The following is a 57,671-nucleotide window of genomic DNA, read 5'->3' as shown; positions in this document are numbered from 1 at the left end:
ACTAACCTTGCCATTCTGCTCCCTTCATCAGCAATATCATTTAGAGATTCCATAGACATTTTAATCTCCACTGAGTCAGCTTCTTTTTCTGGTTCTTTAAGGTATTGGCTCCAGACCTTTTTTAAGAATTGTGCATTTCCATTAATCGTTGTAAGTGGTGTTCACAATTCATGAGAAGCATCGGCAACAAAACGACGTTGAGCGGTATACAGTTTATTTAATTCTTCATAGATCGTTTGTATACGCTCAAGCATTGCATTAATGGTATTACTCAGCAGACCGATTTCATCTGACCTGCCTTCATTAATTCGAGTTTTTAAATCATCACTGTTCTGTATTTGTTCAGTTGCTCTGATTAAAGAATAAACTGGTTTTAGAGCGTTTTTGGAAAAAATCCATCCTAACAAAGACGAAGTTAATATAACAAATAGAGATAATATAATGAGAACATTGCGTAATATTGAAAAAAACATATTTATAACACTTATATTGTAGGCCGATTGTAAAACTCCGACCATCCTGCCATCCAGTATTAATGGATCGTTATATATTAAAAATGGTACATTATCGACTTTCGCAAAATCGTAATAGCCATCTTTATTTACATTCATAGTTTCTAACTTAACAGGTAGCTCTACATTTCTTAAATTCTCTGTTTTGGTTTTTGTACCACTGAGGATGTTATAAATTTGTAAGTACATTCCAGTACGAACGGTGTCAAATCTGTCGAGCTCAATAGAGAAATCCCATCCACTTCGATTTACCTCAATCTTATACTGTATATTTTGCTTAACTTGGTTTGTTTGTGCCTTGAGTGAATTCTCGAAATCATTGAAAATATATGCACGCAAAAAGAAATATAAACAGAAACCAAACAACAATAAGCATGCGGATAAAACACCCATACATAACATTGTTATTCGTAAACGGATGGTCAAGGAGTATCCCTCCATTAATTAACTTGATTAACTCAATTATCCATATAAAACTTAAAACTAAATTAATCCGGAATGAAATTCCCATAAATTTGTAATTTGACAGCCCTTTCGATGATAACACCCTCCTATAAATATCAACTCTCTTTTCCACTAACCTCGTTACTTCAATAGAAAAGAGGAGCTGCGGTTAAGCAAGCTCCTCCACTATCGTCCTAAGGGAGTTTAATTGGTTGTTTAACAGTTGATAAAGGGAAATCCTCCGTCGTGTGTAAAATGTATGTGTCTGCTTCCGAAGTCGGCTCCAACTTAACCCAATAGTTAACTTTCTCACCCCCTATCCTATGAGCCAAAAGCATTATTGAAAGAATGATTTCGGATACCTCAACTCACCTTTAATTCTTTTCCTCTTTTCCTCTCGTAATTCCAAGACCATAAAGACGTTATCAGAAACGTTAAATTGCTTCAACTCAAATCCATATGCTCTCGCTGGTTTAAATCCGAATTTTGGATAATAAGTTGGATGTCCTATTAAGAATACAAAGACATAACCTAATGCTTCACATCTTTTTAAACCTTCTTGAATAAGGTTACCACCAATACCAGTATTCTGTTTAGAGGGCATAACTGCAATAGGAGCAAGGACTATGACCTCATGACGATTTTCACCTTCAATAATTTCTGCTTTACTAAATAAAGCATGACCGACTACTTGGCCGTTTTCTTCCGCTACAAGCGACAATTCGGAAGAAAATCCTTCAGATGACCTTATCCTTTCAACTAGTCTAGATTCATCCTCCCTATTTCCAAAGGCTAAATAATTCAATTTATATACTTCATCATAATCACTTAATCTTTCCGTCCTAATTTTCATTTTGTTATGCCCATCCTTTACCTCAATTTAGTTAAAGTAATAATACTACGATTTCATTCCTAAAATGACGGCAAAGGAATTATTCGTGAAGAACGATATCCGGATCCAGATCATGAGTTAACGTGGAATTCCAAATATTGTAGTCGTAAGGCTCACCGGTCTCCGGATGAATATTCGTACATCCGTCCGTAAGGTCCTGGGTCGTCCCTCTGCTACTATATGCCCCGCATATTAAATTTTTCCTTTATTTACAATATCAACTTCGATTATACTGAGATAGTATATAAAGATTCACCCAAAACTCCGTAACGAAGGGACTATCTCATTGTCATGACAAAGAAGTTCAATATCAAAGTATCCGCAGGGATATTCGCGCTACTCCTTACGCTTGGTGCTGGCAACGTTGTCACGCCCGCACTGGCAGAATCCTTTGCGGATGAAGCAAATACTTCATCTACAAGTTATCTGTCAGATGATTACGAATTTTTACTTGAAATATCTGCTCTTCCCGAACTAGACGGTCACTGGTCCAAAGAGCTTTTTGTTTGGGCAATGAGCTGTCAGATCGTACACGGTTACAGTAACGGATCTTATCAACCCGATAGGCCCGTCAGTGAAGCCGAGTTTTTAAAAATGTTGTTTAAGTTAATGGGAGCAGTTCTTCCGGGAAGCACTGGTTCCGATTGGGAAGAAGGACCTTATCAATTGGCTAAGCACAGCAACCTCCCTGCGAAAGGCATCGAACGGCCATCCGAGAAATTCAAGCCAGTTAATAGGCAGACGGCCGCGGATATTGTTGCGGGCATTACCGGCGTCAATTACTCCGGAGAAAATGCCATTCGTTACCTCGTCGGGAATCAGCTTATTCCTGTCGAACTTGATCCATCTCTAGAGACGTTTGACAGCGAGGCCAACCTGACACGCGCAGAGGCGCTGGCATGGTTAAGGGTGTTGTCACTCAAAGGCTACATGAACATCGGGGTTCGACCGCAAGAACCATCCGACCCGTCATTGTTGCATGAATTTCCAACGATGACGCCAATACAGAACACCGAATATTTCTCATATATACCAGTCGAAATTGAAGATTTATACCTTTATGAAAAGAAAAATAGCAGCCAAGCCTCCATAAAGTTGGGAATGAACAAAACGGAGGTTGATAGCCATTTTGATTTAACCGATGAGGAGCAGGATATATTTGATGCTTTCGAATATGGCAATTTCAAAGTCAATTTCGACAAGAACGGACTTGTGAATAGCTGGAAAGTCGAAGACCACGAGGTCGGAACCCCACATCCTCTCTTAACCAGTCGCGGCATTCAACCAGGGAAGAGCACGTTATTCGACATAATGGAGCAATATGGAACAGGAGGATATCAGGGGAACAACATTCTGAAATACGCATATGAAATGGATCAGGAAGGCGTCTTGCAGCCCGTAACTGATCGGCGCTTAACCCGCTATAACACTGATGGTTACCTTTTGAGTTTTATCATCGATCGCGAGACGAAAGTCGTTTGGTACACATCCGTTATGACCTACAAGTATGCCTATTATGATTTCTATGATTCGTTATAATATCAAACGGACCAAACCGTTCAATAGCGCAATTTCATAAACAAAAAAAAGGCATACAGAGTCCTCTTTTTAAACGAGGATTTGGTATGCCGGTTTTTTTGTCTAGACCAAGCCTACGTTTGTCTAAAAAAAATAAAGTATTAGACTATATGTGTTGATCCCACGCTGTTCTTCGAAATTATAATCGTCAGAGTCCGATAAATAAGTATTAGACTTACCCCAGAAATATTAACAGAGATGCCATGGATGAGAAATTAAAGTCCTAGACTACGTCTGTTTTATTGAAATATCGTTTTCCGTTAGCATTCAATTAAAAAAGGAGCTGCCTAACGGCAATCTCCTCACACTATGGTTTCGCAGTTAACAATTATTGTTGACAGAGTTGAAATTTATTCCCATCTGGGTCGAGAACTTCTAAATCTCTTCCACAACTATCTCTATCCCTAAGTACAATATCTCCAAATTCTACATTGTTGGCTTTCAACTTCTGAAATACAACTTGTATATCTTCAACAAAGATACAAAAAGCAGGCTGATGATACCCGTCTTTATTATGGAAGCTTAATGTACCTTCATCATTCCTTTGTATTAAGAAAAAATTATATCCCGAGCCTGTTCTGAGTGAGACCATATCCTTTTCTGGGACAAGTGGTTGTGAATATCCTGCCACTTCCATGTTGAAGTTTTTTATATACCATTGAGCAGATTCGAAAGGATTCGATACAGGGATATAAATACATGCCACTCCCTTTAATACCGGTTCATTCATCTGAACAGTCATCGCTATTTTCCTCTCCTTTTTGGATTATGCTATTGCAAATAATATACCATTTATTGGTGAATTAACTAGAAAGAGTCATTAAACATATCTGATCGTTAGCGTAGTGATAGTTACGACAATATTATTTAAGAATGTCGGTTCATCAGCTAATTAGGTCGATAACAAAATCTGAGAATATTGCCTCCGCCAATACTCAAATGTGCTTTACCGCGAGAGGGCTCGCAATAAAATCTACTTGAAGATCAGGGAATGCTTCACGCACCATTTCCACGACTGTTAGCATCCCTGCCTCCTCGCTGTCCTTATGTCCTGTAATAATCAGCGCCTTTGAAAGTCCCATATCCGTTGCATCTCTCACATATTCGTTCGTCTCCCATTCATTCGTCTCGCCAACGATTAAGAGATCGATATTTCTGCTCTCAAAGTATTTGATATGCGAACGGCCGCCTGACGCACCAGGCATCAGTCCGAATCGCCTAACTGGCATTTCCGGGTCTCCGCCCACCAGCATGCTATCGATATCGAGTTTATTTTTCAAATGATTGACTATGGTACGGACGGTATGCTGTTCTTCATTGGGGAACGCAAGTAGGCTCATCTTCTCAGGACTGGCATAAGCTTCCCACTCCAACTTCTTTAGCATGCCTACTAGAATACCGTCTGGCTTGTATTTGTGGACATAATCATGCAATCGGAAGATTGAAATCCCTGATTCCTCAATGAGCTTTCGTTTCCTCTCATATACCTGATCCCCTTCCAACCATTCAACTTCATCCATATGGTTGTAGTATGTCGGCTCGTGTGTGATGATCAGATCGATACCTGATTCAACCGCTTGCTTTATTACAGCATAAGTGGCCATAAACACAACGGCCACTTTTCGTACCTCAGCATTAAAGCGTCCGCTCTTCAGCGTATCGACGGTCGATTCCAGATGGCCAACCGGTTCGATGAGGCGATTAAGTACCATTTGCACAGTAATGATCATGTATGAGACCTCCTTATTAATGGATTATATTGTTTATGTACCTGCGAATTCATAAGCTTGAGTGGGATTTGTGAATCTTTTCGAGGGAGCTCAATGAGGATACCGATGTTTCCTTCGGTGACTGGTTAAGCATAAAAGTTAGTTATCCACGCACATTCCTGCTCTACTTTCAATCTCACAATATGTTCCTGTATAACTGAAGGTAATACATCGTCCCTACCGGGTGAAAAAGAATGAGCCCTTTTTAGCGAGCAATTAATATTTAATTTTTATCAACAATCACCGCCCGCACAATGTGTCGAAATTCAACATCCAAATATAAATCACCACTTCCATATAAATTTCGATATCGGAGTAGTGGGAACCTTCCAATTATGATGTACTTTTCAAAAAATTGTTTCCTTCAACGGACATTAAAGAGGAGCTGTCCTTGCGGCAGCTCCGCACTATCGTATCCTTTAGTTCAATGAAGCAGCTTTATTAAATCCGAGTTTTCTTAATATAAAAGGAACACAAATTAGAGCTATACCTACAAGAACAAATATAGAACCGTGGGTCATAAGTGAGGGAGTAGTAGCAGGTATAAGCATTCCTAGCTCATATATTGCTTCCCCGCGACCCTGGGTTAACAAAACTACAATTCCTTCATAAACAACATACAGCCCAAAAAGTGGAACGACCCATACTAATTTTTTCATTGAAATAACGCCTCCTTATGTTGATAATTATATGGACGCCATTTTCTGGAAAAAGTTTCTTAATCCCCTAATTCGTTTATTTTTCGAATGTTATCCGCTAGTCTGCCCGTTAGCGTAGCGAAGGGCTGCTATGTGGCAATCCTTCAGGTATGGAACTATCGTTCCCCGTTAGTTCGATCTAGAAGCCAGTCAATAGGATTTTTCAAAATGATGACATGTTATTCTCATTTTTCTGTTTAAGTAAAACCGATGTGCGTCATATCGATGAACCCCAGAGTCCAAATGCATTGCGACACATTTATTCCTTTTTATTTCTTCATCCAGCCAATCAAACAATTGTTTCGCATATCCTATTGAACGACTTGCTTCATCGGTTATTAAATCATCTACATACAAATACTTTCCCCAAGCTAATGAATCGCATATTCGGTAACCAGCGGACGCTTTTGCTTCTCCATCTTCAATTAGGATTATTAACCTATAACCATATTCCAGTTGAAGTTGTCTAATTCTGACCAAATAGGTTTCTTCTGCGAGGTGGTGGCGTAACTGATTCATCAGTTTATAACTTGCAAGTATTACTTCATCTGTCTCAGCAAGTATTATAGGCATGTAGATTCCTCATCTCTGCTATATTTTCATCTTCACTTTAACCCATAATTTAGTTTGTTCAAAGATCCAATTATAAGGAACTTTACTATACCAATTATAACTAACCTGTCCGTTAGCTTAACAAAGTAAGGGAGCAGCTGCCGTAGCAAACTGCTCCTTGTTTGTTCAACTCTAGTTACCTGTTAGCTGAATGAAAAATTACTTGGGCCAGCCACCCCAAATATCGAGTTTATTTCCAGCTGGGTCATAGGAATAAAAATTAAGACCACAGCCCTCATTATCTTCAATCTCCGATACCTTAGCTCCGTTGTTCTTCATCTGACTGTAGAGCCCGTGAAAATCATTGACTTCCAAGGTAAGTACACATTGCTCCGTTCCACCTATTTCAATGTAGTTTAGATTTGTCCGCTCAGGAGTCTTAATCAAAAAAATGGCTTGTCCCGAAGGGATACGAAGCTGAGCCTGATTTTCATGAACGGGTCTCATTAACTCCAAACCTAAATTATGCACATACCATTGGGCCGATTCTTCTGTATCGGTTGTAGGAATGTAAATGCAGTTAATTTCTTTTACAATACTCATTACATCGTCTCCTCCTTGAATTTGGGATCTCACCTGATTGTATCAGTCATTGTTATTTTCTGGTATACGAAATGAATAGAGTTTCAACTAATCTGCCCGTTAGCGTAGCGAAAGGCTGCTATGTGGCAGCCCTTCAGATAAGGAACTATCGTGTCCCGTTAGTTGAACAACAATTTCTAATTTAGATTACGTTTAAGCTTTCTCGTCACCCCATCGCCCTAGGACCTTGCTTAATCTTTTAATGTTTCAATTATCCCTTTGGCTATCACTCTATTTGTCGTTAATTCAAATTTCATTCCAGGTTTGATTAAGTGATTCGGTGCCTCTTCTTTCTCATGGAAAAGTAAATACAAGTCTGCACTTGTATCTCTTTGAGTATTTGGAGATTTGTGAAATTCAATCACTGCACTCCATAAGCCATTTGTTAACTCCCTATCTTCTTCAAATATGATGGGTGTTGTGAAGTTTCTAACTGGAATATTACTTTGACCGCCTTCATCGGCAGACAGGAAATATATTTTTACCGTTCCTACTGTCTTCATGATTTTATCAACTCTTTCAGAGTATTTCAGATAGCTCTTTATTTATAAACTACGCAAATTCATTTAGTTAAATCTGTTTTATTTTAATACAACATGGGTTTGAATATATCAAAAACGGAATATTTTTGTTCCGCAAATCTGCCCGTTAGTTCAATAAAGAAAGGATCAACTGCCGCAGTTGTTTGTTCAACTATAGTTATCCGTTAGCGTAATGATATTTATAAAAATCTTTAATGCCTATAAAAAATACATTTCTTCTCCAAAGTTCTTTAGCTGACTTCCCATAGACTTTAAATCAAATCGTATTTGAAGAGGAATATTTCCCTTCCATGCTCCAACATGAATTTGGGGATGTCTAGAATAGCCGTTGTTACCTACTTTTGCGACTATATCACCTGCCTTAACGGCATCGCCTTCCTTTACGCTCAAATCCATTACATGAGCAAAACAAATTCTTACATCGTCATGTCCTAAAATCTAATGCTGCTTGCTCTATAGTGCTGTATATTTCCTGGTGTATTAGTAACTGGGTTAATATGAATAGATTCTACAATTCCATCATAAGGAGCAAGAACGTCAGCACCCCATCCGTACCAATTCTCATTGTTACGTCCATCATTCCTATACTTTCTCATCCATCCATCAACAAACTTTTCAATTACACAATCACAACCTAATGCATCTCCAATATGAGGTAATTGACCGTCTGGATGTTCAGACACAGTAAATGCATGATTGTAAACTGGATGAATAGTAACCACTTCGATTGAGGTCATATTCATATGTCCACCTCCTCCTTATTGCTTGCTTCTAGCATAAAGTTTTCTACAAACGCTTGATAATATCCTTTATTTGGTACTAAGCAAATCTGCCAGTTAGCTCAACAAAGATAGAGAGCAACTGCCGCAGCATACTACCCCTTGTTAGTTCAACTATCGTTACCCGTTTAGCGTAGCACGTATTGAATTATTTCCTCTAAATCATTTATAATTGCGTCGGCATCAACTTCAGGAGAAAATTGTGTATTTCTTTTCCATACTGCTTTAATGCCTACATCGCGACTCGCTCTTATATCGTTTTCCGGGTGGTCACCTACAAACAGAGCTTCTTCTGCTTTCACTCCCAGTTTTGACAGAGCTCGAATGAAAATTTCTGGGTTTGGCTTTCGCAGTCCTTCCCATTCTGATATCAGAACCTCGTCGAATAAATGACTAATACCCAGTGCTTTGAAATTATCATATTGGAACTGTCCATACCCGTTAGAGACTAGTGCTATCCTTACTCCGTTGTTCTTTAAATGAGTAAGCATAGTCATCAAATTAGGGAAACCTATGCAATGCCTTTGAAAACTAATCAAATAATCACTTAGAAGTTCTGTCCACTCCATATCTTGAATTGAAAACTCATCAATAAGCTGCTGGTAAACCTTATCTTTCCAAACATATCCATGATTATCAAGCTTGATAAACCGCTGCACAAAAATGTCTTTCTCAACTAATTGAAGTTGTGAATACCGGTCGTACTGGTCGCGAACAAAAAAGATAAGCGAGGCATCACGGTCCAATAACGTACCATCTAAATCAAAAAGTACCGCTTTAATATCCACATTCTCAACCCTTTCAGCACTAGTTGCTTTAACACTTTTAAGCTTTTATGCATTAAAGAATAACACAGTAAATGTTTTCCTGTAAACTCTAATTTATTTTGAATATTATTTGCTATACTCCAACAGCGGAGTGATTACCACGCTCTACTGACCGTTAGCTCAACGAGGCTGCCGTTTCATGCCGGCAGCCTCGTTATGATGATTGTTAAGCTATAGTCAAACGTTAGTTTAACAAAAGACTAACGTCCGCCGACTTACAGATTCTATATAATTATAGAACTATCAATCCCTAATAGTTTGGTAACATCACACCAAAATCCAGATCTCAATTCTAGTTCCTGTCACCATTTGCTTCAGCGTTTTCACCGCATTCTGCACTACCTGGTTCCTAAGCTTTTCATATTCTTCTTTTTCATGAGTTATCTTTAACATGTCCAATATGTCTTTATATTTTCTAATTTCGTTCCTACATACTTCAGTTTCACGAGACTCATATTGCCGGCGTTCATGGTGACGACGAACATATAATAATTTCCGTTGATTGTGCTAAGATGGTCTTGTCATTTTTGTATAACTTGGATCATTCGGATAACTTCTCAAGCAAAAAGGGATTCTCAAATAGACCCGACCCTAACCGGAACTTGAACGGTTTCTTCATGACAAGCGTCAGGTCGACGATTCGAATAACCTTCTCTGAATATTGCGCAATATCATAGTCGGTTAACCAGAGGCTTTCCACTCGACTGGAATTTATAGTATGCTAAACCATAAGGGAGGAGAGGAATTTATGTTCAAACAACTGATCATCGGCGACGCAACGCATGAACTGGCCACTACGCGCCGCATTCTGGAACGCTTGCCCGAGGAGCATATGTCGTGGAAGCCGCACGAGAAATCAATGACGCTCGGCGGGCTGGCCACGCACCTGATCAACCTGCTGAATTGGCAAATCGCGATATTTCAGTACCCGGAGTTCGATCTTTCGACCGTGCCGCTGCGGCGGGAGCCAATGGAAAAACGCGCTGATATTCTGGAGGAGTTCGACGCGAACGTCGGCAAGTTTGAAAAGTTGCTCGCCGAATGCGACGAGAAAACGCTCGGCGAGGAATGGACGCTGCGCCACGGCGACCATATCATCCTCCGCGAGCCGCGGGCGATCGCGCTCCGCACCTTCGGATTAAGCCACATGGTCCACCACCGGGCGCAGCTCGGGGTATATTTGCGACTTCTCGATATTCCGGTGCCGGGTATATACGGTCCCTCGGCCGACGAGGAAGCCCAATGAACTAAGTTTCTCTATCCGATACGCACCAAACAGTCGCAGGGCACCAGCATCACCGCCGGTACTCTGCGACTGTTTTTATTGTCGTCGAATATCTTCGTAGTCCGCAAACACAGCAGCGAATGGCAAGTAAATGTTCCGATAATAAAAAAAGCCCAAAATTTCACGGGCTTCATTCGGACAATGTTCTTAAGCACCTACAGTTTTCAAGGAGACAAATGGAGGGGCAACCCGAACACCCCTTCGGCTGTTTGCTTTGGTATTAAATGCTTAAGATTATTCCTTTTCGCCGGTTCCGTCCTTCACTTGGATCATCCGCGTGAAATGAAAGGTTTGGCCGTTGTAATGTAACGTGACGCTTACGGTCGCGACTCCTTTATGGACTGCGAGCACGGTTTTATGATCGCCGACTACGGCTTTTCCTTCCATCACGTTCACTAACTGGACGGCATCTCCACTTACGGTCCACTCGTACGTGGCGTCCTTCCATGGGATCCGATATCCGTTTTCAAAAGTGCTGTTCAATTGCAGTGTCGATTGTTTCCCTTGCTCCAGCTTCAACTTCTCGTCGTTCCATTGATGCGTTATCGAACCGGATACATCGATGGAAACGGATCCTGCCGCTATATTGCCGACCTTCGCGATCAGAAGAGCCTTACCTGGCGATTTTGCAGTTACGGTTACGCCGTCCTCGGCTACGGACAATACGTTCTCATCCGTGCTTTCGAATCTCGCCTCCGGCACAATGACTAGCTGTCCTTGACCATCCTTCTGCGACGCGTTGGTCACTACCGGCTTCCATGTCGCCCCCCTCTGTATGGTCGGCAGCTTGGAAGGAAGCTGAATGATGTAATCCGGCACCGGCTCCAGCTCCGCGTACTTGAGAAGTTTGACGTTATCAAAATACAGCGTCGTGCCCGTCGGGAAGTCATTCATTTGCATGGACAGACGGATGATGTCCTTCACGTTCGCGCCGGCGTCCTTGAGCTCCTGGATCGGAATGTTCAGCGTGTTCCATTTTTGCGGCTCCAGCTTGTAGGCTTTCTGCACGGACGTTGCCCAACTGTAGGCGTCGTACATGAATTCGAGGCGAATCGACTGCTGTACGCCAGTCGGATTGTAAATCTCCATGCTTAGCGCGTCATAGGCGCTCCAGTCTGTATTGAGATAATTCACGTAAGCGCGGTCCGAGCCCTGAAGCTTGTTGGAGCCGGAATCAATATACGCCCGAACGGGGCCCCAACCGGCCGGATAGTCTACCTTCAGGACTTGGCTTACGGTGCTTCCGCCCGGAACGTTCGTGGTAAAGCTGCGCGTGACGACGCCATTGCCTCCGACGTTGAAGTCTCCATTAAAGTCCGCCAGTACAGATTCATCCTGCACCGGGCCACCCGGCAGTTGCTGAAGCACGATATCCTGACGAATCGTTTGCCCTGGTACTATATTCACACTCATCGTCCGGGAAATGTACCCTACCTTACTAATCGTAAACGGCTGCCGGATCGCCGTTTGACCGGTTGCCGTGAACTTGCCGTCCGGCTGGGTTACGGCTTGATACCCGTCTCCGCCAGTGATGGTTGCCCCGGCAAGGGGATTACCGTTTGCATCCCGCACGTACGACTCCAGGTTTCCAGTCGGCGCCGTATAGATTCCTTTCGCAAATCGGTAAAGATCCGTGTACAGCGCCCGGACTTCCGGGCTCGAGTGGTGGTACAAATCGTAAACGCCGTAGACATCCTGGTAATAGGCGAGCAAGGAATCGTTCATGTATTCGTATTTCACGCCGCCGATCAAATAATTGAGCAGCCTCTGGCGATACTCGTGATCCGTGATCGCGCGCTGGTCGAATTCGAGTTCGACCCCCTGCCCGGCTTGCTTGGACTTTAGCGCCGTCTCTTCGATCCGCTGAATTGTGGTATCATACTGAAAATAGTGGTTCGGCTGCACGAGCGTAAAATCGAAGCCGAAACGGTTTCCATTCATTTTCTCCCCGGCGCCGGACCACGGAATCCAGCCCAGTCGCATGCCTTGTGCGTTCAGGTATTCCGAGGCGTACCGCACGTTCTCCGCCTCTCCGGTAACCGTCGTGTCCAAATCCTCCTGGAGCCAGTAAAAGCCGGCCAATGTCAGGTGGCGGTAATTTCGCTCCTGGAAGCGAGTGGTCATCGTGTCGACGTACCATTTGACGAGCTCGTTACGCACGGACAGGCTTTCAAGGTTTTCCGATACTCCGTCTCTGTTGAAATCTCCGAAATCTTTGCTTTGGGGATCCGGAAAGGGCATCGTCAGGAATACGTTCACCTTCTTTTCCTTGTCGCCCAAGTTTTGGCCGACTTCCGCGACCGCTTGGTCAAGCGCGTCCAGCTGGAGTTTTTTCTCGAACGGCCGGTCCATAGCCCATTGCCAGTCTTCGAGGCGGCCTGGCACCGAATTAGGCACCCAACTGTACCAGCGATGCAGACTGCCGCCATTAGGTGACGTTGTGGTTAGCATGATGAATGAATCGTAGAAAGTGTCCAGTACCTTTCCTTTTTCATCCAGATATCCGACGTAGGGCAGCAATTTTTCTTTCGTGTAATCGCCGACATGCTCTCCTTGATAGTTGTCCGGATTGTAATAGCCCGTATAGAGCAGAACGATATTGGAAGAGTGGTTCGACTTTGGATCATCTTTGGGAATGTAGGAAGCGAAAACAGCAGGTATGGCTAAACAGGAGGTCATGACAACGATTAACGGCAAGGTCAACAAGCGTTTGAACGGATTTTTCACATCTTTCATCTCCTTGTCGATTGATAATGCGATTATCGGACCAGCGTTACAGCGTCCAAATAAAGCGTGTTCGGAAGCGTGAACTGCGCCGCCGGCTTTTACTTGAGCTGCATTCGTCGAATATCCTTGATGTTAAAATCCGACGTGGTCAGCATATCGGCGATCGGTATCTCTTAAGTCGTCCAGCTATTCGGAGCCAGGCTGAATCTCTTATAATCAGTCGAATGTCGATAACTTCTCTTTCATCAGCCCCATATAAAGTCCGGATACGATTTTCGCCATTTCGACCATGTGATGCGATCCGAACAGGGGCTCGTTTTCATAGGCTTGGCAAGAAACGACCAACCCTTTGTCCTGAATCAACTTTCTCATTCCATCCTGCTCCTTAGTGATCCGTCTTGTACCCCGATCCTCATTTCATTCCCGTTATCGTGATACCTTCGATGAACTTGTTCTGCACGAAGAAGTACAGCACAACGATCGGGATCGTGAACAAGGTGGCAGCCGCCATTAAAGGACCCCAAGCCACGCTGTTTTCACGGATGAACTGCTTGAGTCCGATGGACAGCGTCCATTTTTCCTGATCGTTCAAATAGATCAACGGTCCCTGGAAATCTCCCCAGGCAAAAAGGAACGTAAACAGACCTATGGTGAGTACTGCCGGTTTGGCCAATGGCAATATGATTTGCGAGTAGATTCGGAATTCCGACGCGCCGTCTATTTTGGCGGATTCGGTAAGTTCGTACGGGATGCCGTTGAAGAATTGGCGCACCATGAACACGTTGTAAGCCATGCCCGTTCCGAACCAGGTCGTCAGGACGATCGGCCAGTATGAATTCAGCATGTTCGCTTTGTTGAACATGACATAAAGCGGAATCATGGTTACCTGCGCGGGAAGCATTAGAGTACTGAGCATGAGCATGAACAAAACGTTGCGGCCTTTGAAATCAATTCTGGCGAATCCGTACGCCACGAGCGGCGAAAACACGACGACGCCGATAACGCTTAACAAGGCAATCCATACCGTGTTCAGCGTGTATTTTAAGAAAGGAATCATGCTTACGGCACTAGTGTAATTCTCCCACTGCAGGCGATGAGGAAGCCATTGGATGGGAATCATGAAAATTTCATCGTCGGTTTTGAAGGAGGTCAGGAACAGCCAAGCGAAAGGCGTAAGAAACAGCAGGCCGACCATGATCAAAACGAAATGGGAGAATACTTTTCCTCCGGCGGTTTGCGTGTGCATTATTTCTCACCTCCGTAGAAGACCCATCTGGATGAGGTTTTGAAGACGACGATCGTAAGAATGAATACGACGACGAACAAAAGCCAAGCCATGGAAGACGCATACCCCATCTTCAGGTACGAGAAGGCGTTCTGGTACAGATAGATGGCGTAGAACAATATGGAATTTTCCGGCCCACCGAGTGACTGGTTATTGGAATCGGCAAACACGTAACCTTGGGAGAAATATTGGAACGAACCGATCAAGCCCATGATGATGAGAAAAAGGGTCATGGGAGAAATCGCGGGCAGCGTAATATGCCAAAACTTCTTCCATACGCTGGCGCCGTCGATCGAAGCGGCCTCGTAATACATTTTGGGAACATCCTGAAGCGCGGCCAAATACATGATCGTCGTCGTCCCCGTCCCCCAGAAGCCCATTAGGATTAAAGCGGGTTTAATCCAATGTGGATCCAGCAGCCAGTTCGGTTCCGGAAGGCTGATCGCGCCAAGGAGCTGGTTGATGAGTCCGTACTGCGCGTTCAAAAGCCACATCCAGAGCAGTGATCCGGCGACGGCGGGAACCAATGTCGGCAGAAAGTAAACTGTCCGGTAGAGGGAAAGCCCCTTTACGTTTTTATTGAGCAGCAAGGCAATCGCCAATGCATACGCGATCTGCGGAAACAGGCCGAAGATCGTGATGAAGATCGTGTTGTACAAGGACAAATACACCTTGGGGTCCTTGAACATTTCGAAATAGTTTCCAAGCCCGATCCAGGTCGGAGACTTGAACAGGTTATACTCCGTCAAGCTGTAATAAAACGACATCAAGATTTGATAGAACTGGAAAACAAGAAACCCTAAGATCCATGGACTGATGAACAACAAGCCCACCAAAAGACGTTTCCGCTCTCTTCTCCTGATTCCGCTGTCCTTCTTTATGCGGTTCGCCATGGTACTCCTCCCGATGGAAATCATGCAGGAATAGAGTAATGGGAACCGATCCTCTATTCCTGCAATCCACGTCTCTTATTTACTTTTTGTCCGCGACCGGCTGCATCTTCTTGATGACGTTATCCATCGCGGCTTGGGCCGTGATTTGGCCCTTCAAAGCTTTTTCCGTTTCTTCGTTCAGCGCCTGTAGATATTCGTTGATGTAGATGCTGTTCGGGAAACCCTTCAGATTCGGGCTCTTCGCGCTCTCATAGTACTCCCACAACGCTTGAGTATCCGGATTTTGCGTCAGCTTCGGATTGTCGAGTGCTTTGATCGCGATCGGAATGGAGCCTTGGAGGGTGTTGTACTCGATTTGCACGTCTTCACTCGTCAAATACTGGATGAGCTTCCAAGCCGCGTCCGGATGTTTGGCTTTGGCCGGAATGAACATGGCGACAGGGCTGACCATACCGGAGTTTTTCAGCTCGGGATGGTCCTTCGGATACGGGAACGGCGCAACGCCCAGCTCCTTGTCTTCTCCGCGGTTTTTTACGTACCAATTCTCCCAACCAATCATCATGGCCAGCTTTCCGGTCAGAATGGGATCCTGCTCCGTTTCCATGCCGCCTAGACCCGATTTGAACTTGGCGATCGCCGATTCTCCGAATTCCTTATAATATTGCGCTTGGTATTCGATTGAGCTTACGTTAGCCGGTTGGTTCGCGGTCAACTTTCCGTTGCCATCATCCCATGTGCCGCCGAAAATGATCGGCCAGAATACGTTGTCGAGCCACGGATAATCGGGAATGAAGCCCATTTGGGAGATGTTTCCTTTGTCATCTTTCTTTGTCAGATTCTTCGCGAGGTCGAACAAATCTTCCAGCGTTTCTGGCGGAGTCGTGACGCCCGCTTCCTCGAACAGTTTCTTGTTGTACAGCAATTTGTTTGCCATGCTCATCGAGATCGGGAAACCGTAGATTTGCCCGTTCACTTTCATCCGGTCCAATGCGGCGGGAATGATCTGGTTCGTGTCATACCCGTCCTTCTTAATGAAGTCTTCCAGGCTCAGAACGGCTCCGGCCGCCGACCACGGCCCTACGTTGTTCCAATAGGTTACGACCAAATCCGGAGCGCTGCCTCCCGAAATGGCGGTCAACTGCTTCTGGGGATCCTGGTTGCTCAACGTTTTGACGAAAATTTCATTTTGGCTCTCATTGAATTTGGATACTACCTGGTCCAGATGGGCCGCACCTTCACCCGTAAACGGATTCCAGAACTGGATTTCCACCTTTTCCTTCGGCGCCTCGGACGCCGCCGCCGGCGTACTCTCGCTTGCGCTGGGGCTCGTTCCGGTCGATGGGCTCGGATCGACTTCTTTCGCTTTGGTGCATGCTGCTAATGCCATCACAATCATGGTGAGCACTATCAATAAAACCCAAGAACTTCTTTTTTTGCCGTTCTTCAATTGAGTCACCCTTCCTTCGAGTTTGAAATACTTTGTTTTTGGAGGAAATATACTCCCCTTTTGAATGTAATGGATATATCTTTCAGACGCCTAGTTCTGATTCGCCCAACCCGTTCTCACAAGGCGAAACAGCACAGTTCTCATTTGGCCGATCGGTTCTCAACCGCCGTATTCAACGCAAAAAAACCGCCATTTCTGGCAGTTTTTTCACCCTTTACCTCTTATTCATAAAGTCCTGAATCTGCCTCTGGAGCTCCATCTGGATCGTATCCAGCATGCGGCCCGCTTCGTTCTCTAACTGTGCCCAGGCTGTATCCGGATCCATCACTCCGTTAAACAGTGGGGGATAATACTTCTCCTCCAACCGGGTGTATAGTTTGATTTCATTGCGCACCGGTTCCGCGTCGAATTGGAATCCCGTCAGAATATCCGGCTTGAAGTTTTCCGCCTTGCGGATGAACGTTTCGTTCGGATCATCCGAGCTTTTCTCGATGCGCTCACCCGTCGGATTCCACAGCCATACGAAAGCCGGCTGGATATACCGGTTATTCTTTAAAGAGTATTTATCGGAGCTCAATGGGCTCCAGTTCCTTCCTTCGATACCGTAAACGAGCAGATCATAATTTTCCTTGCGGTTTGCCCAATCAAGGAACCGGATCGCTTCCTCTTTATGCTTGCTAGCAGCCGGCACGGCTATAAAATTCCACTGCGCGAAGTTCGTAATATTCTCGCCCGGAGTCGCCTCGAAGAAGGTCACGCTTTCCAATTCCCCTTCCGGCACGTTCTTTTTCAGCTTTTGCTGGACGTCATCCGAAACCACGAACGATCCGGTGGGGAATATGGCCGCCTTGCCACTTACTCCGGGGTCCTGAAAATCCTTGACGCCCAGCACGTTCGGATCCATCACGCCGTCGAGATATAACTTGCGCGTTTCCTGGATCCATTGACGGATGACCGAGTTCTTCTCCTTGAACAGGTTGTGGACCTCTCCGTTGTTGTTCTCGTAGTACAACATCAAACTGTTGCCCAAGGCGTGCGTCGGGCGGATTTGGGTTTGGAAATCGTCATAGTGCCGGAAGGTCGCCCAACTGTACATTTGCTGGCTGGTCGAACCCGCTGCGATCAGCGGAACTACTTCTTTTTCACGCTCCTTCACCTGGTACGCGAAATGGATCAAGTCCCCGTAATTGCGAATCGGCGGAATGTTCAACTTCTCCCGGATGTCTTTCCGCACGAAGTAGGAATGCCCCATGACATGGGAGACTCCCAGGGGAATGGCCATGATTTTGCCGCCGAAACGGTTGGCCTCCCACATTTCCTTCGGTCTGGTGGCCTGGATCGTTGTTCCGTACTTGTTCAGCAGCAAGTCCAGCGGCTCGTAATACCCGTCGGCGATCATTTCGCTCAAATGCATCCACGGCGCGTCGAAGACGAGATCCACGTCTTTGCCCGAAGCGAGCGCCACCTGCGATTTGCTGCCGAAATCCTGCCATGGAACGAACTCGAAATTGAGCTTGATCGGGAACGATTCGGCCTTCAGCCTTTTCTCGGCCTCCGCGATCACGAGGTCGAAGTCGGGCGAGCGTTCTCCCGGGAGGAGAATCTTAAGCGTTACGAAACGATCTCCGCTGCCCGGGACCGGACTCGAGGAACATCCCGCCGTGCCGGTTAAAACGAGAAAGACGGCCAACAACCACCATACGCTCCGTCCGGTCAACTTCCTTCCCCCCATCTTGAAGTATTTTGCTGCCGGTACTGATTCGGCGTCATGCCTGTCGCTTTCTTAAACGCGGTAAAAAAGTGGCTCCGAGTTAGAAAACCGGATCTCGCAGCGATATCTTCCACAGACATCGCCGTCTGAACCAACAGCTCCCTTACTTTTTCGATCCGGAAATTCAACAGATATTGAGAGAGCGATTGATTCTGCATGTCCTGGAAAAGCTGCCTCGCATACTTGACCGACAGGGAGATGTGCTTGGCGATATCTTCGGGCGACAGGTTCGGGTCCTGGAAATGGTAATGAATATAGTTGACCATTTCTTCCACAAGCTTGTCTCTCCGGTTCAGGTTATGACGGTTGGAGAGCTGGTCGATGACCGCGAACAGCTCCTGCTTCAGCCAGTTGTGCAGATCGTCCAGGGTCGTGAACCGGTCGATCTGTATTCCAATGCCTTCTACGTCCTGCAGGGAGGAGAGGCTGTTGAACTCCTTGACGAGCGAGAATAACAGGACCGTCAGCTGGATTTTGGATTCCGAATATTTCAGGGCCTTCATTTGCGTGAACAAGTCCTGCAGCAGCCCGGCCACCTGGTCCTTTTTGCCGGACTTGATGAGCGAGGGAAGCCTGTCCAGGCCCTTCAGTTCGGAGTAGGGCAGCTGCATTTCCAGGTAAACCTCGTAATCCTCTTCCGTGTAAGTTTTATCTTCGCCGCTGATGAATTTGAGCAGGCAGAGTTCCAGCGCGAAATCGTAGACGGAACGCAGGTCGTCATGGATCCGCTGCCTGCCCGTCATGGCGATCGTCACCTGGAGCCTCTGATGGGTTTTGATCTGCTGCTTCATGGATTTCAGCGTGGACTTGATCGACGGTATATCCTGATTCGTCCCGAGCAGGAATACGACGTGATCGCCCGCCATATCGACGGTTTCCAAGGCTCCGCCTTGTTCGGCGAACAATTCCGCGGCAATGTTCCCCATCGCGTATTTTAGCAGCTGTCTCGAAGCGAAGTCGTATTTCTCGGTAATGCTCGGGTAATCGTCCATCTTGCAAACTACGAGGAAAATTTCCGAATACCGCAGCAGTTCCGGTTCGCGAACAAGCGCGACCCTCAGCGTATTATCCATTCTCCCCTGGAGAAGCCATTGCCGGAGGAACTCGTCCTTCACCAGGTTGTGGTGGCTTCTCATCGATTGGCTGAGCCGGTCCATGCGTGTGGACAGAAGTTCGATTCCGCTTTTCAGGATATCGTAATCGTCTCCGCTGCCGAAGATCTCCTGGCTGTTATCCTCCCCCGCCTTCAGCTTGCGCTGCAGCTGCTCCGCCAGTTTTCGGAACGGCTGTACGGCCCTCTGGGAATTCCAGATCGCCGCCAGCAGCAGCGGAATGAGCAGAATCAAGGAATAGCCGATGATTTTGTACTGGAACGCCACGGTCAAACGCCGGAATACTTTCATTTCCGTCAAGGAGTACAGGGTCCAGTTCTGAGCCGTGATTTGCGCGGTGTTAACGTGCAGCCGGCCTCCGTCCATTTTGAGCAAGCCGGATTCCGATTTGTCCATCAACCTGCGCAATTCGGTCAACATCTCTGAAGATGTCGGTTGGCCCAGCATCACTTGGCCGGATTCGTCCAGAATGAAAATATTTGAGCCAAGGTTTTCGTTGTTCTCCAGCAGTTGCTCTTCCACGGCGCGATTATCCAGTAGCAGAACCAAATAGCTGCTTTCGTTCTTTTTCGTAGGCGTGGAAGGAAGGATGAGCGACATGTGGGATTGGCCTTCGATTTCATGACGGAAAAATTGCAGGAGCGAAGGAGGGTTTTTCTTCACTTTGTCCACGATTTCCGAGTCCGCGAAGCGGTCAAGGGGGATGACGCCCTCCTGCGAATCCATGACCCGGCGATCCAGCAGACTGATTAAATAAACCCTCTGAATAAAAGGTTCCGTCGACATATATTCTGTGATCGTGTTCAGCAGCTCCATATCGGTGATGGGCGACCGTTTTGCCGAAAACCATTCCTGAAGAACGGGGTCGTCGTACATGTGCAAACCGTAGGACTTCAATTTATCCAGAATGAATTCCGTCCGGCTCGCGGTCTGCGCCAATTTGTTCTTATGGAACAAATTCATTTGGTTATCGGCGTACTTGGAAAATTGGTTGGATAAGAATATGGAAAATAAAAGAATAGCTACGGTGAAAATGATGCCTATCCACAGATACAAGCGCACGTAATTTCTTGTTAGCAATGGCCGCATGTTTTTCCCTTCTCCATTCACCGTGCGGATTTGTATTCGTTTTCATTTATAACTATATTATTTTGTGTCGCGTTTATCTAGGCATGGGTCAATATATATCAAAATCGTACGGACCTGGATAATTGGTTATGTAACACCTAACCTACAAGTCATTTTAATCTTATCGTCAATAATATCAGGTCGTAAGAATGCTTTTACTTAATTATTAACAGTCTGTTGTAGAAAATAGTTTTTATAACTCTTTTCATGAAAAGTTCATGATGAACGGTGTTTATATCAATAGAGTTTTGGGTCATCCGGATCAAATGCAAGGGAATCTACAAGCACTCGCAGCGAGGATATTGAATTCTGATATTAACCAAACAGTAAATCCAATTAATTGGCACTTATTATTACTAGTTGATTCAGATTGGTATATACCAGTATTGAAATACATGGCGAACCAAACCTCTATGGCATGTTCACTATTATAATCCAGTTTTTTAGTTCTTGGATAACTGAGCGGTTATACGGTTTCTCCATCATGTGAATTTTATTCATTACTAATCTCACCCTCTTGGTACATCTGAATAGACCGCCGATAAAATCGGCAATCTGTTATCGTTTTACTATTATTCCCGTTAGTTCAGCCTACTTCTAGTTTGTTATCAATCTCGATAAACGACTGATTGGACTGTGTCATACCAGCCTTCGCGCAGTAGAATTTGAAACGACCGGTCCGGGTTTTGCTCACAAAATTTATCCAATGCTTCTAGCAGCTCTTGTACTCCTTCAGGATCATTCTCACGCATTTTGTTGAATTCCATAATTTGTACAGTAGTTGCAGCCTCCCGATGATGATGGCCTTGAAGAGACTCGAGATAATCATCTATCAGCCGCTCCCCGAAATAATCGCAAAAGAGGAATCGTTCTTTCCAGTTAGGGCTTTCTGCTCCTTCGCCCCTCCAATATACATTCGTTTGCCGCTCCCAAATATCCCACTTGTTTCCGTCCGGATCATACAATTGGAACTGGCGGCCGCATCCTCCTCGATCATTAATTTGATGGGATACCTTTAATCCTTGATCGATCATTTTTCTATGCAGCTTGGAAAGTCCATTGACTTCAAACATGGCAAATGCCATATGCCGTATACTATCCGGCGCCGGGGTTTCGTGATTATATGTTTTGGGTTCTAGGGATCGAATAAAGTAGATTTCCTCCCCCGCCTCCGTTACGGGTTGCCCCGCCTCATTCACTGGACCACCCAATGTTTCTTTATACCACTTATATGATCTCTCCGGATCACTTGCTGGGAAGAATAGGGCTGCTACTCTAATAAAAACAGGAACTCCTTCTCGGATCGGTTGTGTCTCGGTTTTCGGATCCTGCCATACTTGAAACTTGTGCCCCTGTGGATCCTTAAAACAGAACATAAGTCCTTTTCCGTCCACATCTTCCAGCGATTCCACTTCCACACCAGTACCGGCTATTCGCTCGTACAGTTCCATAATGCAATCTGTCTCATAGCGAATGGAAAACATCTCATAGGTTTGCCCAGGAAGCCATTCGTCAGTTAAGAAAGTATTGGTCAAACCTTTCTTCTCTACTTCGTTCATAAATATATCGTGTTGTCGAGTAACCCCTCGTGTGATTTTTTCGTACCAGGGCCATACGTCATTTGGGCCATCGTCCACCGGCATGTACAAGCAATTGATTCTCTTGAGTGCAACCTTGGTTGCTGATAATTGACTCATCTTATCTTCCTTCCCAATTTAAGTTTGCGATTATCAACTGTTTTTCATAGGTGAGTAAATAGTAATATTAGACATTAATATCCAAATACCTCCTGTGGGTTTTCAAACTAAACTGCCCGTTATTTTAATGTCGTTGATGTCATCATATCCTCTCCTGCTGGTTAAGTAATCGGGCCGGCACGGTTGATCAAGGCTAACGATTCATGTTTTTGTCCATTTCATTTATTTCACTTCTAATTCCAATAATTGATGTATAAAAAGCAAAAAAATCCACAAAATAACTTCACATCCAGTTAAGGAGTGAACATACATGAGCAGAAAAAGTTTAGTCGTTCCACAAGCACAAGCAGCACTTGACCAAATGAAATATGAGGTAGCACAACAGTTTGGGATTCAATGGTCTCCAGATGGTTACAATGGGAATATGACTACTCGTGATGCAGGTACTATTGGTGGAAACATCACAAGAGCGTTAATTCAAATTGCAGAACAATCTCTTGGCTCAGGGACAAAAAGATTCTAATTTAAAATTAAAAAATAGCCCTCCTCAATCTCATAAAGAGACTAGGAGGGCTATTTGAAGTTCAGTTGCTGTTCTTCTTGTTTAATGAGATTATGCCGTTACGCCTTTTTTGTATGTGACCGGGTACATGTCTCCCTGAACGATATCGCCATCTTTACCGCCTGAAGCAATGAATTGTTTAATCGACAAGTAGAGGTGCCGCTCATCGTACCGAAAGCGTGTTTCGCCTGTCATTAAGTGAAGCGCCGACGATCGGCGTACCCGGTCCGAAATGTTAGGACCACTTCCGTGTAATGTTAAGCTGTGATGGAAGCTGACTTGACCCGCTTTCATAACGATCGGCATAGTTCGAAACACTTGTCCCTCAGGCACGTTCATTCCATTTTTTTGATTATCTAAATTTTGTTCGTAAAAGTCACTGCCATTTAGAAGTCCCCAATGGTTGCTGCCCGGCACCATCATCATGCAGCCATTCTCTTCGTCAACGTCATCGTATGCCACCCATGCCGTAAGCAGCGTCTCCGGGTTCTGAAAGCACTTCCAATACGTATAGTCCTGATGCCAACCCACGTTTGAAGCGTGTCCTCCGGATTGTTCAGGTTTATGCAACAGCTGATCGGCCCAGAAACGGATTGTATCCGTCTCCGTCAAAGCAGCGGCAATCTCTCCAATCACCGGATCGTGGGCGAGTGCACGGATCGTTAAGTCAGCATAGCTCGCCATATCTGTTTTGCGAAGCGTTTTCGGGTGACCTTTTTCGTAGCTCCAGATTGCTTCGGGAGGCGTTCCCGTTTCGAATTCGTTCCGGTATACTCTCTCCATTCTTTCACGTAGCCTGGACAGCCTTTCATCGTCGATAATTTTCGGAGACACCCAGTAACCATTTTCTTTGAAAAATTTAACGTCATCTTGCGTCGGTATTCCATTTGCATTTGGCACTTCAGTTCATCCTCTCGTCGCGAGTTCACTCTCGCTTATAACATCATTATGGCTTGTTGCGGGACATTCTGTCTTTGTCTGAAAATATTCAATTTATCCGATTGTATGATATTATCACAATAAAGGTTGGTGATTACTTTTAATCCTATAATCGTTTGTCCATTTGTACGATTTGCGATCCGTGTCCCCCTGCTCGCGGGCGATCGGCATGGTCCTCGGATCTGCTATGTCCCCTCCCTGTATCTCATCGAGTCCGGCTGTGGCAGCATCATCTACGAAGACCGCCCGAATATACGGTTGCAGCCAGGAACTTTATTATTTATCCAGCCTGGCGTATCCCACACTTGGGAGGTAGATGTGGATAGTCCACTCACGTTTCGTTGTGTATTCTTCGAATGGTCCTATCGACTGAAGACGGGGGTACGGATTCCAAATGATTTATTGTGTCAACGTACTAAGAAATCAGATGACCGTTTGTTGGACGTGCAGCTCGACTATGGAATTCCTTACTCGCTAGTTGTGGATTCGATCAGCGTATGGAAAGGATTATTCGAGACGGTAACGTCTGAGTTCGAGGCGGTATCTCCTGATTTATCGGTTCTCGATCACGAGGATTATCCAAATTCGTTAGCCATCACTGGTCATTTCCACCTGCTGCTTCACCAAGTCTACCGGTTGGCTAGGCGTCAATCCGATATCACAGATCCGCGTATTACCAAACTGATAGCGTCGATGGAACGGCTGGCAGGCGGTGAATACGAAGACGTCGAAGGTTGGGCGGAGAAGCTCGGATTGAGCCGCAGCCACTTCCATGTGCTTTTCCGGACGAATACCGGCTTTACGCCCAAATGGTATTGGAATCGGTGTCGAATCAACAAAGCCAGGAACGACCTGCTAAGTACAAACGATACGGTAACAGTGATCGCCGAACGTTATGGTTTTTCCTCGGTTCACGCCTTTACCAAATTGTTTCAAAAGATGGAAGGCGTAGCTCCGACGGTCTTCCGCCGTCAATATCGATTGATCTAATGAATACTTTCCTGTTTTGACATTTAAGAAGAATGATCACCACAATTCGTCATATAACAGAAATAAACGGAATAAACATGAATCAAATTAATTGACATAACTGAACAAACACGAATATAATCAAGTCATCACCAGTGATATTTTTCCATTTTGGAGGCGATTAATATGTTCTCAGAAGAAAGGCGCGACAAAATCATTGAGCTCCTTAACAACGATGGGCGAGTATTGGCAAAAGATTTAGCGGATATGTTTGACTTATCGATCGACTCGATCCGAAGGGATTTATCCATCATGGAAGAGAAAGGATTACTGAAGAGAACACATGGCGGAGCAATACCTGCTTCTAAAGTGCGTAGCACTCCTTTACCTACGTCGGAACGGTACCAGGAAAGCGCACCACATCAAGATGCCATTTCAAAATTAGCAGCATCTTATATTAAAGAAAAAGATACTGTATTTATTGGTGGAGCAGGTATTCATTACGGCATGTTAAGGTTTCTTCCCGAAATCCCCTTAACCATTCTCACTAATTCAATGAATATTGCTGAATCTTTGAAGGAAAGGGAACTAATTGATACGTATCTTATTGGCGGTAAAGTAAAGCCATCCGGTAATATAACTGATACTCTGGCTAACGACTTCATACGGCAATTTTCCATTGATATTTGCTTTATGACTGGTGGAGGAGTTTCAAAAAATGGAATAAGTACCTCGACTCCTGAGGTAGCAAGCTTTGGCAGAGCTGTTAGCGAAGTTTCTAGAAGAACAATATGTTTAGCCCCTCATGAGAAACTAGGTGTTGACTTCTTTGCTAAGCAATGTCCAATCACACAAATTGATGTTCTTATCACTGACGATCAAGCTAGTATTGACGTAATTGAAGAAATTGAAAGAAAAGGTATCAAAGTGTTGATCGCTAACTCAACTGCAACAGAAATAAAGGAATAGATCAGTCCATTTGCACTGGTGATCTATTCCCTCTTATGAGAGTCGCTTATGGGCGACTCTTTTTATTATAATTTAATACGGATTTTTCAACTAACCTCCCGTTAGTTGAGAAAACGGCAGCCAGATTCATGGTAGCCGTTTCTTTGTGTTTATTCAACTATCGTACCAAGGGAGCTTAATCTTCCGTCATCCGACCAAAGGAGACTTTTTGAGGTATATCAGTATCCTTTAATCGTTCGTACGATTCTAAAATGTCGGGTACATTTTCTTTGGTAAGAATTAACCCGTGTATTACATTTTTAATGACTGCTAGTTCATCTTGATTAAATGTAGAGAGTTCTGGAATTAAACTTTGAATTCGCCTCTCAAAATGCCTCGATAGGGCATTTGTTATTGAAATTTTCTCTTCTTCAGTTAGCTTTTCACATAGAGATATGATTGTGGTTATTATTTCATTCATTAAGTACAACCCACTCCCTCATCCAGAAATAGACAACTACTAATTATACTGTAATTTATAGGATGCGGTTGCGTTAAGCTGCCCTTTAGCTGTAACTTTGATCAAGCTAAACAGGATATCCGAACCATAGCTTAATTAGATTTCCATCCGGGTCGTATACATCGAAAGATTTGCCACATCCACCGCTGTCTTTGACGGGACTTATTCTCACCCCGGCTTCAGTCAATTTTTTGTGATATTTTTCAATGTCTTCATTTACTTCTAATATGAAAACATGATTTGGCCTCCCATGATGAGTAAATGTTAACCGTTCTTCTCCATCAGTTTGTGTCAGCATGATATTTGCCCCTGATGCAGGGTAAATAAAAACCTCCGTGTTACCTGGCTCAATAGGAAGGCAATTTTTAGCAGTATTCAAGTAAAAACCCAATTGAAAAACATAGAAACTTACTGCTCGCTGCATGTCTTTCACTGGCAATTCAATACAACTAACTGTTTCTATTGGTGCTTCCTCTCTGGTTTCTGGAATCATTTAGTTGCCCCTCTCGCTCAGTTTATATTGTTCTTTCTTACTGCTTTGGATCACTTTTAACACGGTGGGAACAAGAGTGGCTTATAACCATAGGAGTTTGTCTGATAGTTATTGATACTTTGAACCATTTGTGAGACAACCTTTGCCAATTCTATTTTTTGCATAATTTTAACATAAGAGCATTATATTTGCGTGTCTTTTTTTGCTTTTATTTCGTATGGTTCGTGTCGTTATACTGCCCGTTAGCTTAACAAGGAAATGGAGCAGTTGCCGCAGCAAACTGCAATTCGTTTGTTCAACTATCGTTTCTTGTTAGTTCAACGATATGCCAAGATCGGATTAAGGGTGGAGGGCAGATTCGCTAATTTCACTCTTATGCTTTACCATTCAATGTCTTGCCATAGTTCCTATAAAAATTGATCTTCGATTTTTGCATTTTCAAATAGTTCATCTGAGTTTTTAAAATCTTGTGTGTAGCCATCATCATTTCTTGTGAAATAGACACCTTTTGAATTACAACTGATCCAATATCCTATGTCTTTATAATAAATAAGAAATTCTTCTCCCCATCCAACTCGTTGTTTTATCTCTATGAATTCTTGATACTTCATGAGAATTATTCCTTTCAGCTTTTGTTATCAATAAATGCTCTCATTCGACTAAGTACTTCACATGTATCTGAAATATTCGTGAACTAATCAAATATTCCCTTCAATGTTATTCAACTATCCTGCCCGTTAGCTTAACAAAAAAAGGGAGCAGTTGCCGCAGCAAACTACTCCTTGATTGTTCAACTATCGTTCCCCGTTAGCGGAACAAAGGGGCTAAGAGTTATTTTGAACGGCTGCTGTTGATTTTTATTAAGCATCATCCCCCGTCCCTGGACAGAACCAATTGCTTCACTTTCAACGGTTGCTGCAATGCTTCATTAGTCTGTTGCTTGGCCGGTCACCCATTCGTCCACAATCTTAAGCTCTTCCCCGCCTAACCAAAGTTCGTGCGTCTGCTGGTTACTATCGTGAAGCTCGTAAAAGTATTGATCCTCCTGCTCATCGTAGCCCTTCGATACGACCTTTACCGAGCTCAGATCGAGTGATTCTTCATACTTCTGAAGCATCCGCTCCACTGCCGCCTTCGTTTCCTCGTTGTCATCGTACATGCCCAAATGAAGTGCCAGGCTTGCTGTGTCCTTCTGCAGCAGCGCCTGCACGTAACGCTCAACTTCCAGCACCGTATAGGGATACTGCCCGATCAGTGGAGAGTTGTACAGCGGCTCGCGCCTGTCGTCATCCTGAATCTGCTCCATCCCCTGGGACTTGGCATATTTCATTTGAAAAGGAATGGCGCGTTCCTTACCGTCCTTCGTACCTGCGATGGTGTAATGTTCAACATAGTACTCGTCATTCTGCTCGTTAGCCTCGAAGCGCAGTAGCAGGTTTTCCAAGCCGTCAAAGTACAGCAGGAATCCTTCCAGCACCTTTGCCATATCAGCCTCGGTATACTCATTCTCCGCATGCGCCATGAGTCCGGACAATGCCTTCGTATCCTGCTGCTTCAGTACTTCCAGGTATTTTTCGCCATCCTTCGCGGAGATTTTCTCCAGTGATTGCGTATCATCCTCCGAAAACCTTTCAGCATCCGGAAAGATCGATGCCCCTGCCTCTCCAGGTTGTTCGAGCTCCGATACTACCTCTGGCGCAGGTGGTACGGTTTCCGATGTCGAAGACTGCTCCTTGCCACACCCCACCATTGCCGTCATAAACGTTACCGAGATTGCGAGCATCAGTGTCACCCTCTGTATTTTCTTCCCCAATGTCAAATCATCCACTCCTATCGGATAAGGTACGACTAAATGGACGCCATAGCCACCCGAAAGGTTCCACAGCCACTGAACTATCGTACCCGTTAGCTTAATACGATTAAATTGATACATCAAATTCTTTAACATAAACGGCATTGCCAGTAACTTCTATGATTTCATCATTTACTGTCACTCGTACTCTACCATCCCTTTCAATTTCTTGACCTTGCTCAATTAAAAGGGTAAATGAGGAGTGAGACACTATGTTTATATATCTTGCATAATAGGCTCCCATTACCCCTGAAGCAGTACCAGTAACTGGGTCTTCAATTGTACCCGAAAAAGGCGATGAAAAGTGACGAGCGTGCATATGTGCCGCCGTATTATATGTTTCAAAACAAAATGGATGGATAGATGCTCTTGGCATTTCCTTTAAAATGTTCGGAAACAGTTTGTTGTTTGGTTTCATTCGTTTGAAAGCAGCAAGACTTTTTATTGGAATCAATAATGTCCACGTACCTGTGCTTCCATACAATGTCGGTAGTTCTGTTTCAATATCAATTTCTTCAATTCCCATCGAATGAGCCAGTTCTTGAAGTGAGCCATTAAATTCCTGAAATTGGGGATTTGCTTGTCTCATTGTTATGTAAAACCCATCGTTTGAATTAAGACTAATTGGTAAAACCCCAGCTTTTGTTTCAATTGTAAAATCAGTTTTGTCCCCCAACAAACCTTTCATTTTCAACGCATAGATAGTTGCCATAGTTGCATGACCGCAAAGGTTGATTTCATGACCTGGAGTAAAAAATCGTATTTTTAAATCAGCTTTATCGGATTTAAGTGGGAATGCCGTTTCGTTGAACCCTACTTTTTCAGCGACTTCTCGCATTTGCTCGTCAGTAAGATTTTCGCCATCTAAAACTACCCCAGCTGGGTTTCCCATATTAGGAACATTACTGAATGCGTCGTAATGATAGACCTTTAATGTTTTCATAAGAACACTCCCAACTTTATTTCAATTATCATACCAAATTTTGGGCTACCCTTAATACTATTAAAATTCGCAATCGCTATTCCACTAATCTGCCCGTTACTTCAATGGAAAAGAGAAGCCGCCACGTAGCAAGCTACTACACTATAGATCTTCGTTAGGGGGCTCAATAATCTGATCAGTAAAAAACTTAAGCGTTAAACAGATATCCAAAATTTCTATTACTCATGGAAGGTTATAAATGGAATTTGTGGAAGTTATATCAGGTATATAATTGTAATCTAAGGAGGCTTTTATGGCTATTACTCAAAGTATGAAATCATTTTTTGATGAAAACGGCTATCTAATCGTAAAACAAGCTGTTACATCCAAGTCATGCGAACGACTTATTGACGATATTTGGAGGTTTATAGGTAAAAGCCCCGACGAACCAAACAGTTGGTATTTGCCTGCAAAAGATATGGACCAATTATGGGAGCATCAAAATAGCGGGATGATTCCTCTTTTTCATAATCAGACGATGTGGGACCACCGCCAAGCCCCTCTTGTATACCAGGCGTTTTCCGAATTATTACAGGAAGAAAAGTTATGGGTAAGTATAGATCGAATTAATATGAAGCCACCAAAAAGGAACAGTTTCCCGGAATTTAACAATCATTTTATCCACTGGGACCTTGATACTTCTAAACTAAGTTCTCCAATGCCGTATGGGAAAAGATTGCAGGGCGTGCTTTGTCTAGCAGATACTAGTGTGAATCAAGGTGGATTTCAGTGTGTTCCCAAATTGTACCGAGATTTAGAGGACTGGCTTTCCAAACAACCAATTAATCGTGATCCACGTGTTCCCAATCTTGAAGATTACTCAATTGAGTATATTTCTGCTAACGCGGGCGATTTGATCATTTGGGATAGTCTTCTCCCGCATGGTAACGGTGAGAATCTATCTAATAAACCGCGATTTGCGCAATACATAACGCTATATCCGGCAAGACGGGACCAATTTGAGCGGCGCCAGGCATTCGTCGATGCTTGGAAAAATCATGAGCCTTTCCCCCCTCTGCCCACTGATCCTCGAGAATGGGAGAAAAATAACTCTGAACATTCAGCGATATTAACCGCCCTGGGGAGAAAATTACTTGGGATTGAGTCATGGTGGTAGGAAAACGCTAAGTAATAGTAAATAAAGTTGTGAAAATAGTCTCCCAAACGCGTTGTCTTTTTTCTTGAGCTATTCTGCCTGTTCATATTATAACTCAACGAGGTAGCCGTTTCTTACCAGCTGCCTCGTTATGGTGATTGTTAAGCTAAAGTTCCCCGTTAGCGGAATAAATAAAGAGATGTTAATATTCATGCCAGAAGGTAGAAAAGCCCACAAACGGTGGTTTGCGGGGCGGGTCCACTCTTCTTTCATCGGCTATTTCTCTTCTATTGGTGTATAAATCTCTAGTTCACTTTCAGGTGAAGTCGGATTGAATCGTTGGTCCATCAACTCCACTACCCAACCTTTACTATGCTTGTAACCATTCTCAGCAATCCAACGGTTAAGAGATCCGTAAGCATCACCTATTTTCCAAATCTCACCTCTGTGAGTATAGACAGCATAAGTACACACAGGAGTTATCTGGCTTACCATTCCTTGTGGAATATTGCCAATCTCTGTGACTTTAGCTGTTGCATAGTAAGTCCCAAGGTTATCAGGTGCGAAATTACCTGGTTCATAAAGAGCCAATTTTTCACCAGTTCGATTCGGGATTTCGTCCATACGACTTAGTAAAGAGTCAAATGATAGCGGAATTACGGTCGGATATTCCGAATACTTCGCTTCATGCCTTGTTCCAACTGCTGAGAATCCTCTTTTGACCACTCTACATGTGTTGTCTTTAACGCCTAGTTCGCTCATTTCGTTTCTCCTTTCGTTATCTGAATCGTATAAAAAGGCATAAAATAACATTTCGACAACAATCCAAATTTTCCCTGCGAAATCACATTCAATTTCAATGAAAACTAAATCCTGTAAAATAGTGTTTGATTATCCTGCCCTTTAGCTCAATGGTCTGTAGAACATAGTTACAAAACACCATTAATATCTTCTTTGTAGTCGACTTTGGTTTGATTGTGAAATAAGCCGTACACATGGTAAATAGCTTATCGGTAATCGGTATACATTCTTGGTCTTTTTCGGCATTCGGTACATATTCTTGACATTGCACATTGCCAAGAATATGTACCGATAAAACAAAAAAACCGCACTTTACGCGGTTATTAATCGGCTCATATTCTTGTCATCCGACAGATGTACGGACATTATATAAATTGTACTTATGAGTAAAAACATACCTATGTCTCTATCCCCTAATTTCTGTTTAACACAATCAGTATTGGAACAAAAAAAAGACATGCTAAAAGCACATCTTTATTAATATTCTTATATCAGTTCACAAACACCGACGGGCGAATGTCCGTTGCGTGAATCTGGTGTTATGTGATGCTCTTGCCTTCTTCGATTCATCTACCCTAATAATATTGTTGCTTTTTCTATTTCTCCTTGAGCATCTAAGTACTTCAATGTACTATCAATATCTTCAATATTCATAGTCTTCACAATTATTAAATGCTGAATATTACAACCTGGTGGATCTAGATTAGGATGTTCAAAATGCTTTACTAATCTTTCTGGGGTGGTTACCAAACACCATCTCTTCATTCCATTATTAAAAGTTATCGTTACTTCAATTAAATCAAAAGAGTCTAATTCATCATCGAACTTCCAACTTTGTAGTATCGGTACATCCACTTTCCCCTCAGAGAAATGGTATTTATTGATCCATATTTTTCTCTTCTGATTTCCGATTATTCTAAAATTTTCATTATCTTCAGCGACTACTTCATAAAACCTACCCTTAGTAATTGCGTGTCCATATATCCCAACACTGGTACAGGTAATATTTCTTTCCGCCATGTACTCACATCCGATACCATGTTCTGCTAGGTAATTGTTTTTCATAAATTCATGCGAGGGTTTCGCATAACGTCATATTTACGAACTTCGTGATTTTATTGAATACCGGGTTATAAATGAACCATACATTTTGGTCTTTTAACTCAATCATATTATAACAGATATTGGGTTCAATGGGCGTACCACTTCTCTGCTTTGCAGCTCCAGCACGATGGCTAATAAACGGTCCGTTTTGTTCATTGCTGCCCCTTGAAACTTAATACCGTTCACTAGAAACTTGCCTTTACTTATGATACGGTTCACCTTATCTACGGTTTTCAGTTAAGTAATTCAACGTATTATTCAACTCTACTGCCCGTTAGTTGAGTCTTTTCGTAATAATAATGACTTAGTGAAATTAATTGCTTTAGCAATTTCCGGTCGTTCTATGTTCATATCTATTTTAATCATTTTAATACAGTCGTTCGATCTAAGTTCGATTTCCTCAGGTTCTGTTGGTTCAGGTATCTCTAAATTAGCACACTCTTGGAGATAAAGTTCCATTGCTAAACACTGATGCGCAAATTCCATAGCTTCTTCTTCATCCTCACCTTCTACATCTGCATTTGGAACATCAGGAAACAATACTGCGATTCCACCGTCATAGCGTCGGAAAATAGCAGGAAAAGTATAGATGTCTCTCATTTTAGTATCACCTAAATCGAATATTATTTAGGAACATAGTCTTTCCAGCTTTCGTCTTATCCTTTATAGTCTCCCGTTAGTTGAGCAGCGTGGTGATGTTGTTAAATTTAACGAATAAAACTAATCAAGACTGCTACCGCACCCATTAACACTAAAATTGAAAATACAAAGTAGCCGAAGATCTTTAGAGGACGCGGCATTGAATTTAAATCTATTTTTTTCATTGGTTCTCCACCCTCAATACTTTGAATAGAGCGAAGGTTCTCATCGACATAATTATCGTTACTATACAAATGTTCCTTTTCGTGCTGGGTTTCATGGATGTTGTTTGTGCTCATTCCAAGTCCCCTCTCAATTCGGTTTATTTGGAATATTCTACTACATTTATGAAACTCAAGTAACCCATCAATCACCACGCTAACCTGCCCGTTACTTCAATGAGCAATAAAGAGCCGCGTTAGAGCAGCTCCTACGCACATGTTACCCGTTAGCATACCTTCTTGAAACAATTCGTCAAAGTTGCACACTAATTTCTATAACAAAGGGAACCAAACAAACTACAAATACATATAGATGCCTATAGAGTTTTTAATGACTATGTACTTGTTCGGTGCAGCTGTCGTGTCAATGCTGAACTTTTTTATAAAACAACTTCTCTATCTTCCCTGAACAGGATGCAAACATTTCCGCAAGCTTATGCTGCGAGGGAGGTAAGTAATTTGCCGTTTAAACCACATCCCAATAATACTGCTATTGTAATCACAGACCCACAAAATGACTTTATGAGTCCTGGGGGAAGAGGCTATCATCTGACTAAAGGAACTATTGAACGAAACAATACTATACAAAACCTTGAACTATTAATGAGAACTGCCCTGAATAAGGGATACCAACTTTTCATATCGCCCCATTATTTATACCCTCATGATTATGGCTGGCAATTTACAGGGAATGAACAAAAGATGCTATTAGGTCTTAAAATGTATCAAGTGGCAAATGCGTACACACCACCGTCATTTGGAGCTGATTTTGTTCATTCTTTCAAACCTTATATTTTTGATAGAAGAACCGTTATTGCAACTCCTCACAAGGTTGCCAGCCCACAAACAAATGACTTGGAATATCAGTTACGACAACATAGAAAAGAGAAGATAATTATTGCAGGGGTGCTTTCCAACGTTTGTGTAGAGTCACATATGAGGCATCTAATCGAAACTGGTTTTGAAACAGCTGTTGTATATGATGCCACCGCAACAATTAGTGAAGAGGATTTTCAAGCTGCCGTTACCAATTATAAAGCATTTGCCAGTGCTACTTGGACGACACAGGAGGCTATTTCAAACTTATAAATCAGTATCCCCAATGGTAATTTCCTATACAACTTGTCCGAACTGTCACCAAGTGGTTGCTTGGTCAGAATAAGGGCTTGGAATAACGGATGAATTTAGATAGCACACCCCCTCTAATCTGTTCGGAGGGGTTATTCTTGCTTTGCACAAACATAAAGGAGCCATTTCCATTCTTAAACTATACTGCCCGTTCGCACAACGCGTCAGCCGATCCATGCCAGCAGCCGCGTTTTAGTTATTTATTAAGCTATAGTTCCCCGTTAGCATAACATTGCTACCATACAGATATTCTTGTTCGCCCGTCATTTTCATCTGTAACGAACTCGACATTTTCGTAACCATTAAATTTAGCATTATGATACAGACTTTCAAGTAAATCTTTATCTTTGCAATAGATCGTGGCGTAAGCACTATCAACGATTAAAAGAACGAGCAGACAGTCACTATTTAAGAACTCTTCGTATGTTTCAATATCTTTTACGTTCTTCTCTTTTGGGTAAGCTTTTACATTTGCGAAAATTAAATAATACATGTTATTTTCTATGATTTCTTTAAGAATTACGCCATCCATTCCGTATACTTCTTCAGGGAAAAGTAGCTCCCCTAAAGTACCTTTATTCACGAAATATGACTCCTCGCCCCCAATATACCAGTTGAATGATGTCGTATCGAAGGGCTTCAATATATCTCCAAGAAAACTTCCGTATTCATTTGGAATCTCGAAACTAATTCCTCTTTTCATTTTTTTATCCCCTCCAGCGTTATTCAATTATTCTGCCCGTTAGTTGAACAATGGTTGTCGATCTCATATCAATCGATGTGATTTTGTTCAAGTGTTCTGCTCGTTAACTGAACAAGAAAAATATGGAATACGGATTACTGAGAGTTTGATTTAAAAGTGTGGGGAGTAAATTTCATGCAAATTAAGTTCTGATTTATTCTCCACCCGTTATATTACCATTTCGACTCTTTTGTAAATTTTTGTTTACTGAGAAAAAACGAAAGAGGCTACACATCCGGTAGCCTCTTCTATTTAACCATTGTGTCCCGTTAGCGAAACAGCCTGACGTATTAATTATACGACAGCCTCTTATACCACTTACCGAACTATCGTTCCCCGTTAGTTAAGCATTGGCATAATGAAAATTTATTTTTTTTGAATAAGCCCAAGCCCTAGTCCAGTTGGGTCAACCAAATATGCAAGAAAGAAATCATCAAACTCCATTTTCTCTCGCACAATCAATGCACCATAGTCCTTAGCCTTAGAAATGACTTCATCAATTGAATTAACTTCAATTTGTATACGAGTTCCATGAGGGTAGTCATTTGGTCCTTGGGCGATTCCGCCTGAAATTCCTCCAGTAGTTACTTCACGATAGCCCCATTGATTTTCACTAACTTCCCAGCCAAAAACAGTAGAATAAAATTTCGATGCTCTTTCTGCATCCTGACTATTTAACTCAAAACCAACAACCTTTCCCACTTTCATTCCTTCTTCCTATTGGCATTTGGAATCTTTACCCAATAAAATGTTCTACAAGCCTAGAATAAAATCCTTCTATTTTGTTCCACTATTCTGCCCGTTAGTTCAATAGAAAAGAGGAGCTACCACAAAGGAAGCTCCTCCGCTATCGTGTCCCGTTAGTTCAATAAGGATATGGAATGGTCCAATCCTATATAAGCAATTGTTTCTTCCTGTTTTGATTGCCATACGACTACTTCGCTTGAATTATTCCACTGAACCAGTGTACCTGTGCCCAGCCATGACACTTTATTTGAAACAACATCTATTAACCAACTTCCCGTTATCGGTACTTGAACAGCATAATATCGACCTTTTTCTCCAGTTGGATTAGGTAAAACCCGTGAAATTTCTGATGCTCCTGCTTCTCCGATATACTTCTCCAGCAAATTCATGGCTTCGTTCGGAAGCGTAATATCTGCTTCTTTTTTAATGGAAGCATCATCTAAATTAATATACGATCTCCCCCATAAAAAACGTTCTCCTGACCGTAGAGGTACTCCTACCGTATGGTTATTGACCCAAGTCATCGGATAAACGAACAAAAATCCGTCACTATGCCCCATATAGCTTACTTCTTTATCTTTAAATATTACTTTCCCCTCTTTGTTCAATATGATTAAATCAGCAAAAGGACCAACAAAAGAATCTGACGAGACTAGAATTGCGATACGCCTATTGTCGGGTGAAGAAGCAACGCCGTATATCGGCTGATCTGATTCATAAAGCTTAAGTGTCTCGCCTGGTTTCCTAACACTATATACTATACGATTTCCCTTTACTACATAGGACAGTTCTCCATCCAATCTATCAGAAATAGAACGCTTGTACCATAGTCATTCCCATAACCTTTTTCTAGATCTGGCCACTGTATCTTGTTATTTGGATGTATATCTCCTGTAGTAAGATTAATCAGACTTTGACTATCGTTACGGTAGTACACCAAAAGAGAGTCTTGCTCCTGATTCTTTGTCCATATAGGTTGAATGAGAACAGCGGATTCCAATTGTTGTTCACGTAAGATTTCCCCATTAATATTGATCCACCTAGGTCCTTGGAAGGACGGCTTCCCTATCAAAATCACTTGATTCCGAATTTGTTGTGTTTTGCTGGCAAACGACTCACCCGTCTCTGCTTGTATGCCATCTAATCGAAATTGCACAGTATTTCCTTTAGATAAGTTAGTAAAACGAACAACAAATCGCTGTGAATCACTCCAATGTATGAAATACTCTAGCTGCTTACTGGTTGTCATTCCGCTGACTGCCAATGTATCCTCGATTGCTTTGCCTACGGACTCACGTTTCATATTGCGATTCGACCACACGATAACGCTACTGCTATCCTCATTAACACTCACATTTAGTAATGGCTCTGCAGCAATATCAGAAGGTTCACCCAATAACAATCGCATCCATGCACTTGGAAGCTCCCAAGCATGACTCTGACCTGCGCTGCTGTCAGTGTATATTTTCACACTTGACTCAAGTGAGTCTGTTTCTCGCAAATCAGTGACGGTATACGTTTGGGTAATCGTGTCGCTCTTCATTTCCAATTTGTAAACCTGACCAGATGGTTCTGGTTCTTCAATATAAGATGGAGTAGCATTTTGCAATCCCTGAATCAAGGCTGCAATGTTTTTCTCGTTAATTGAATTTGAGTGTATCTCAGACCCATAATTCATTGACACTGTAATCGACTGCACACCCTCAATAACAGGAAATAAGGTGTTGGTATTTTTCGTTACTTGCTCTGTATTCTTACAGCCCGCCGCAGAAATCAGGACAAAAATGGATAAAATCGTCCATCCAAATATATTCTTCACAAACTCACCTCCATTGGATTGTAGAGAAAGGATTCGTGTTACCAGTCCAACGCGTATACAAAATCATCTAGCTCAGTCACTACTCTAAACCTTTTGCATTTATGTCCATAATACCAGTTTATAGCTGGCATTAAGTGAAATGGTAACTGCCATGCAAACCTGCCAGTTAACTGAACAGGCCGCTAAATTATCTGCGGCCTGTTGTAATTGCGCTATCGTTCCCCGTTAGCATAATCGTCAATCCGAGTTACCAATCATAATCTAAACTTTTCTTTAATGCTATTAGCAACTTCCACTGGAGTCAGATTTGAATTATTAATTTTAATATAATGCTTTCTTGTGATTTCCCCTTCATATGAATTTAACCTATGGTTTTCAGTTGCAATTCTAATTCTGTGTTCGGATTGTTCGACATTCCTTTTAGAAGGCTTATGTTCCAGTCTATGGGGAGTTTTATTACGTTCAATTCTTTTATCAAAATCAGCCTCAAGTTCTACAAAATAAACTTCTCCGCCATTTGTTTCGAAAATTTCGCAAACATTGTCCACGTAATCCCAGTCCTTTTTCGATTCAAACGCCCAAACATAAGTGAATATCAATCCATTCAAATCACTCTTCGAGACTGCTTCAAATATCTTTTGACGGATTTGATTTGATAATTCCCACATTTCGGGACTAAATCCTAAAAACGGACAAAGTAATTCAATGGTCATGTGATTATGAAAAAGCTTTAATTCCGTTATTTCTTCTAACTCATGTCCAACGGTCATTTTTCCAACTGCCTGTGGTCCGAATATTAATATCAACTTCATCAGCTTCACTCCCGAAATCACAGTCAATACATTATTTTCCTATTTGTATTAATACTATTTCTAATTCAATTATCCTGCCCGTTAGCTTAACGAGGCTTCCGATCCAAACCGGAGCCTCGTTATGTTGTTTATTCAACTCATGTTCTCCATTAGTTCAGTGATTAGATCGGGTAGTTATTTAATGTCCAAACAAAGCCACTCACAGTATTTCAAAAAAAATTTTTGCATTAGTTTGGTGTCAACCATGACTAATTCCTTAAGGAACGGGTATTTGAAGAAATGTAACAGATCTGATTCTATGCACTGCAGCTTTTCTATCAATTCATTGTGGTTGAATTCGATAAAAAACATATTATCTTTCTCTTGTTCTGTAGGTGGCTCTTTTTGCATTCTTCCAGAGTAATCGTCCGACCAAATCCTAACTGACTCATCTAGGTATTCAATAGACGGAGAGGGATCATGGCCAAGTCAGACAGTTTTCTTATTTACGACTGCATCTCTGACCTCCTTCCATTGCTCCAATCCACAGCAACAACTAGGAAGTATCAACTTACTCTGACTCTCGAAAGCAATCCCGCCACTCAATATAACTCCTTCCTTTTTGATTAGATCTTTTATAACCTTTTTAGGCTCTTTATTTATATCTATTTTGTTATATCCACATAACAAAGTAAGAAAAAGAACAACATCCTCTGCACTTGAATCTTTTGATAGATAGGTGGTTTCACGATACTCCGCTTCTGATAACCATGAAGGCTGCTCGAAAAATGGATCAGTAATAACTGCACGTACACGTGGCATTTTTAACCTCCTTCAATAAAATACAGACCTAATAAAGTCTTTTCATCCATTAGATTTTAACATAGTCGCACTCTTTTTATTGGTAATTTTATCCTATAAGGATAATGTTAGGTCGCTCTGGTGTGATTTCATCGGAAGTCAGGAGATATATCTATACCATTCCTACTATCTTCATGATTTTATCAACTCTTTCATAGTATTTCAGTTAGCTCTTTATTAATGAAGTATGCAAATTCATGTATTTAAATTTGGGTTTTAATATGTCACAAAGAGGAATATATTATATAGCACTTCCACCGCTCAGTTAAACTTATAGCGATACGTTAAAGATCTTTGTTCCAGTATATGGTACTATTATTTTAATGAAATAATGATTTTATTACGAATCAGGATGTGAAGTTAAATTGGAAGGTAGTTTTTCCCTTATTATTAGAGGTGACAGCTTAGATATAGAAGTCATTAGTAGGCATATGAATTTGCTACCTACAGAGATAAAAAGAAAAGGCGAACCCATCACATCAAAGCAAGCTATGATTGATGATTATTGAGCTTATACGGTTGATTTTGATAAAAGTGAATTTGAGAATGCAATTGAATCTTTTCTGATTGATGTAATGCCTTCAAATGAGTTCATAAAGAACATAGCTATAACAAATAAAGTATATATTTTTCTCAGTCTGCGGTCTAATCTAGGGCAAATGGGCTTTGAGTTGAATCCAACAGTTCTAAAAGCTTTAGCTAACTTGAATATTAGGTTTGAGGTACATATTCTCTCGAACGGCGAAGTTGAAAACAATTAAAAAGAAGCCATTTTATGCATGAAAGATGGTTGATTATTGTGAAAAAAATTATGTTACAGATATTTATGTTTCTTGTGTACTTGGGCGTTTCTTCGTTTCTTAAATCGCTCGGCTGGTTGCCAAAGCCTTTAAGAAATAATGGTTGGACAATGTTCATATTTATTGGGATTATAATAGCATTATTATATTGGTCCTGGTTTAAAAACAAAACATGGAATTCATTGCTTTTTAAGGGGAAGAGCAGGGTCAAGCCAAATTATACTAATTTAAGTTTTGCTGACTGTATGGGTATCCAATTGAAATCAGAAGTAGAAAGACAATTATCTAAGGATTTACAGTATTATGGAATATTCCAAGATGAATATAAGTTTGATTGGTCTGACTGTTGTATTGAAGGGCATAGAACCAACTACTTAGATAGTGAAGTTGAGAACTTCTCTAGTATTATGGTTTTTAATGCTGATGACGAATTGGTTGCCGATGGATGGATGGAGTTTATACACGAAGATGATGTATTTATTGCATATTGGGAATTTCTTGATAAACATCAAGACGGTCAAGAAATATCATTAAAAAGCGAGTGTGGAATACCGCTACATATTTATAATCAATTGCCAAACCAAATCAAATTGAATTATAAAGACAAATTATTACCATAATGGTTAGATACTTAATTTTCAATAAAAGAGAAGTTCTATACCGGACGGAGCCTCGTTATCTTGTTAATTCACCTCTTGTTCCCCGTTAGCGGAACGATAATTTAAAATCAAATTACAAAGGAACGAGTCTTCGCATGATATCTATACTATGATATTAAATTCCAGCGCCAATCATTGAATAAGGTGATCAATTTAACGTAATCAGAAAATTTGAAAATCATTGTTTCATTGACCACATTTATTGGAATCGTTCTTTTTAATTGTTAATTGGAAATTAGGATGGGGAATCACTAATCTAGACGAAAAAAAACAACATGGAGTTGTTACGCTCACATGTGGCATAGATAACTCTCAATAAGTGTTACTGTAAGAGTCGGATAAATTCAAGAAAGTTATGCGCAATGAATGTAATACAGAATGTTCCCTTAGCTTCTTTTTCAGCATATACAATATTTGGTTCTTCATTACTAAAATCAAAACAAAAGAAATTATTACCTGTCTCGTCATCCGCAAAAGGGATGTGTTTATGTGGTAAGTGTCTTTTTTCTGAGTTGATTGTATCTAAAATATCAAGACCATCAAAAGCCAAAAAAGTAAATAAATTACCAAAAGAAACTTCTTCATTTTCGATAACAATAACTTTTAAAGATGGTACACCGCCTTGATATTTTTGAACAATATTCAAATAACTTTCAGGAAAGAGGATGTCGAAATTTCTTTCAACCGTTTTTATTGAGGTTAAGTCAGCAGGACCATATTCAGATTCCCATTTTAGTTTTTCTTCCATTTTTTCACCTCGTGGTTTCAGTAATTACCGGATGGTAATAAGCAATTACCATCCGGTATACTTAACTTATTTCCATACAATATCTTCTGGTTTCCAATAGGTATCCCAATTAGGATCATTACTGCTTGTGGTGGGGATTAACAACCTCTCAAGACCATTCTGTTGTCGGTGTTCTTTTTTATGGATGGCTCTGTTATTCTTTGTTGTTGATTTTCGAACAATAGAAAACCGCACACTGAAAAGGCGGTTATTCAACTATCGTTCTTCGTTAATTCAACGACATAGCTTCAGTTTGAATCCTGTATTTATAGGCTGGGAGAACAGAGTAATCCATTTAGCATGAATAACATTCATATCTTCAAGTTCTATTGTAACTGTTTTATTGTTAAACACTTCGTTATCAATTTTGGTGATATTGCTCTCGCTTATTGTTTTGTCTTTCTCTGGGACTCTGATCCATAAGGAGTGTGATTGGCACTTCTTGTATTCATTAATTGGTCGCCCGTTAGCGTAACGAAGGCAGCCGATCCATACGTGCTCGGCTGCTTTTCTTTATCTACAGCTTTCTTTCGTCAAGAATAACAGACCCGCTCAAGCCTTCGACCGGTCGTTTCCCGCACTGCTCATTGAGAGGTATTCCTGATTCATTTATTTAACTCTACCCTCAGTTCCTTCTGCGGGTTGTCGGTGGAATACCAGTACATATAGATCGTGGCGTCTTTTTCTTGATAATCCTTATACACATCAACTGCTTGGTTGTTTCCGTCTCCGGTAAAATTGGTTGTGACCGGCTTGCCCGGCATGGTTTTCCCATCCTTTATGATATAAGTTTGATTTACACCGCCAAAACCAGGGTCTGCAGCTTCGCTTTGTACAAAGAGGTCGCCGTTCTGCTTGTAATACGTCCATTGGACGGAAAATCCGCCAACTTGCGTGACCATCGTCTTCTTTTCCGTGCTGATATCCTTCAAAATAATAGGAGCTTTCTCATCGGAATGTTCTAAAACCTCATAGTTCATTACTAAAGCTATCGGCGTATGCTCTGTGATTTTCACAGCAGGTGGCACTTCAAAATAGAAATCCGTTTCTTCAGGGCTTCTCGGTTGGAACGTATTGCCGTTCTGGATCTCCTTGCCGGCTACTTCCAGATGATGCTTCTTGAAGATAAGATTCTGATTCTTTTCATGGGCTGCCATGATTTGGATTCGAGTTGGAGTGACGACCATTTGCTTCAACGTCATTTTCCCTGCACCGGATTCAATCGGTATGTTCAGCTCACGTTTTATTGTGCCGCTCACCATTTGCTGCTTATTCAATTGCAGATCAAACGACCATTTGCTGCCTACCTCCTGATCCTTCTTCATGTACAGCAATTTATAAATCAAGGACGAATCTGTAAGATTCGCGGACTTATAAAATTGCTGAACGGTGTATCCCCCTTGTCCTCCGGGCTTGCCGTAAAACCCATGGCTGGCCTCGTTCACTATGTTGCTTCCCTTATAAACGCCTATTGATGGGGAAGCCCAGTTTTTTACTTCCGGTTGGTTGAAGAACAAAGAGGAAGCCAGCATGACTTTGTCCCCTTGGACGAAAGGCTGAATCGTGATTCGCTGAATCCCGTCTTTTTTAATATCAAACGACTGTAACCGATCATCAGAGGATTGAAAAGGAATCTCTTGCTCGGCGGCCGAATAGAATTGTAGATCTTGAGCTAGTAGTTGAACATCCGACTCTACGGTTTCCGGCGTCCATTGAGCTTCGAAAGTTCCACGCCAAACCTTATTTTCGTTATCCCACATGAGCCTGTGGCTGCCTTCTATCATCCGGCCATCAACGGTTTTCAATGACATTTCAGCAAAACGAGCAAGTTGATTCGACTTAATATTGGGTGCATTCACGCTGAACAAAAGCACCGTTCTGGTGTCGTCCACGACGGCCGTATGAACGGTAAGATTCACACCATCTTTCATAACCGACTTCTCGAGGGATTGTCCCAACCCTCGCTGCAAGGCGGACTGTATCCCTCCGTTTCTATAAAGGTAGTTATCCCAATTGTAGGTGATAGCTGCAAATACAGGTGTCGCCACAACCAGGACGACTGCCGCTGTTATGAGAACTGATCTGCGCACATTTTTTCTTCCGGTTGCTTGCTGAACTACCGGCAGCAGCTTCTCTTTAGACCCGGAGAGGTGTGGCTCGATTCGGTCCCACATCGCTTCAAAGTCCGGATAAGTTAAGTGATCCTCATCGTTCAGTAACAACGTTTGTTCTGCCTTCTCCTGACCTCTCATTTGCTTTCCCCCCTGTATAGTCATTCGCATTTATAATTTTCCTCATCATCTGTAACCCTTTGTTCAATCTGGATTTCACTGTGCCTGTGGGAATATCCAGGATAGCCGCGATTTCGTTGAGATTGTATTCATTTAAATATCGCAGCGAGACAACGGCTCTGATCTTAACGGGCAATTGATGCAACAGGCCAACACATTCAACTACCGTTTCTTTTTGTTCCACAATGTCTTCGATCGGCTTTTCCGCTCTGTCCGTAGCATTTTGCCAAAGCAATCTTCCCTTAAGTATGAAACTGTTTTCTTTTTTTAAATGGTTAAGACAGTGATTCATCGCTATTTTTATTAACCATGTCTTCAAAAAGTCTACTTTCTGCCAATCATGCCGGAATACTGTAATGAATACTTCCTGGCAAACGTCCTCCGCATCCGCCGACAGGCGAAGCATATAATAACAGGTTCTGTAGATCTCTTTACGGTACGTTTCAAACAGTTCCTTTTCAGTCAAGCTCCATTCACCCCTTTCCGTTGTTTCATATATTAACAATTTGAGTTTGGAAAAGGTTCATTTTTTGGGGGGATTTTTTTTCATAGCCGAGGTAAAGTTAAAAATCATGCGAAAGTCGAGAGGAGTTTCGTTATGGTAGTTTCGCTAATGTTCTGACTGTATCATATTGGGCGAAACATTCGCTCCACTATCCTGCCCGTTAGCGTAATCAATGCACTAACCTTAATCTTCTTTCATCGAACTTTTTTCGTCATCTGTTCCAAATCCATACCCATCAGATTTCACTGTTTTTCATATCCCACGGCTTTTCCTAAGACATCTTGTTTTAAAAAAGCTCCCGCCGTTTGACTGTCATTGGATCCTCTCGAACGCACATCCGCCAAGATAAAGTATTCGTTTTCTTTCAACAATACCGCGTTCCATGAATCATTGTTGTCAAAGGTAGAATCATCGCTATAAAACGCGTCCAGTTTGTTATCATCAATATAGACTTGACCCTTTTTAATGCTCACCGTTTCACTAGGGAGCCCCACGACTCTTGCAATATCTGTATCTTGATCTTTTTTGTTTTTTGTTTTGAACACCACAATATCCCCGCGAGAAATGTCATGTTGCTCATAGTATTTAAAGTCTACTAACACTTCGTTGCCTAGGCCAAAAGGATGCGGATGACTATAACCAACTTCTGATAACATTCCGTCCGTTCTTACCTTTACCTTCTTTAACGATGGGTCAGGATTCTCGATCACATTTAATTTCTCTTCTGTTACGGTGTCAGTGACGGTTTCGGTGCAACCGTTCAAAATCAAGGAAATGAGCAGCATTAAACCAAGAAATGTTATCTTTCGTCTCAAGATCATCTTCACTCCTTTCTTATCTTACGGCTACATACTCTAATTTTGTAATAATGCTGTTCTCCCGTTATTCGTCAGCTCTTGACGGGTTATTCAACTATCGTTCCCCGTTAGCGTAATAAACATTTTTCAACTAATGGATAAACGATCGTTGATAACCTATAAAAATGAGTCTTAATAACCTGCCCATAATCCATATTCATACTTCGCAAAATCCATCTTATGGTTCAAAAACGTTTGAAAGAAATCTCTATAATCCTCCGTTATTTCAAAAAATCCAAAAACAGGATGCTCTTCTGATAAATCAAATATCTTTCGATATTCTTCTATTGGCACATTAACTATTTCCTCACTCCCAATAACCAATGGAATTTCTGCGTCTACTTCACTCCATTCAACTAATCTTGTTGTATCTTTTTCCTCGAAGTAATACGGTGAACAACGTTCCTCAACAAAAAGACCTCTTTTTGAAGCGAAATCTATTGCCGTTACAGATTTTTGACTGCTGCCAATGTACATATAATAGTCCCAACCAAAATGCACGAAAAAGTTATTTTCGGAAAATAAATGACAATCCGTAAAATTTCTTAATATCATTTTGCATATTATGCGAATTTCATTTATGTTTACAAGCATATCCTCCTTAATATTGATCTCACCAAATTCTTTTTCATATAACACAGATGCTTTATCTTCGTTTGATATCAATCTATTTGATGCCTGTATAACACGCAGAGAATAGTGCTTTTTTTCAATTAAAAACTCTATTATTGTCTCTATATAAGCATGTTCAATAAGGAGATAGTTTTCTAATGTAAATAAATCTCCATTTATTATTTTCCCAATTTCAGATGGGCAAGTCCATTCATCTAATAAATAATGACCATTTTCATTTCTAAATAACGGATTATATTTTGTGATTCTCCACTGATATTTCATTTCAAACACCACCTTCATAAACTCTTAATTATAAAAAACTAGACACTTTATTATAACGGATAGTTTATGATCTTTATTACGCATAACTGCCCGTTAGCGCAGCAAGGCTACCGTTTCATACCGGCAGTCTCGTTATGGTAATTGTTAAACTATTATCCCTTAGTTCAGCCCCTCATTTTTTTCGCCAAATATTTTTATATAGATCGGTAATCGTAAGCCCTACTATACCAGTATCTTCAACATTTTCTTTATTTAGTTCGTCACTCAAAAAGAAAGAGAAAGAAAAACAATCTCCATCCTTATAATTCAAACCACATTTACCTGTAGCTTGAGCGTTGTATATTTTTTCATTGTATTCTGCTGTTAATTTTGCGGTTGTTGATGTAGTGAAGAAATGATCTTTAATCGTCTCATGATGAAGACCAGAGATAAGCGTAGCAACTGATAATGAATATTGTCCACTGGATCTAAATCCGATATCATATCCTCCATTGTGTGTCTTTTGAAGCCATGAAACGTATATCCTATGTTCCCCATCATTAAAGATCTCTTTTCCAATGTTACTTTCTAAGCTCGACAAATCAACTTCAAGTAAATATCTTCCATCTATCATGTGACCACTTTCTGTAAATTGATTGGTGTTGTTTGCAAGAGAAGCCATTCCATTAGACCATAAGCCGAATAACCCCGACGACCAGAGAAATACAATCATCACTGCCATAAGAATAATGGGGACGTAAAGTATCTTTTTAACTTTCATAATCTGACCAACCTCCCCTCGTGTGATTAGAGCCAAAATGCCGCACGGAAGAACCTCTGTAATATTTACTGTTTATCAAGAATTTAAGTTCCACTTGTTTCAAATTTTGAGCTAAACTACCCGTTAGTTGAGAAGGCTGCCGATCCATTGCTGTCGGCAGCCTTCTCCTGAAGAATATTGAACTATCGTTTCCCGTTTGCGTAATGCAATCATATGATCTTTGTTTTTCCTTTAGCAAGATTGGCACCAGCTATAGGACCATTCAGTTTCACTAAGACCTTATGCATAATTGTGTAGAAGATGAATCCAATCAATGTTCCTACACTATTTAATATCAAATCATCAATATCGACTGACCGTGTATTGATGTAAAGAAGTGATTGAATCAACTGAAAGGTTTCAATGGCGAGAGATACAGATAATCCGTATATTAGCACCCTTCCAATTGTCTTAATCTTTGAAACGCCTAAGAGCATGCCGAAAGGGAGCAGCAGTAGAAGGTTTCCCAAGACATTTCGAATACCGACCATGTAATAAGAATGATTGAGTGAGCCGGATATACTCTTGAATGGTATGAGATTATAAGATAGAACAAGACCGTGTGTCCGCATTTCCGCGATCAGTCTCGGATCATATGGCACGGGGAAGAACGTAACAGAAACAACAGCAGACCCGTAAACCAAAGCCAATATACTAATGACATGGAAGAGTAATCGTCTTTTTAAAAAGAAGTTGAAAATCAACAGTATCGGGATACCTATCAAGACTAATGTAATAAAGGCGAAGCTTGTATCAAGCATATTTATTATCCATCCAATCCGAGAGAATTTAATGGGTAATTCGCCATTTTTACAGTAATTCCCTTCTTTGTGAGGGAAGTAATGTGGTTCGACATGGAGATAGATCATAAATGCCGAACCCCACGCTATACTACCCGTTAGCCCTCTGCTGTCTGCTCGCTTCCATAAGTAAATTTATGAACGGCGACGGCAAGCGCCCCGGTCTCAGGCACCTTCCTGCCCGCTTCCCCGATATGATAGGTATCCGGGTTGGCAGTTATGACTTTGGCTCCTCGTTCTATTTTCTGCACACAGGCACATAGCTTTTCGTATGAAAATACGATATCCCTGCCCAGAACAATATAGTCGCCAGTAACATCGCTTTCCAGCGGAATAACGGTGTGGCCTTTCTTCATTAAAGTCACGGCCAAAGCAGGCGTGCCAATCTACAGGGAGTTTCCGTTATAGATGCACCCGTCCAAATCGAATATGAAGTGTGTAATAGATTGCATGATCGTTTCTCACCCTACCATTCGCTGAAAGTACCATACGAGGCCGAACACGAATATTCCGGCGGTGGCGGCTCCTTGAACCACGATGTTCCATCGGTATCTTCGAATGAATTGCACTACTGGGAATAAAAGTAAAACGATGAGTATTTGCCCTATTTCTATGCCTACATTAAACGAGAGAATTGACAGAATTGTTTTCAACGTGACACCACCTGTAAGCTGCAGCACGCCCGCGAAACCCATCCCATGAAACAGCCCGAAGGCAAATACGACGAATAACCGGTGCTTGGAATTCGGAAATAGGAACGCATCCACTGCCACATATGCAATACTCAATGCAATTAGAGGCTCCACGATTTCAGCGGGAATTCGAATCACATTCAGCGCGGTCAACCCTAGCGTAACACTGTGAGCCAACGTAAACACCGTTGCAACCTTTACGATGTCGCTTATTTTTCTCGAGCCCAAGATGATCGCAACAATAAACAAAATATGGTCTAGACCAATTGCTATATGATGCAACCCTAGCTCTACGAATCGGACAATTTGCCCGAAAATCGTTCCACTGCCGATCTTTATCTCCCGATTGTTCGTATCAAATACAAATTGATCCTGCTCGCTGCCAGTTTCAAAGGTCACAATGTTGCGGTGCATATTATCGTTATCATCGAAAAACACAGTGTACTTGATCAAGATCTTACTGGATTTCAATCCCGAAGCAGGGTAATTCAGCGTAATGTGAGCATAATCCTTGCCGAAACTCATATGTTCGACATCCGTCTTCACAATCTCGCCTTCTAACAATGCGCCATCTGCATATATGAACAGATTGGAAGCCACATATTCAGCCGCACCGTCTACATTCTCTTTTAATGACTTACGCAATTCTGTTATCGGAGCGTCTTTATTTGCATTGAGTTGGACAACACGTGAAAATTCGAAATAATCGATATAGAGCTCATATTGCATTTGATTTTCGTCTACAATTACTTTGGAAAACCCTTCACTGTTATCCGTATGTGCGATAGCGGAGGCAGGCATAAGCAGGAGATACATCCACAAAACTAATAATCCAAGTCTGATCCAAACTGTTGTCTTCAATGTCCATCACCTTTTCAAAAAAATACGGCCCATTACCTCCTAACCTTGAAAGGTAATGAGCCGAATCTTTAATTATTACTCATTCTTATTATTTTTTGGATTTGCTGTCAGGTGTGAAAGCGTACAGGTTGCCGTCATAGGCGCCGACAACAAGCGTGTTACCGGAAATCGCAGGCGTTGAACCGATCCATGCTCCGATCTCATATTTCCACGTAGGTTGTCCTGTTGCACGGTCAAGCCCATAAAGGAATCCGTCGTTCGAACCAATATAAATATTGTTTCCACTGACGACTGGAGAAGATATAATTCCGCCTTGCGTCTGGTATTTCCAAATTACCGCACCAGATACTGCGTCAAACGCACCCACAGTGCCGTCCGGGAAGCCCATGTACACGACCCCGTCAACCACAGCCGCAGTAGAACCTGTTGTAGCACCTTGAATATAAGATGGAGAAGGCTGGTTACATTTCGTCACACCATCTTCAATTTCCATAATTGGAATTTCGGCACATGGGTAATGCCACAACTCATTGCCCGTTGAAGCATCCGAAGCGATGAGGAATCCGCCATCGTGACCCATATAGATGCGTCCATCAGCAATGGCAGGCATTGAGTGCATCCAACTCCACAAATGCTGATTTTTCCATATTAAGGCACCAGTTGTCGCGTTAAGCGCAAATACTCTACCATCAACAGCTCCGACGTATACTACGCCGTCCTTGACGACTGGTGAACTTTCGGAAATCCAGCCACCTTGTAGATTGCTTTTCCAAAGTTGTTCGCCTGTTAATGCATTGAGAGCCATAATTGAGCCTGGACCCCCGTTACCCGTGCTGTAAGCCTGATAGACAACTCCGTTATCGACTGTAGGGGAGTAGTACATCCAAGCTTGGCCTTGTATGCCTTCGCCTACATTCTTTTTCCAGATCTGAACGCCAGTGTTGGCATCAAGGGCGTAAAGCGTGCCTCGGATCTCCGATGCATAGACAATACCTTTTATTACAGCAGGGGAAGCTTGTACGATAGAGTTGGTTTTAAATTCCCATAACTTTTCCCCTGTTTTCAAGTCTACGGCATGAATTCCGTTATGCTCAGTTCCGTTCTCGTCGCGCGTTCCTACATACACTTTTCCATCTACGATGGCAGGCGAAGAAGTCATAATGCTGCCTGGCGTCCGGTAAGACCATGCCAATCGAAGGCCTGGATTTAGAATATCTTGTGACTCACCGGTATGCTGCGCATCTCCGTGAATCATGGTCCAATTCGCTCCGGCCATCGGCTTAGGAAAGCTGCCATATTTCACGACTTTGAACTTGCTTGATTCAGTCCAACTATTTCCATTCCCATCCGTTGCTCTGACTTCAAGCTTGTGATTGCCGATACCCCAATCTTGATCTTTGTTTGTTTTAAGTGTGAAAACGCTCGCCTTATCTACTTTCCAAGTGTAATCACTTGATTGTTCCATATCGTACCATTCTTTGCCGTCTAAACGGTACTGCACTTGTTTTACCCCATAAGATGTATCGTAAGCATTAACCTGCAAATACTCGCTGCCCTGCTCGATATCACTGTCCGGAGCTGGATTAACGATCGTCAGGCTTTGCTTGACGTTATACATTTTGAAAGGCGCTTCAACTTTTTCTCCGCTTCTGAATTGCACATTACGGAACCCATTCGGCGTCTGATCGATCGTTACGGCGCTTGAGTTCGTTGTGACATGCTTTGCTCCTGGAATCGTAAGTTCATCGACGTCATTCATATGGGTATGTCCCATCAACATCAGAACTACATTGTAATCGTTAAACAGCTGCATATAAGGTTGAGCATCGTTTGCTCCTGGTCCCACAGGCACATTCATAGGCTTGTGGACAATGATCACAACCTCTTTATTATTGGCAGCGTTCAATTGCAAGTCCATTTTCAGCCATGCCAATTGTTCAGGTGCTTGATTCATATTGAAACCGTTGGTATTTTCCAATACGACAAAATGCTTTAATCCATAGTCGAATGAGTACCACTCAGGACCTAAATATTGGCGATATCGGTCAACCTTTGCACTATAAGTTGGAATACCCGCTGGAGTACCCGCTGGCGCTGCTGAAAATTCATGGTTTCCGACTGCTGGGTATACCGGAACTAGAGAAGTTTTCGTTGCCGCCGTATAATCCTGAAACTCATCGTCGGTAGCTTGGTTGGTCAAGTCACCATCTACCACGATGAAAGAAGGCTTCTGAGTCATATTGTTGACTTCAGCAAGTTGTTTAGTAAAGTTCTCCAAAGTATTGGCGGTACCCTTCTGAACGTGTACGTCTGCCAAGTTCCCGAAATTAAAGTTCGGATCATTGCTCTTTTCATCAGACATTAGCGCGAAATCTTGACCCGATCGTGACTCTCCAGCTGTCAAATTTGCCAGCTTCTTGTAAAACTGAGGCGTTTTGTTCGTGTCAGTCGTTACGCTCATTCCGGTCGGCACAGTAATAAAGACAATGTCAGTCAATCTTCTCTCTGTGTCGATACTTAGCGAATAATTCCCTTGAGCATCCGTCTGTACAATCAATTTACCGTCTGAGACGCTGATCCCAGGCAAACCAGATTCAGACTCGTCTTTGACACCGTTCTTATTTTCGTCAAAAAAGATGGTTCCTGTCACTACTGCCGGTGCGGTATCAACGGCTAAAATAGGTTTTACCATAACGAATAAGGCCAGTCCAAACATAACCGACATGACCGGGAACTTTACTATTTTACGTAAACGTTCCATTCTAGTCGACATTTCTACCATGTTAATTCCCCCTTCCAATTTTTGTTTCTTCCTACTCCAAATGAACCAGACATTGCGTCAACCGATCGCCATTACGCTTAAATTGAGGTTGCCACCTCCCAGTTAAACAAAAAATACCCGTAGAATAACTACACAAATAAGAAGCAAATATTCCCAGGCTTCGAATTTATGGACATTGTTATTCTTGGGTATTCTTGGGTGTTCTCATCGTCTCGACCCAATTTGTAAGCAACCTCTCTAGGAGAGTTTGCTTACAAATTGTAACACTCGTTTATTAACAAGAGATCAACTACATGTAAAGGTTGTCTAAAAACAAACATCTCTTTTATTATGGAATATAATTCCATAAATCGGGATCGTCGATCACAACTGCATTTGCCCCCGCATGCAACGCTTTTTGCACCTCGTCGACATATTTGACAAGTTCCTCCAGCTCTTCGAACGACTCTGAGTAAGCTTTAACCAAAAAGCGAGAAATTAGGCTTTTTATATTTTTATTGCCTTACTGTTTATCTGTCAAATCAAACTGGATGTAGTCCATTTGATGAACACCAGTTTCAGTGATATGGACAGTGTAGGTATGAGTTCCTTTTTCCAGATATCTATACTCCCATTCCTGAAGTTCATGAATATCGGAATCCGTAGTGTTTACCATTTCGATCTCCTCGCTAAAATCTCCATCCCATTCTAATCTGATATTAACCGGAGTTTGATTTTGTTTAACATTCGCAGCCACGCGACCTGAGATTTTATACAAACCTGATTTCGGAATGTTCACTTCATATTTAGCCCATTCCCCCGCCACGTAGTTTTTTACAACGATCGCACCAGTTCTGTTTTGGACATCCATCAAGCCTGTAGTATCATAATAACCGACACCCTGTCCACCTGGTAGATTGTCCTCTGCCTGAACACGGACGGTTCGATTTCCATATTGCATACCCCAGTGCTTCATATTATGTCCGTCGCGCCAGTAATCCATAGCCTCTACATTGTCGGTTTGCAGAATGTTCGCACCAAGGTCCGTTACAGCTTTCCATCCAAGATTTACATCCCGCAGTGTTGCCTCATCTGTATAAATCCCGGCAAGGCCATTCCACATGACGTTGACAAACACCCTGCTGTTTTTCTGAATTTGTTGTATTTTCTCCGGTTGAATTTGTGGATCATTTAAATTATTAAAAATGACCTCATATGCTACTGGCTGGCGTCCTGGGAATGTGTCTACTGTGTCAGCAGTGTTAGCAGTGCCATCATTAATCATGTGCATATACAGAATTTCTGGATCCTTTGCCATAAATTCTGCCGCTTCTTTCACTTGATCCACATTATTTACGGCTCCCTTGAACAATCCATGATCAACAGTATCCGTTTTGACAAGCACGTCGTACATTTGCTCACGGATTGCCCAGCCTTTATCAAGGTTTACGATAGCACGATCCTTGACTGCAAGCATAACTTCCTCCAAAGTAGGAATCGTGTAGTCCGTTAACTTAGCATTTGGTCCACCATAGTTCTTTTTTAGGCGGAGCTGCTTAATTTCTGCCAGAGTTAAATCTTTAATCATTCCTGTTCCGTTGGTCATCCGGTTCACAGAATCGTCATGCATTAAGACAGGTACCCCGTCCTTTGTCAGCCAAAGATCGATTTCGACGATTTCAGCGCCGTCATTGATCGCCTCTTTAATTCCCTCCAGTGAGTTTTCCGGGAATTCACGGTGCTGTCCACGGTGTGCTGTAATCATAAGAGGAGCATTTACTCGATGATCTAGCAATGTACGATGAAGCTGATCAAATTTATTGCTATTATTCATAGACGACGGAGTTACAATAGAGGCACTAGCTTGTTGTGTTGCCCCCACACTTGCAATCGTAGTTGCTACCAAACCATACACAAGTAATTTTTTCATATTAATTTTTCATTCTCCTTTTGATAAAATAATTTGTGCTATATCACTTAGTTCCAAAAGTTTTTTTGTAGTAACTAAAACTCATCTGTCTTCACAATCTCGCCTTCAACCATCGCACCATCTGCATAAATAGTCAGTTGGGAGGCAAAATAATTCAGACATTCCACTACATTTTTCACGAGAGTTACGTAATTCGTTCGCCGTTCGACGACACGCGCAAGTTCAAAATAATCTATATAAAGCTCATATTGCAAATTATTCTTAATCCTGTCGAACCTGAAACCGCATCAACTAATCGTCTTACACATTTCGGTAAAATCTGGCACCCCCCATTTTTTTAAAAAAATAATACCCTTAAGAATAGTGGCAAAAATACGAAGCTGGATGTTCCCAGGCTGCGATTACATTGCATGTCCTATTCTTGGGTATTCTCATCAACACGACCCATTTAGTAAGCAACCCCTCTAGGAGAGGATGTACTGATTGTAACCCTCGTTGATTAACAAGTGATCAACTACATGTAATGGTTATGTAAAAACAAATATCTCTTTTGTCATGCGGATTGTCGATATGCCTGAATGGTACATGCGTGAGCTAAAGGATTTTCATCACCAGTCAAAAATTAGTAGGTTAAAGATCGGGGACGCCTGGCAAGGTGGCGATAGATTTTTTGTATTTCATAGTGGGTTCGGAGCCCGTTAGCTTAATAAAGAAGGGGAGTAGCTGCCATAGTATCCTGCTCCTTATTTGTTCAACTAACGTTCCCATTAGTTCAATTGCTGGCATGTCGCCGACTCCGTGAGAGGAACTGCAATAAATTACTATTTACGCACAAATAATCGCCACTTCGTAGGCGATATTGGAGTTTTATTCAGCGGTTTACCTTTTGCTCGAAATAAATATGGCTTTCAGATCATCCGATCGTTCGGCGGTACGCTGCACGTCTTCAGCGATAAGAACAAGGGGATCGAGATGATGGCGAGAATCCCTAGTCTATAGAATCGACGAACCGGGACCGCCGCGCTTCCGCTCGGGCATTCACGTTTGGGCGCTGAGCGCGTATCATATCGGGATAGGATTTTGATTCGCGGAGGCATTGACGGTGGGATACTACGTAACAGTAGAGCCGGGGGTAAATCTCTACGTGGAGGATATCAACCCGACAGGAAGCAAGACGATAGTGTTTCTTCATGGCTGGCCGCTCAGCCATGACCAGTTCGAATATCAGTTCGACGTGCTGCCGGGCATGGGCTACCGCTGCATCGGCATCGACTGGCGTGGCTTCGGCAAGTCGGACCGGCCCTACGGCGGCTATAATTTAGAGCGGCTTGCGGACGATATCCGCACCGTCGTCGATGCGCTGCAGTTGAAAGATTTCGTGCTTGTCGGACATTCGACCGGAGGCGCGATCGCGATCAAATACGTCGTGCGGTACAATGGCGGCGGCGTATCCCAGCTCGTACTGATCGACGCGGCGGCGCCGCGCGGCTTCACCAAGGAGACGGCCGCACAGTTGCTGAAGCAGACGTTGAACGACCGGGCGAACATGATGCTCGGCGTGACGGACATTTTCTTCTTCCGGTACATCACAAAGCCATTCTCGGACTGGTTTAATCGGATGGGCATGCAAGCCGCCGGCTGGTCGACGGCCGCGATCATCGTCATGCTACGGGACTTCGATTTGAATGTTGACCTGTCTCACATCCAGTTGCCGACGCTGATCGTGCACGGCATTCATGACCAGGTCATTCCGTTCAGCCAGGCGGAGGAGATGCATCGAAAAATTCCCTATTCGCGGCTCGTGCCGTTCATGTACAGCGGCCACGGCTCGTTCTACGACGAACGCGACAAGTTCAATCAGCTGATGCAGGAGTTCGTCGGGACTGCGCCGCAATGAACGCCTCGCCGCCGGAACCGTAATAGCACGACGACAGGCAGCTGGCGAGAAGCCGGCTGCCTGTCGGTCGTTCTCGATCATTCCAGTGGTCTTTTCGGGTCCCGATAATGGATTAGGCATAAAGCGCTTCTTCCCAGGCCAATGGCTGCGCCCAATAGAATCGATGTTAATCCCTCCCTTTAAGTTCTCGTTTCCCTCAAATTGGTATGAACTACAGTTATATTATTCCACTATACTGCCAGTTAGTTGAGCGAAGGGCTGCTACAAGGCAGCCCTTCGGCATTGAACTATCGTGTCCCGTTAGCTTAACTTATTAACTCCAAGTGAAGTAGAGGAAATGGTTGACCTGATTTGTCCAGTTCTGATCGTCCAACCTGTACAAATCCAAGCCTTTTGTAAAATGCGTACGCTCCACCATTTTGCTCATTAACATCAACTTGAAGATTCCTTCCTTTTATTTTTAAAGCGTGATTAATTAATCTGCTGCCTATACCTTTTCCGTGGTATTTGGGGTCTACGAATAGAATCTCTATCATGGTACCGTTAAGCCCGATAAACCCTATCGGTTCTGCATCTTCATTAAATTCCACCCAAATCTCGACTTCTTTTAGAGCTCCATTTTTAACCATGTCATGATAAAACTGAATATCCTTTTCCGTCAGAAATGTATGGGTATGAACAACAGCCTTATGCCAAATATCCACTAATCTATCATGATCTTTTTCTTGATAAGCTACAATTCCGTATGTCATTACACATCCTCCGTTAGATCAATAATACGTCTTACTTTTTTATAAAATGCTGCTTGAAAACATCCAGTTCCATAAGTTCCAGTTTCACAGGAAAGTTACTCAATGAAATTATACGCTATATTATGAATATGCCCTAATGATTTACTCAATAAATCTGCCCGTTAGCATCGGCATTCGGTATACATTCTTAGCCTTTTTCGGCAATCGGTACATATTCTTGACATTGCACTTTGCCAAGAATGTGTACCGATAAAATAAAAAAGCCGCGATTTACGCGGTAATTAATCGGCTCATATTCTTGTCATCCGACAGATTTTCCGCTCTGCCCAATGACCATGAAAAGCGTAATCGACCGCTACAAGTTATACCCGTAATGTCTTCCAGTCTTTCATCCGCTTGGATTCCCTCATTTGCTTGCATATCCGATTCCTCCCTCTGAATATATTATATCAATAATGATTACACCATAAACCTAACCATTTCTACACATGGGTGATATGTCATTTTTTTTATTTACTTCACTTGTTCATCATTCTTTCCTGCCAGCTAGTTATAATCAATAGCGTGATAATCATATATCTTTTTTCAT

General features: G+C 42.3%; 58 protein-coding genes and 1 pseudogene (1 of these 59 running past the window's edge). 9 read left to right on the top strand and 50 right to left on the bottom strand.

Annotation, left to right across the window (positions count from 1 at the left end; genetic code table 11):
• The 3 genes and pseudogenes from AC0YN7_RS26165 to AC0YN7_RS26155 all read right to left on the bottom strand — a co-directional run.
• Positions 1 to 149, bottom strand: a pseudogene (locus AC0YN7_RS26165) (sensor histidine kinase) (its annotated part extends 19 nt beyond the left edge of the window); the annotation flags it as partial.
• Between the two features lie 12 nt (positions 150 to 161).
• Entirely contained in the window at positions 162 to 938 is a 777-nt protein-coding gene (locus tag AC0YN7_RS26160; protein WP_475812957.1) for a sensor histidine kinase, read from the bottom strand.
• A 355-nt stretch (positions 939 to 1,293) separates the two neighbouring features.
• Positions 1,294 to 1,809 carry a GNAT family N-acetyltransferase gene (locus tag AC0YN7_RS26155; protein WP_475812956.1) on the bottom strand — a complete coding sequence of 172 codons (516 nt, stop codon included), beginning with the start codon at positions 1,807 to 1,809 and terminating at the stop codon, positions 1,294 to 1,296.
• A 330-nt stretch (positions 1,810 to 2,139) separates the two neighbouring features.
• Here AC0YN7_RS26155 and AC0YN7_RS26150 point away from each other — a divergent pair, with 330 nt between their 5' ends.
• On the top strand, positions 2,140 to 3,387 hold the full coding sequence (locus AC0YN7_RS26150; protein WP_475812955.1) for an S-layer homology domain-containing protein: 1,248 nt from the start codon (positions 2,140 to 2,142) through the stop codon (positions 3,385 to 3,387).
• 367 nt (positions 3,388 to 3,754) lie between these two features.
• On the opposite strand, the gene AC0YN7_RS26145 is transcribed toward AC0YN7_RS26150, so the two are convergent.
• The 9 genes from AC0YN7_RS26145 to AC0YN7_RS26105 form a co-directional block, all read right to left on the bottom strand.
• Positions 3,755 to 4,168, bottom strand: coding sequence for a VOC family protein (locus AC0YN7_RS26145; RefSeq protein ID WP_475812954.1), 414 nt, complete (start codon positions 4,166 to 4,168; stop codon positions 3,755 to 3,757).
• A gap of 193 nt (positions 4,169 to 4,361) precedes the next feature.
• Positions 4,362 to 5,156, bottom strand: coding sequence for a Nif3-like dinuclear metal center hexameric protein (locus AC0YN7_RS26140; RefSeq protein WP_475812953.1), 795 nt, complete (start codon positions 5,154 to 5,156; stop codon positions 4,362 to 4,364).
• A gap of 458 nt (positions 5,157 to 5,614) precedes the next feature.
• Positions 5,615 to 5,854, bottom strand: a complete 240-nt coding sequence (locus AC0YN7_RS26135; protein WP_475812952.1) for a hypothetical protein — start codon at positions 5,852 to 5,854, stop codon at positions 5,615 to 5,617.
• A gap of 189 nt (positions 5,855 to 6,043) precedes the next feature.
• Entirely contained in the window at positions 6,044 to 6,466 is a 423-nt protein-coding gene (locus AC0YN7_RS26130; protein WP_475812951.1) for a GNAT family N-acetyltransferase, read from the bottom strand.
• 198 nt (positions 6,467 to 6,664) lie between these two features.
• Entirely contained in the window at positions 6,665 to 7,048 is a 384-nt protein-coding gene (locus tag AC0YN7_RS26125; RefSeq protein WP_475812950.1) for a VOC family protein, read from the bottom strand.
• A 230-nt stretch (positions 7,049 to 7,278) separates the two neighbouring features.
• A complete protein-coding gene (locus tag AC0YN7_RS26120) occupies positions 7,279 to 7,590 on the bottom strand; it encodes a hypothetical protein (protein WP_475812949.1) in 312 nt (103 codons plus the stop codon).
• 237 nt (positions 7,591 to 7,827) lie between these two features.
• Complete coding sequence (locus tag AC0YN7_RS26115; protein ID WP_475812983.1) at positions 7,828 to 8,043, bottom strand: M23 family metallopeptidase; 216 nt, start codon at positions 8,041 to 8,043, stop codon at positions 7,828 to 7,830.
• A gap of 17 nt (positions 8,044 to 8,060) precedes the next feature.
• A complete protein-coding gene (locus AC0YN7_RS26110) occupies positions 8,061 to 8,372 on the bottom strand; it encodes a hypothetical protein (protein WP_475812948.1) in 312 nt (103 codons plus the stop codon).
• 164 nt (positions 8,373 to 8,536) lie between these two features.
• Entirely contained in the window at positions 8,537 to 9,196 is a 660-nt protein-coding gene (locus tag AC0YN7_RS26105) for an HAD family hydrolase (protein WP_475812947.1), read from the bottom strand.
• A gap of 787 nt (positions 9,197 to 9,983) precedes the next feature.
• Between AC0YN7_RS26105 and AC0YN7_RS26100 the strand changes: the two genes are divergently transcribed.
• Positions 9,984 to 10,481: a DinB family protein gene (locus tag AC0YN7_RS26100; RefSeq protein WP_475812946.1), complete on the top strand. Its 498-nt coding sequence runs from the start codon at positions 9,984 to 9,986 to the stop codon at positions 10,479 to 10,481.
• 273 nt (positions 10,482 to 10,754) lie between these two features.
• Here the strand turns inward: AC0YN7_RS26100 and AC0YN7_RS26095 are convergent, their stop codons facing one another.
• The 8 genes from AC0YN7_RS26095 to AC0YN7_RS26060 form a co-directional block, all read right to left on the bottom strand.
• Positions 10,755 to 13,247 (bottom strand): DUF4855 domain-containing protein, encoded by a 2,493-nt coding sequence (locus AC0YN7_RS26095; protein WP_475812945.1) that lies wholly within the window; start codon positions 13,245 to 13,247, stop codon positions 10,755 to 10,757.
• A gap of 216 nt (positions 13,248 to 13,463) precedes the next feature.
• Positions 13,464 to 13,619 (bottom strand): hypothetical protein, encoded by a 156-nt coding sequence (locus AC0YN7_RS26090; RefSeq protein ID WP_475812944.1) that lies wholly within the window; start codon positions 13,617 to 13,619, stop codon positions 13,464 to 13,466.
• Positions 13,620 to 13,659: 40 nt separating this feature from the next.
• Positions 13,660 to 14,493, bottom strand: a complete 834-nt coding sequence (locus AC0YN7_RS26085) for a carbohydrate ABC transporter permease (RefSeq protein WP_475812943.1) — start codon at positions 14,491 to 14,493, stop codon at positions 13,660 to 13,662.
• Positions 14,493 to 15,425 carry a carbohydrate ABC transporter permease gene (locus tag AC0YN7_RS26080; RefSeq protein ID WP_475812942.1) on the bottom strand — a complete coding sequence of 311 codons (933 nt, stop codon included), beginning with the start codon at positions 15,423 to 15,425 and terminating at the stop codon, positions 14,493 to 14,495. Before AC0YN7_RS26080 ends, AC0YN7_RS26085 begins: the two co-directional genes overlap by 1 nt.
• Positions 15,426 to 15,504: 79 nt before the next feature.
• The gene (locus tag AC0YN7_RS26075) at positions 15,505 to 16,872 is read right to left on the bottom strand and encodes an ABC transporter substrate-binding protein (RefSeq protein ID WP_475812941.1); all 1,368 of its coding nucleotides are present in this window, start codon (positions 16,870 to 16,872) and stop codon (positions 15,505 to 15,507) included.
• 214 nt (positions 16,873 to 17,086) lie between these two features.
• Positions 17,087 to 18,589 carry an extracellular solute-binding protein gene (locus AC0YN7_RS26070; protein WP_475812940.1) on the bottom strand — a complete coding sequence of 501 codons (1,503 nt, stop codon included), beginning with the start codon at positions 18,587 to 18,589 and terminating at the stop codon, positions 17,087 to 17,089.
• The gene (locus AC0YN7_RS26065) at positions 18,586 to 20,844 is read right to left on the bottom strand and encodes a cache domain-containing protein (protein WP_475812939.1); all 2,259 of its coding nucleotides are present in this window, start codon (positions 20,842 to 20,844) and stop codon (positions 18,586 to 18,588) included. The genes AC0YN7_RS26070 and AC0YN7_RS26065 overlap by 4 nt, the downstream gene beginning before the upstream one ends.
• A 647-nt stretch (positions 20,845 to 21,491) precedes the next feature.
• Positions 21,492 to 22,580, bottom strand: a complete 1,089-nt coding sequence (locus tag AC0YN7_RS26060; protein ID WP_475812938.1) for a VOC family protein — start codon at positions 22,578 to 22,580, stop codon at positions 21,492 to 21,494.
• A 310-nt stretch (positions 22,581 to 22,890) separates the two neighbouring features.
• Between AC0YN7_RS26060 and AC0YN7_RS26055 the strand changes: the two genes are divergently transcribed.
• Positions 22,891 to 23,103 (top strand): small, acid-soluble spore protein, alpha/beta type, encoded by a 213-nt coding sequence (locus AC0YN7_RS26055; protein ID WP_475812937.1) that lies wholly within the window; start codon positions 22,891 to 22,893, stop codon positions 23,101 to 23,103.
• A gap of 90 nt (positions 23,104 to 23,193) precedes the next feature.
• On the opposite strand, the gene AC0YN7_RS26050 is transcribed toward AC0YN7_RS26055, so the two are convergent.
• Positions 23,194 to 24,042, bottom strand: a complete 849-nt coding sequence (locus AC0YN7_RS26050) for a phytanoyl-CoA dioxygenase family protein (protein WP_475812936.1) — start codon at positions 24,040 to 24,042, stop codon at positions 23,194 to 23,196.
• Between the two features lie 129 nt (positions 24,043 to 24,171).
• Here AC0YN7_RS26050 and AC0YN7_RS26045 point away from each other — a divergent pair, with 129 nt between their 5' ends.
• Both AC0YN7_RS26045 and AC0YN7_RS26040 read left to right on the top strand, forming a co-directional pair.
• Entirely contained in the window at positions 24,172 to 25,071 is a 900-nt protein-coding gene (locus AC0YN7_RS26045; protein WP_475812935.1) for a helix-turn-helix transcriptional regulator, read from the top strand.
• A gap of 165 nt (positions 25,072 to 25,236) precedes the next feature.
• Positions 25,237 to 26,019 (top strand): DeoR/GlpR family DNA-binding transcription regulator, encoded by a 783-nt coding sequence (locus AC0YN7_RS26040; protein WP_475812934.1) that lies wholly within the window; start codon positions 25,237 to 25,239, stop codon positions 26,017 to 26,019.
• A 175-nt stretch (positions 26,020 to 26,194) separates the two neighbouring features.
• On the opposite strand, the gene AC0YN7_RS26035 is transcribed toward AC0YN7_RS26040, so the two are convergent.
• The 5 genes from AC0YN7_RS26035 to AC0YN7_RS26015 all read right to left on the bottom strand — a co-directional run bounded on the left by AC0YN7_RS26035 (position 26,195) and on the right by AC0YN7_RS26015 (position 29,806).
• Positions 26,195 to 26,479: a hypothetical protein gene (locus AC0YN7_RS26035; protein ID WP_475812933.1), complete on the bottom strand. Its 285-nt coding sequence runs from the start codon at positions 26,477 to 26,479 to the stop codon at positions 26,195 to 26,197.
• 106 nt (positions 26,480 to 26,585) lie between these two features.
• Positions 26,586 to 27,011, bottom strand: a complete 426-nt coding sequence (locus tag AC0YN7_RS26030) for a VOC family protein (RefSeq protein WP_475812932.1) — start codon at positions 27,009 to 27,011, stop codon at positions 26,586 to 26,588.
• A gap of 407 nt (positions 27,012 to 27,418) precedes the next feature.
• The gene (locus AC0YN7_RS26025; RefSeq protein WP_475812931.1) at positions 27,419 to 27,622 is read right to left on the bottom strand and encodes a hypothetical protein; all 204 of its coding nucleotides are present in this window, start codon (positions 27,620 to 27,622) and stop codon (positions 27,419 to 27,421) included.
• Positions 27,623 to 27,939: 317 nt separating this feature from the next.
• On the bottom strand, positions 27,940 to 28,968 hold the full coding sequence (locus tag AC0YN7_RS26020; protein WP_475812930.1) for a hypothetical protein: 1,029 nt from the start codon (positions 28,966 to 28,968) through the stop codon (positions 27,940 to 27,942).
• Positions 28,931 to 29,806 (bottom strand): PhzF family phenazine biosynthesis protein, encoded by an 876-nt coding sequence (locus AC0YN7_RS26015; protein ID WP_475812929.1) that lies wholly within the window; start codon positions 29,804 to 29,806, stop codon positions 28,931 to 28,933. Before AC0YN7_RS26015 ends, AC0YN7_RS26020 begins: the two co-directional genes overlap by 38 nt.
• 292 nt (positions 29,807 to 30,098) lie before the next feature.
• Here AC0YN7_RS26015 and AC0YN7_RS26010 point away from each other — a divergent pair, with 292 nt between their 5' ends.
• The gene (locus AC0YN7_RS26010; protein ID WP_475812928.1) at positions 30,099 to 30,962 is read left to right on the top strand and encodes a phytanoyl-CoA dioxygenase family protein; all 864 of its coding nucleotides are present in this window, start codon (positions 30,099 to 30,101) and stop codon (positions 30,960 to 30,962) included.
• A gap of 255 nt (positions 30,963 to 31,217) precedes the next feature.
• Here the strand turns inward: AC0YN7_RS26010 and AC0YN7_RS26005 are convergent, their stop codons facing one another.
• The 4 genes from AC0YN7_RS26005 to AC0YN7_RS25990 form a co-directional block, all read right to left on the bottom strand.
• On the bottom strand, positions 31,218 to 31,703 hold the full coding sequence (locus AC0YN7_RS26005; protein ID WP_475812927.1) for a GyrI-like domain-containing protein: 486 nt from the start codon (positions 31,701 to 31,703) through the stop codon (positions 31,218 to 31,220).
• Between the two features lie 609 nt (positions 31,704 to 32,312).
• Entirely contained in the window at positions 32,313 to 32,762 is a 450-nt protein-coding gene (locus tag AC0YN7_RS26000) for a hypothetical protein (RefSeq protein WP_475812926.1), read from the bottom strand.
• A 348-nt stretch (positions 32,763 to 33,110) separates the two neighbouring features.
• Positions 33,111 to 33,446, bottom strand: a complete 336-nt coding sequence (locus tag AC0YN7_RS25995; protein ID WP_475812925.1) for a type II toxin-antitoxin system HicB family antitoxin — start codon at positions 33,444 to 33,446, stop codon at positions 33,111 to 33,113.
• Between the two features lie 107 nt (positions 33,447 to 33,553).
• A complete protein-coding gene (locus tag AC0YN7_RS25990; RefSeq protein WP_475812924.1) occupies positions 33,554 to 33,784 on the bottom strand; it encodes a hypothetical protein in 231 nt (76 codons plus the stop codon).
• Between the two features lie 381 nt (positions 33,785 to 34,165).
• On the opposite strand from AC0YN7_RS25990, the gene AC0YN7_RS25985 reads away from it, so the two are divergent.
• Entirely contained in the window at positions 34,166 to 34,795 is a 630-nt protein-coding gene (locus AC0YN7_RS25985) for a cysteine hydrolase family protein (protein WP_475812923.1), read from the top strand.
• A gap of 274 nt (positions 34,796 to 35,069) precedes the next feature.
• Here the strand turns inward: AC0YN7_RS25985 and AC0YN7_RS25980 are convergent, their stop codons facing one another.
• From AC0YN7_RS25980 to AC0YN7_RS25955, 6 genes are all read right to left on the bottom strand, one after another.
• Positions 35,070 to 35,537 carry a DUF2691 family protein gene (locus AC0YN7_RS25980; protein ID WP_475812922.1) on the bottom strand — a complete coding sequence of 156 codons (468 nt, stop codon included), beginning with the start codon at positions 35,535 to 35,537 and terminating at the stop codon, positions 35,070 to 35,072.
• 405 nt (positions 35,538 to 35,942) lie between these two features.
• Positions 35,943 to 36,278, bottom strand: coding sequence for a VOC family protein (locus AC0YN7_RS25975; protein ID WP_475812982.1), 336 nt, complete (start codon positions 36,276 to 36,278; stop codon positions 35,943 to 35,945).
• A 158-nt stretch (positions 36,279 to 36,436) separates the two neighbouring features.
• Positions 36,437 to 37,123, bottom strand: coding sequence for a hypothetical protein (locus AC0YN7_RS25970; protein WP_475812921.1), 687 nt, complete (start codon positions 37,121 to 37,123; stop codon positions 36,437 to 36,439).
• Positions 37,099 to 38,142, bottom strand: a complete 1,044-nt coding sequence (locus AC0YN7_RS25965) for a hypothetical protein (RefSeq protein ID WP_475812920.1) — start codon at positions 38,140 to 38,142, stop codon at positions 37,099 to 37,101. The genes AC0YN7_RS25970 and AC0YN7_RS25965 overlap by 25 nt, the downstream gene beginning before the upstream one ends.
• 254 nt (positions 38,143 to 38,396) lie before the next feature.
• Positions 38,397 to 38,954: a DEAD/DEAH box helicase family protein gene (locus tag AC0YN7_RS25960; RefSeq protein WP_475812919.1), complete on the bottom strand. Its 558-nt coding sequence runs from the start codon at positions 38,952 to 38,954 to the stop codon at positions 38,397 to 38,399.
• A gap of 468 nt (positions 38,955 to 39,422) precedes the next feature.
• Positions 39,423 to 39,755 carry a hypothetical protein gene (locus tag AC0YN7_RS25955; RefSeq protein ID WP_475812918.1) on the bottom strand — a complete coding sequence of 111 codons (333 nt, stop codon included), beginning with the start codon at positions 39,753 to 39,755 and terminating at the stop codon, positions 39,423 to 39,425.
• Positions 39,756 to 40,569: 814 nt separating this feature from the next.
• Here AC0YN7_RS25955 and AC0YN7_RS25950 point away from each other — a divergent pair.
• Positions 40,570 to 41,214 (top strand): hypothetical protein, encoded by a 645-nt coding sequence (locus tag AC0YN7_RS25950; RefSeq protein ID WP_475812917.1) that lies wholly within the window; start codon positions 40,570 to 40,572, stop codon positions 41,212 to 41,214.
• Positions 41,215 to 41,575: 361 nt separating this feature from the next.
• Here the strand turns inward: AC0YN7_RS25950 and AC0YN7_RS25945 are convergent, their stop codons facing one another.
• The 12 genes from AC0YN7_RS25945 to AC0YN7_RS25890 form a co-directional block, all read right to left on the bottom strand.
• Positions 41,576 to 42,001: an SMI1/KNR4 family protein gene (locus AC0YN7_RS25945; protein ID WP_475812916.1), complete on the bottom strand. Its 426-nt coding sequence runs from the start codon at positions 41,999 to 42,001 to the stop codon at positions 41,576 to 41,578.
• Between the two features lie 644 nt (positions 42,002 to 42,645).
• Positions 42,646 to 44,292: a DUF4179 domain-containing protein gene (locus AC0YN7_RS25940; protein WP_475812915.1), complete on the bottom strand. Its 1,647-nt coding sequence runs from the start codon at positions 44,290 to 44,292 to the stop codon at positions 42,646 to 42,648.
• A complete protein-coding gene (locus tag AC0YN7_RS25935) occupies positions 44,246 to 44,797 on the bottom strand; it encodes an RNA polymerase sigma factor (RefSeq protein ID WP_475812914.1) in 552 nt (183 codons plus the stop codon). The genes AC0YN7_RS25940 and AC0YN7_RS25935 overlap by 47 nt, the downstream gene beginning before the upstream one ends.
• A 281-nt stretch (positions 44,798 to 45,078) precedes the next feature.
• Complete coding sequence (gene lepB / locus AC0YN7_RS25930) at positions 45,079 to 45,651, bottom strand: signal peptidase I (RefSeq protein WP_475812913.1); 573 nt, start codon at positions 45,649 to 45,651, stop codon at positions 45,079 to 45,081.
• 174 nt (positions 45,652 to 45,825) lie between these two features.
• Positions 45,826 to 46,590, bottom strand: coding sequence for a DUF7683 domain-containing protein (locus AC0YN7_RS25925; RefSeq protein ID WP_475812912.1), 765 nt, complete (start codon positions 46,588 to 46,590; stop codon positions 45,826 to 45,828).
• A gap of 172 nt (positions 46,591 to 46,762) precedes the next feature.
• Positions 46,763 to 47,350, bottom strand: coding sequence for a hypothetical protein (locus tag AC0YN7_RS25920; protein WP_475812911.1), 588 nt, complete (start codon positions 47,348 to 47,350; stop codon positions 46,763 to 46,765).
• 209 nt (positions 47,351 to 47,559) lie between these two features.
• Positions 47,560 to 48,150, bottom strand: a complete 591-nt coding sequence (locus AC0YN7_RS25915) for a VanZ family protein (RefSeq protein WP_475812910.1) — start codon at positions 48,148 to 48,150, stop codon at positions 47,560 to 47,562.
• 137 nt (positions 48,151 to 48,287) lie between these two features.
• Positions 48,288 to 48,545 (bottom strand): hypothetical protein, encoded by a 258-nt coding sequence (locus tag AC0YN7_RS25910; protein ID WP_475812909.1) that lies wholly within the window; start codon positions 48,543 to 48,545, stop codon positions 48,288 to 48,290.
• Between the two features lie 105 nt (positions 48,546 to 48,650).
• The gene (locus AC0YN7_RS25905; RefSeq protein WP_475812908.1) at positions 48,651 to 49,742 is read right to left on the bottom strand and encodes a HupE/UreJ family protein; all 1,092 of its coding nucleotides are present in this window, start codon (positions 49,740 to 49,742) and stop codon (positions 48,651 to 48,653) included.
• Between the two features lie 88 nt (positions 49,743 to 49,830).
• A complete protein-coding gene (locus AC0YN7_RS25900) occupies positions 49,831 to 52,524 on the bottom strand; it encodes an outer membrane protein assembly factor BamB family protein (protein ID WP_475812907.1) in 2,694 nt (897 codons plus the stop codon).
• A 502-nt stretch (positions 52,525 to 53,026) separates the two neighbouring features.
• Complete coding sequence (locus AC0YN7_RS25895) at positions 53,027 to 54,433, bottom strand: glycerophosphodiester phosphodiesterase family protein (RefSeq protein WP_475812906.1); 1,407 nt, start codon at positions 54,431 to 54,433, stop codon at positions 53,027 to 53,029.
• Positions 54,434 to 54,507: 74 nt separating this feature from the next.
• A complete protein-coding gene (locus AC0YN7_RS25890; protein ID WP_475812905.1) occupies positions 54,508 to 54,687 on the bottom strand; it encodes a hypothetical protein in 180 nt (59 codons plus the stop codon).
• An 848-nt stretch (positions 54,688 to 55,535) separates the two neighbouring features.
• On the opposite strand from AC0YN7_RS25890, the gene AC0YN7_RS25885 reads away from it, so the two are divergent.
• Complete coding sequence (locus tag AC0YN7_RS25885; RefSeq protein WP_475812904.1) at positions 55,536 to 56,330, top strand: alpha/beta fold hydrolase; 795 nt, start codon at positions 55,536 to 55,538, stop codon at positions 56,328 to 56,330.
• A gap of 305 nt (positions 56,331 to 56,635) precedes the next feature.
• Here the strand turns inward: AC0YN7_RS25885 and AC0YN7_RS25880 are convergent, their stop codons facing one another.
• Both AC0YN7_RS25880 and AC0YN7_RS25875 read right to left on the bottom strand, forming a co-directional pair.
• Positions 56,636 to 57,082, bottom strand: coding sequence for an acetyltransferase (locus AC0YN7_RS25880; protein WP_475812903.1), 447 nt, complete (start codon positions 57,080 to 57,082; stop codon positions 56,636 to 56,638).
• Positions 57,083 to 57,352: 270 nt separating this feature from the next.
• Entirely contained in the window at positions 57,353 to 57,502 is a 150-nt protein-coding gene (locus tag AC0YN7_RS25875; protein ID WP_475812902.1) for a hypothetical protein, read from the bottom strand.
• Positions 57,503 to 57,671: the final 169 nt, after the last annotated feature.

This window comes from Paenibacillus sp. J31R122, from assembly GCF_056269185.1.
Note: the sequence above shows the minus strand (reverse complement) of the source record. Positions and strands in the feature narration are given on the sequence as shown.

Excerpts from the sequence above, each read along its gene's own strand:
- AC0YN7_RS25995 (WP_475812925.1), bottom strand. The coding sequence starts at position 33,446 with ATGAGAGACATCTATACTTTTCCTGCTATTTTCCGACGCTATGACGGT.
- AC0YN7_RS26015 (WP_475812929.1), bottom strand. The coding sequence starts at position 29,806 with ATGAAAACATTAAAGGTCTATCATTACGACGCATTCAGTAATGTTCCT.
- AC0YN7_RS26060 (WP_475812938.1), bottom strand. The coding sequence starts at position 22,580 with ATGAGTCAATTATCAGCAACCAAGGTTGCACTCAAGAGAATCAATTGC.
- AC0YN7_RS25980 (WP_475812922.1), bottom strand. The coding sequence starts at position 35,537 with ATGAAAAGAGGAATTAGTTTCGAGATTCCAAATGAATACGGAAGTTTT.
- AC0YN7_RS26010 (WP_475812928.1), top strand. The coding sequence starts at position 30,099 with ATGGCTATTACTCAAAGTATGAAATCATTTTTTGATGAAAACGGCTAT.
- AC0YN7_RS26125 (WP_475812950.1), bottom strand. The coding sequence starts at position 7,048 with ATGAGTATTGTAAAAGAAATTAACTGCATTTACATTCCTACAACCGAT.
- AC0YN7_RS25915 (WP_475812910.1), bottom strand. The coding sequence starts at position 48,150 with ATGCTTGATACAAGCTTCGCCTTTATTACATTAGTCTTGATAGGTATC.
- AC0YN7_RS26130 (WP_475812951.1), bottom strand. The coding sequence starts at position 6,466 with ATGCCTATAATACTTGCTGAGACAGATGAAGTAATACTTGCAAGTTAT.
- AC0YN7_RS26100 (WP_475812946.1), top strand. The coding sequence starts at position 9,984 with ATGTTCAAACAACTGATCATCGGCGACGCAACGCATGAACTGGCCACT.
- AC0YN7_RS25895 (WP_475812906.1), bottom strand. The coding sequence starts at position 54,433 with ATGAAAAAATTACTTGTGTATGGTTTGGTAGCAACTACGATTGCAAGT.
- AC0YN7_RS26055 (WP_475812937.1), top strand. The coding sequence starts at position 22,891 with ATGAGCAGAAAAAGTTTAGTCGTTCCACAAGCACAAGCAGCACTTGAC.
- AC0YN7_RS26090 (WP_475812944.1), bottom strand. The coding sequence starts at position 13,619 with ATGAGAAAGTTGATTCAGGACAAAGGGTTGGTCGTTTCTTGCCAAGCC.
- AC0YN7_RS26025 (WP_475812931.1), bottom strand. The coding sequence starts at position 27,622 with ATGAAGTATCAAGAATTCATAGAGATAAAACAACGAGTTGGATGGGGA.
- AC0YN7_RS25960 (WP_475812919.1), bottom strand. The coding sequence starts at position 38,954 with ATGAAGTTGATATTAATATTCGGACCACAGGCAGTTGGAAAAATGACC.
- AC0YN7_RS26005 (WP_475812927.1), bottom strand. The coding sequence starts at position 31,703 with ATGAGCGAACTAGGCGTTAAAGACAACACATGTAGAGTGGTCAAAAGA.
- AC0YN7_RS25945 (WP_475812916.1), bottom strand. The coding sequence starts at position 42,001 with ATGGAAGAAAAACTAAAATGGGAATCTGAATATGGTCCTGCTGACTTA.
- AC0YN7_RS25990 (WP_475812924.1), bottom strand. The coding sequence starts at position 33,784 with ATGAGCACAAACAACATCCATGAAACCCAGCACGAAAAGGAACATTTG.
- AC0YN7_RS26020 (WP_475812930.1), bottom strand. The coding sequence starts at position 28,968 with ATGCCGTTTATGTTAAAGAATTTGATGTATCAATTTAATCGTATTAAG.
- AC0YN7_RS26140 (WP_475812953.1), bottom strand. The coding sequence starts at position 5,156 with ATGATCATTACTGTGCAAATGGTACTTAATCGCCTCATCGAACCGGTT.
- AC0YN7_RS26080 (WP_475812942.1), bottom strand. The coding sequence starts at position 15,425 with ATGGCGAACCGCATAAAGAAGGACAGCGGAATCAGGAGAAGAGAGCGG.
- AC0YN7_RS26040 (WP_475812934.1), top strand. The coding sequence starts at position 25,237 with ATGTTCTCAGAAGAAAGGCGCGACAAAATCATTGAGCTCCTTAACAAC.
- AC0YN7_RS25875 (WP_475812902.1), bottom strand. The coding sequence starts at position 57,502 with ATGCAAGCAAATGAGGGAATCCAAGCGGATGAAAGACTGGAAGACATT.
- AC0YN7_RS25950 (WP_475812917.1), top strand. The coding sequence starts at position 40,570 with ATGCATGAAAGATGGTTGATTATTGTGAAAAAAATTATGTTACAGATA.
- AC0YN7_RS25955 (WP_475812918.1), bottom strand. The coding sequence starts at position 39,755 with ATGCCACGTGTACGTGCAGTTATTACTGATCCATTTTTCGAGCAGCCT.
- AC0YN7_RS26135 (WP_475812952.1), bottom strand. The coding sequence starts at position 5,854 with ATGAAAAAATTAGTATGGGTCGTTCCACTTTTTGGGCTGTATGTTGTT.
- AC0YN7_RS26035 (WP_475812933.1), bottom strand. The coding sequence starts at position 26,479 with ATGAATGAAATAATAACCACAATCATATCTCTATGTGAAAAGCTAACT.
- AC0YN7_RS25900 (WP_475812907.1), bottom strand. The coding sequence starts at position 52,524 with ATGGTAGAAATGTCGACTAGAATGGAACGTTTACGTAAAATAGTAAAG.
- AC0YN7_RS25880 (WP_475812903.1), bottom strand. The coding sequence starts at position 57,082 with ATGACATACGGAATTGTAGCTTATCAAGAAAAAGATCATGATAGATTA.
- AC0YN7_RS25925 (WP_475812912.1), bottom strand. The coding sequence starts at position 46,590 with ATGAAATATCAGTGGAGAATCACAAAATATAATCCGTTATTTAGAAAT.
- AC0YN7_RS25920 (WP_475812911.1), bottom strand. The coding sequence starts at position 47,350 with ATGAAAGTTAAAAAGATACTTTACGTCCCCATTATTCTTATGGCAGTG.
- AC0YN7_RS26085 (WP_475812943.1), bottom strand. The coding sequence starts at position 14,493 with ATGCACACGCAAACCGCCGGAGGAAAAGTATTCTCCCATTTCGTTTTG.
- AC0YN7_RS26155 (WP_475812956.1), bottom strand. The coding sequence starts at position 1,809 with ATGAAAATTAGGACGGAAAGATTAAGTGATTATGATGAAGTATATAAA.
- AC0YN7_RS25940 (WP_475812915.1), bottom strand. The coding sequence starts at position 44,292 with ATGAGAGGTCAGGAGAAGGCAGAACAAACGTTGTTACTGAACGATGAG.
- AC0YN7_RS26145 (WP_475812954.1), bottom strand. The coding sequence starts at position 4,168 with ATGACTGTTCAGATGAATGAACCGGTATTAAAGGGAGTGGCATGTATT.
- AC0YN7_RS25910 (WP_475812909.1), bottom strand. The coding sequence starts at position 48,545 with ATGAAGAAAGGCCACACCGTTATTCCGCTGGAAAGCGATGTTACTGGC.
- AC0YN7_RS26110 (WP_475812948.1), bottom strand. The coding sequence starts at position 8,372 with ATGAATATGACCTCAATCGAAGTGGTTACTATTCATCCAGTTTACAAT.
- AC0YN7_RS26150 (WP_475812955.1), top strand. The coding sequence starts at position 2,140 with ATGACAAAGAAGTTCAATATCAAAGTATCCGCAGGGATATTCGCGCTA.
- AC0YN7_RS26030 (WP_475812932.1), bottom strand. The coding sequence starts at position 27,011 with ATGATTCCAGAAACCAGAGAGGAAGCACCAATAGAAACAGTTAGTTGT.
- AC0YN7_RS26120 (WP_475812949.1), bottom strand. The coding sequence starts at position 7,590 with ATGAAGACAGTAGGAACGGTAAAAATATATTTCCTGTCTGCCGATGAA.
- AC0YN7_RS26065 (WP_475812939.1), bottom strand. The coding sequence starts at position 20,844 with ATGCGGCCATTGCTAACAAGAAATTACGTGCGCTTGTATCTGTGGATA.
- AC0YN7_RS26000 (WP_475812926.1), bottom strand. The coding sequence starts at position 32,762 with ATGGCGGAAAGAAATATTACCTGTACCAGTGTTGGGATATATGGACAC.